Annotated in this window: 52 protein-coding genes and 1 pseudogene (1 of these 53 running past the window's edge); 28 read left to right on the top strand and 25 right to left on the bottom strand. The window is 72.7% G+C overall.

Annotation, left to right across the window (positions count from 1 at the left end; genetic code table 11):
* The 7 genes and pseudogenes from ACIRRU_RS27295 to ACIRRU_RS27265 all read right to left on the bottom strand — a co-directional run.
* A pseudogene (locus tag ACIRRU_RS27295) lies at positions 1–158 on the bottom strand (tryptophan synthase subunit beta); the annotation flags it as partial.
* A gap of 50 nt (positions 159–208) precedes the next feature.
* Complete coding sequence (trpC, locus tag ACIRRU_RS27290; protein ID WP_403684812.1) at positions 209–1072, bottom strand: indole-3-glycerol phosphate synthase TrpC; 864 nt, start codon at positions 1070–1072, stop codon at positions 209–211.
* Positions 1073–1190: 118 nt separating this feature from the next.
* Positions 1191–2216, bottom strand: coding sequence for an anthranilate phosphoribosyltransferase (trpD, locus tag ACIRRU_RS27285; protein ID WP_403684809.1), 1026 nt, complete (start codon positions 2214–2216; stop codon positions 1191–1193).
* Positions 2213–2833 (bottom strand): anthranilate synthase component II, encoded by a 621-nt coding sequence (locus tag ACIRRU_RS27280; RefSeq protein WP_403684806.1) that lies wholly within the window; start codon positions 2831–2833, stop codon positions 2213–2215. The genes trpD and ACIRRU_RS27280 overlap by 4 nt, the downstream gene beginning before the upstream one ends.
* Entirely contained in the window at positions 2830–4335 is a 1506-nt protein-coding gene (locus ACIRRU_RS27275; RefSeq protein ID WP_403684803.1) for an anthranilate synthase component I family protein, read from the bottom strand. The genes ACIRRU_RS27280 and ACIRRU_RS27275 overlap by 4 nt, the downstream gene beginning before the upstream one ends.
* Complete coding sequence (locus tag ACIRRU_RS27270; RefSeq protein ID WP_403684800.1) at positions 4332–5606, bottom strand: ATP-grasp domain-containing protein; 1275 nt, start codon at positions 5604–5606, stop codon at positions 4332–4334. The genes ACIRRU_RS27275 and ACIRRU_RS27270 overlap by 4 nt, the downstream gene beginning before the upstream one ends.
* A 12-nt stretch (positions 5607–5618) precedes the next feature.
* Positions 5619–6191 carry an NADPH-dependent FMN reductase gene (locus ACIRRU_RS27265; RefSeq protein ID WP_403684797.1) on the bottom strand — a complete coding sequence of 191 codons (573 nt, stop codon included), beginning with the start codon at positions 6189–6191 and terminating at the stop codon, positions 5619–5621.
* 442 nt (positions 6192–6633) lie between these two features.
* Between ACIRRU_RS27265 and ACIRRU_RS27260 the strand changes: the two genes are divergently transcribed.
* From ACIRRU_RS27260 to ACIRRU_RS27210, 11 genes are all read left to right on the top strand, one after another.
* Positions 6634–7998, top strand: coding sequence for a hypothetical protein (locus ACIRRU_RS27260; protein ID WP_403684794.1), 1365 nt, complete (start codon positions 6634–6636; stop codon positions 7996–7998).
* Complete coding sequence (locus ACIRRU_RS27255; RefSeq protein WP_363204762.1) at positions 7995–9254, top strand: biotin carboxylase; 1260 nt, start codon at positions 7995–7997, stop codon at positions 9252–9254. Before ACIRRU_RS27260 ends, ACIRRU_RS27255 begins: the two co-directional genes overlap by 4 nt.
* 10 nt (positions 9255–9264) lie before the next feature.
* Positions 9265–10089: a tryptophan 2,3-dioxygenase family protein gene (locus tag ACIRRU_RS27250; protein WP_403684791.1), complete on the top strand. Its 825-nt coding sequence runs from the start codon at positions 9265–9267 to the stop codon at positions 10087–10089.
* Positions 10086–11309 carry an aminotransferase class V-fold PLP-dependent enzyme gene (locus ACIRRU_RS27245; protein ID WP_403684789.1) on the top strand — a complete coding sequence of 408 codons (1224 nt, stop codon included), beginning with the start codon at positions 10086–10088 and terminating at the stop codon, positions 11307–11309. The genes ACIRRU_RS27250 and ACIRRU_RS27245 overlap by 4 nt, the downstream gene beginning before the upstream one ends.
* A complete protein-coding gene (locus ACIRRU_RS27240) occupies positions 11306–12760 on the top strand; it encodes a tryptophan 2,3-dioxygenase (RefSeq protein ID WP_403684786.1) in 1455 nt (484 codons plus the stop codon). The genes ACIRRU_RS27245 and ACIRRU_RS27240 overlap by 4 nt, the downstream gene beginning before the upstream one ends.
* Positions 12757–14421: an FAD-dependent monooxygenase gene (locus ACIRRU_RS27235; protein WP_403684783.1), complete on the top strand. Its 1665-nt coding sequence runs from the start codon at positions 12757–12759 to the stop codon at positions 14419–14421. Before ACIRRU_RS27240 ends, ACIRRU_RS27235 begins: the two co-directional genes overlap by 4 nt.
* 42 nt (positions 14422–14463) lie before the next feature.
* The gene (ilvE, locus tag ACIRRU_RS27230; protein ID WP_403684780.1) at positions 14464–15411 is read left to right on the top strand and encodes a branched-chain-amino-acid transaminase; all 948 of its coding nucleotides are present in this window, start codon (positions 14464–14466) and stop codon (positions 15409–15411) included.
* A gap of 1 nt (position 15412) precedes the next feature.
* A complete protein-coding gene (locus ACIRRU_RS27225; RefSeq protein WP_403684777.1) occupies positions 15413–16204 on the top strand; it encodes a cyclase family protein in 792 nt (263 codons plus the stop codon).
* Positions 16205–16300: 96 nt separating this feature from the next.
* Positions 16301–17650 carry an MFS transporter gene (locus ACIRRU_RS27220; protein ID WP_403684774.1) on the top strand — a complete coding sequence of 450 codons (1350 nt, stop codon included), beginning with the start codon at positions 16301–16303 and terminating at the stop codon, positions 17648–17650.
* A gap of 64 nt (positions 17651–17714) precedes the next feature.
* Positions 17715–17945 carry a chorismate mutase gene (locus tag ACIRRU_RS27215; protein WP_363204770.1) on the top strand — a complete coding sequence of 77 codons (231 nt, stop codon included), beginning with the start codon at positions 17715–17717 and terminating at the stop codon, positions 17943–17945.
* Complete coding sequence (locus tag ACIRRU_RS27210) at positions 17942–18511, top strand: hypothetical protein (protein ID WP_363204771.1); 570 nt, start codon at positions 17942–17944, stop codon at positions 18509–18511. The genes ACIRRU_RS27215 and ACIRRU_RS27210 overlap by 4 nt, the downstream gene beginning before the upstream one ends.
* A gap of 9 nt (positions 18512–18520) precedes the next feature.
* On the opposite strand, the gene ACIRRU_RS27205 is transcribed toward ACIRRU_RS27210, so the two are convergent.
* Positions 18521–19534: a helix-turn-helix transcriptional regulator gene (locus tag ACIRRU_RS27205; protein ID WP_363204772.1), complete on the bottom strand. Its 1014-nt coding sequence runs from the start codon at positions 19532–19534 to the stop codon at positions 18521–18523.
* Positions 19535–19728: 194 nt separating this feature from the next.
* Between ACIRRU_RS27205 and ACIRRU_RS27200 the strand changes: the two genes are divergently transcribed.
* Positions 19729–19941: a hypothetical protein gene (locus ACIRRU_RS27200; RefSeq protein WP_363204773.1), complete on the top strand. Its 213-nt coding sequence runs from the start codon at positions 19729–19731 to the stop codon at positions 19939–19941.
* 340 nt (positions 19942–20281) lie between these two features.
* Here ACIRRU_RS27200 and ACIRRU_RS27195 read toward each other — a convergent pair whose 3' ends face one another.
* The 5 genes from ACIRRU_RS27195 to ACIRRU_RS27175 all read right to left on the bottom strand — a co-directional run bounded on the left by ACIRRU_RS27195 (position 20282) and on the right by ACIRRU_RS27175 (position 25314).
* Entirely contained in the window at positions 20282–20686 is a 405-nt protein-coding gene (locus tag ACIRRU_RS27195) for a GntR family transcriptional regulator (RefSeq protein ID WP_403684835.1), read from the bottom strand.
* Between the two features lie 46 nt (positions 20687–20732).
* Complete coding sequence (locus tag ACIRRU_RS27190) at positions 20733–21713, bottom strand: ABC transporter permease (protein WP_403684770.1); 981 nt, start codon at positions 21711–21713, stop codon at positions 20733–20735.
* The gene (locus tag ACIRRU_RS27185) at positions 21710–22669 is read right to left on the bottom strand and encodes an ABC transporter ATP-binding protein (RefSeq protein WP_403684767.1); all 960 of its coding nucleotides are present in this window, start codon (positions 22667–22669) and stop codon (positions 21710–21712) included. The genes ACIRRU_RS27190 and ACIRRU_RS27185 overlap by 4 nt, the downstream gene beginning before the upstream one ends.
* 187 nt (positions 22670–22856) lie before the next feature.
* Complete coding sequence (locus ACIRRU_RS27180) at positions 22857–23543, bottom strand: phosphotransferase (RefSeq protein WP_403684764.1); 687 nt, start codon at positions 23541–23543, stop codon at positions 22857–22859.
* 88 nt (positions 23544–23631) lie between these two features.
* Positions 23632–25314, bottom strand: a complete 1683-nt coding sequence (locus ACIRRU_RS27175; RefSeq protein WP_403684760.1) for a bifunctional 3'-5' exonuclease/DNA polymerase — start codon at positions 25312–25314, stop codon at positions 23632–23634.
* 273 nt (positions 25315–25587) lie between these two features.
* Between ACIRRU_RS27175 and ACIRRU_RS27170 the strand changes: the two genes are divergently transcribed.
* Positions 25588–26772: a DUF2786 domain-containing protein gene (locus ACIRRU_RS27170; RefSeq protein ID WP_403684757.1), complete on the top strand. Its 1185-nt coding sequence runs from the start codon at positions 25588–25590 to the stop codon at positions 26770–26772.
* A 36-nt stretch (positions 26773–26808) separates the two neighbouring features.
* Complete coding sequence (locus ACIRRU_RS27165) at positions 26809–28947, top strand: FUSC family protein (protein WP_403684754.1); 2139 nt, start codon at positions 26809–26811, stop codon at positions 28945–28947.
* A gap of 101 nt (positions 28948–29048) precedes the next feature.
* Here the strand turns inward: ACIRRU_RS27165 and ACIRRU_RS27160 are convergent, their stop codons facing one another.
* A complete protein-coding gene (locus tag ACIRRU_RS27160; protein WP_403684751.1) occupies positions 29049–29543 on the bottom strand; it encodes a hypothetical protein in 495 nt (164 codons plus the stop codon).
* A 273-nt stretch (positions 29544–29816) separates the two neighbouring features.
* Here ACIRRU_RS27160 and ACIRRU_RS27155 point away from each other — a divergent pair, with 273 nt between their 5' ends.
* The gene (locus ACIRRU_RS27155; RefSeq protein WP_363204782.1) at positions 29817–30059 is read left to right on the top strand and encodes a DUF397 domain-containing protein; all 243 of its coding nucleotides are present in this window, start codon (positions 29817–29819) and stop codon (positions 30057–30059) included.
* Between the two features lie 39 nt (positions 30060–30098).
* On the opposite strand, the gene ACIRRU_RS27150 is transcribed toward ACIRRU_RS27155, so the two are convergent.
* Positions 30099–30605 (bottom strand): ATP-binding protein, encoded by a 507-nt coding sequence (locus tag ACIRRU_RS27150; RefSeq protein ID WP_403684748.1) that lies wholly within the window; start codon positions 30603–30605, stop codon positions 30099–30101.
* 356 nt (positions 30606–30961) lie between these two features.
* Here ACIRRU_RS27150 and ACIRRU_RS27145 point away from each other — a divergent pair, with 356 nt between their 5' ends.
* The 5 genes from ACIRRU_RS27145 (at position 30962) to ACIRRU_RS27125 (ending at position 36107) form a co-directional block, all read left to right on the top strand.
* Entirely contained in the window at positions 30962–31825 is an 864-nt protein-coding gene (locus tag ACIRRU_RS27145; protein ID WP_403684745.1) for a helix-turn-helix domain-containing protein, read from the top strand.
* 57 nt (positions 31826–31882) lie between these two features.
* A complete protein-coding gene (locus ACIRRU_RS27140) occupies positions 31883–33340 on the top strand; it encodes an aldehyde dehydrogenase family protein (RefSeq protein WP_363204785.1) in 1458 nt (485 codons plus the stop codon).
* A 176-nt stretch (positions 33341–33516) separates the two neighbouring features.
* Positions 33517–34158 carry a PadR family transcriptional regulator gene (locus tag ACIRRU_RS27135; RefSeq protein WP_403684741.1) on the top strand — a complete coding sequence of 214 codons (642 nt, stop codon included), beginning with the start codon at positions 33517–33519 and terminating at the stop codon, positions 34156–34158.
* Between the two features lie 150 nt (positions 34159–34308).
* A complete protein-coding gene (locus ACIRRU_RS27130) occupies positions 34309–35283 on the top strand; it encodes an ATP-binding cassette domain-containing protein (RefSeq protein ID WP_403684739.1) in 975 nt (324 codons plus the stop codon).
* Positions 35280–36107 carry an ABC transporter permease gene (locus ACIRRU_RS27125; protein WP_403684736.1) on the top strand — a complete coding sequence of 276 codons (828 nt, stop codon included), beginning with the start codon at positions 35280–35282 and terminating at the stop codon, positions 36105–36107. Before ACIRRU_RS27130 ends, ACIRRU_RS27125 begins: the two co-directional genes overlap by 4 nt.
* A 21-nt stretch (positions 36108–36128) precedes the next feature.
* Here ACIRRU_RS27125 and ACIRRU_RS27120 read toward each other — a convergent pair whose 3' ends face one another.
* The 5 genes from ACIRRU_RS27120 to ACIRRU_RS27100 form a co-directional block, all read right to left on the bottom strand.
* Entirely contained in the window at positions 36129–36944 is an 816-nt protein-coding gene (locus ACIRRU_RS27120; RefSeq protein ID WP_403684733.1) for a hypothetical protein, read from the bottom strand.
* Between the two features lie 81 nt (positions 36945–37025).
* A complete protein-coding gene (locus ACIRRU_RS27115) occupies positions 37026–38453 on the bottom strand; it encodes a glutamate decarboxylase (protein WP_403684730.1) in 1428 nt (475 codons plus the stop codon).
* Positions 38454–38526: 73 nt separating this feature from the next.
* Positions 38527–39150 (bottom strand): NAD(P)H:quinone oxidoreductase, encoded by a 624-nt coding sequence (wrbA, locus tag ACIRRU_RS27110; protein WP_403684727.1) that lies wholly within the window; start codon positions 39148–39150, stop codon positions 38527–38529.
* Positions 39151–39274: 124 nt separating this feature from the next.
* Complete coding sequence (locus tag ACIRRU_RS27105) at positions 39275–40573, bottom strand: ion channel protein (RefSeq protein ID WP_403684724.1); 1299 nt, start codon at positions 40571–40573, stop codon at positions 39275–39277.
* Between the two features lie 62 nt (positions 40574–40635).
* A complete protein-coding gene (locus ACIRRU_RS27100; protein ID WP_403684721.1) occupies positions 40636–41001 on the bottom strand; it encodes a YbjQ family protein in 366 nt (121 codons plus the stop codon).
* Positions 41002–41152: 151 nt separating this feature from the next.
* Between ACIRRU_RS27100 and ACIRRU_RS27095 the strand changes: the two genes are divergently transcribed.
* Positions 41153–41851, top strand: coding sequence for a DedA family protein (locus tag ACIRRU_RS27095; protein WP_403684718.1), 699 nt, complete (start codon positions 41153–41155; stop codon positions 41849–41851).
* A 159-nt stretch (positions 41852–42010) separates the two neighbouring features.
* Here the strand turns inward: ACIRRU_RS27095 and ACIRRU_RS27090 are convergent, their stop codons facing one another.
* Together ACIRRU_RS27090 and ACIRRU_RS27085 are read right to left on the bottom strand one after the other, a co-directional pair.
* A complete protein-coding gene (locus ACIRRU_RS27090) occupies positions 42011–43711 on the bottom strand; it encodes a threonine/serine exporter ThrE family protein (RefSeq protein WP_403684715.1) in 1701 nt (566 codons plus the stop codon).
* Between the two features lie 177 nt (positions 43712–43888).
* Positions 43889–44383 (bottom strand): inorganic diphosphatase, encoded by a 495-nt coding sequence (locus ACIRRU_RS27085; RefSeq protein WP_003968257.1) that lies wholly within the window; start codon positions 44381–44383, stop codon positions 43889–43891.
* An 86-nt stretch (positions 44384–44469) separates the two neighbouring features.
* Between ACIRRU_RS27085 and dacB the strand changes: the two genes are divergently transcribed.
* From dacB to ACIRRU_RS27050, 7 genes are all read left to right on the top strand, one after another.
* Positions 44470–45945: a D-alanyl-D-alanine carboxypeptidase/D-alanyl-D-alanine-endopeptidase gene (gene dacB, locus ACIRRU_RS27080; protein ID WP_403684712.1), complete on the top strand. Its 1476-nt coding sequence runs from the start codon at positions 44470–44472 to the stop codon at positions 45943–45945.
* Positions 45946–46014: 69 nt separating this feature from the next.
* Positions 46015–47148: a zinc-dependent metalloprotease gene (locus ACIRRU_RS27075; protein ID WP_403684709.1), complete on the top strand. Its 1134-nt coding sequence runs from the start codon at positions 46015–46017 to the stop codon at positions 47146–47148.
* A gap of 197 nt (positions 47149–47345) precedes the next feature.
* Complete coding sequence (tilS, locus tag ACIRRU_RS27070) at positions 47346–48470, top strand: tRNA lysidine(34) synthetase TilS (protein WP_403684706.1); 1125 nt, start codon at positions 47346–47348, stop codon at positions 48468–48470.
* Positions 48471–48577: 107 nt separating this feature from the next.
* Positions 48578–49117, top strand: a complete 540-nt coding sequence (gene hpt, locus ACIRRU_RS27065) for a hypoxanthine phosphoribosyltransferase (RefSeq protein WP_069756216.1) — start codon at positions 48578–48580, stop codon at positions 49115–49117.
* Between the two features lie 183 nt (positions 49118–49300).
* Positions 49301–51358 carry an ATP-dependent zinc metalloprotease FtsH gene (gene ftsH, locus ACIRRU_RS27060; RefSeq protein ID WP_363204799.1) on the top strand — a complete coding sequence of 686 codons (2058 nt, stop codon included), beginning with the start codon at positions 49301–49303 and terminating at the stop codon, positions 51356–51358.
* Between the two features lie 165 nt (positions 51359–51523).
* Complete coding sequence (gene folE, locus ACIRRU_RS27055) at positions 51524–52129, top strand: GTP cyclohydrolase I FolE (protein WP_403684703.1); 606 nt, start codon at positions 51524–51526, stop codon at positions 52127–52129.
* Between the two features lie 67 nt (positions 52130–52196).
* Positions 52197–53186 (top strand): hypothetical protein, encoded by a 990-nt coding sequence (locus ACIRRU_RS27050; protein WP_403684700.1) that lies wholly within the window; start codon positions 52197–52199, stop codon positions 53184–53186.
* Between the two features lie 49 nt (positions 53187–53235).
* Here the strand turns inward: ACIRRU_RS27050 and ACIRRU_RS27045 are convergent, their stop codons facing one another.
* The 3 genes from ACIRRU_RS27045 to folB all read right to left on the bottom strand — a co-directional run.
* On the bottom strand, positions 53236–53724 hold the full coding sequence (locus ACIRRU_RS27045) for a DUF3180 domain-containing protein (RefSeq protein WP_403684697.1): 489 nt from the start codon (positions 53722–53724) through the stop codon (positions 53236–53238).
* Positions 53725–53798: 74 nt separating this feature from the next.
* A complete protein-coding gene (folK, locus tag ACIRRU_RS27040) occupies positions 53799–54410 on the bottom strand; it encodes a 2-amino-4-hydroxy-6-hydroxymethyldihydropteridine diphosphokinase (RefSeq protein WP_363204802.1) in 612 nt (203 codons plus the stop codon).
* Positions 54407–54693, bottom strand: partial view of a dihydroneopterin aldolase gene (gene folB / locus ACIRRU_RS27035; RefSeq protein WP_363204803.1) — the 3' portion only. It continues 73 nt past the right edge of the window; the window shows 287 of its 360 coding nt (coding positions 74–360); the start codon falls outside the window, past its right edge; it ends in the stop codon at positions 54407–54409. The genes folK and folB overlap by 4 nt, the downstream gene beginning before the upstream one ends.

Below are 54693 nucleotides of genomic sequence, written 5' to 3'. Positions count from 1 at the left end.
AGCTCAGCCACGAACACCGGATCCGACTTCGCCTTCTCGTACTCCACAGCAACCTCATCCACCGCGGCGACCAACGCCTCCGGAATGAACTTGCCGCCATACGCACCGAAATACCCCGCGGCACTGGGGACCTCGCCCTCCGGGGCGGGGTGGAACATGGTCTGGCGCACCTCGGCCGGGGGTGTCTGCGCGGTCGCGGTCGGGGGTGTCATGAGGTCTCCTGCTTCGGTTCGTCCGTGTCCGTGTGCGCGTCTGCGCCCGTGTGCGTGTCCGGGTGCGCTTTGATCAGGTCCGCGACCGCGGCCGTCTGGTCGGGTGCGCGCATCAGCGTCTCCCCGACCAGGACCGCGTCCGCTCCGTCGGCGCGCAGGCGGCGGGCGTCCGCCGCGTCCCGTACCCCGCTCTCCGCCACCAGCACCCGGTCCGCCGGCACCTGCGTCCGCAGCCGGGCGGTGAGGCCCAGGTCGATCCGGAAGTCCCGCAGGTCGCGGTGGTTGACGCCGATGTTCACGGCGCCCAGGGCGACCGCGGTGCGGGCCTCCTCCTCGCTGTGCACCTCGACCAGGATGTGCAGGCCCAGGCTCTCCGCGTACGCGTACAGCTGGCTCAGGCGCTCGGGGGAGAGGGCGGAGACCACCAGGAGGACCGCGTCCGCGCCGTACGCGCGGGCCTCGGCGACCTGGTACTCGTCGACGATGAAGTCCTTGCGCATGATGGGGAGTTCCACGGCCGCCCGGACGGTCGCCAGGTCCTCCGGGCGGCCACCGAAGCCCTCGGTGTGCGCGAGGACGGAGAGGGCCGCGGCGCCGCCCGCCTCGTAGCGGCGGGCCAGTTCGGCGGGGCGGTAGTCGTCGGTGAGCGGGCCCTTCAGCGGGCTGCGGGGCTTGAGTTCGGCGATGACGCCCAGAGCCGGGGCCCGCAGCGCCGCCCCGAAGTCCCGTACGGCGGGGGCTTGTCGGGCGCGCTCCTCGACCTCGGCCAGTGAGGCGTCGGCCCGGCGGGACTCCGTCTGGCGGTGCGCGGCCGCGATCAGCTCCGCGAGCAGATCGCGCGGGATGGTGGGGCTGGTCAACTCGGTGCTCCTTGTTCGCGAGACGCGCCGGGTACGTGGGGTGCGTGAGGTGCGCGTGCCGCGCGAGGCCCGCACGCTGCGCGTGCTGCTCGTGCTGTGCGCACCGCGTGCCGCGGGCTCATGCGGCGACCTGCGGGGTCGAACGGGCGCTCGCCGCGATCCAGTTGTCCAGGACCGCGGCGGCCTTGCCGCTGTCGACGGCGTCCGCCGCCTGCGCGATGCCCGCCCGCCAGTCGTCGCACCGGCCCGAGGCGCGCAGGGCGGCGGCCGTGTTCAGCAGGACGATGTCCCGGCGCGGGCCGGGCCGGCCGGCCAGGATCAGCCGTAGGGTCTCCGCGTTGGCGGCCGCGTCGCCGCCCCGCAGGTCCGCCAGGGTGGCGGGGGCGAGGCCCAGGTCCGCGGGGTCGAGCCGGTAGGAGACCGTCTCGCCCCCGGCCAGCTCCACCACCCGGGATGGGGAGCAGGTGCTCAGCTCGTCCAGGCCGTCCTCGGCGCAGAACACCAGCGCCCGCTCCGTACCGAGCCGGTGCAGCACCTCGGCCATCACGTCGAGCAGGGCCGGGTCGGACACCCCGAGGGTCTGGTAGCGGGCGCCCGCCGGGTTGCAGAGCGGGCCGAGCACGTTGAAGACGGTCCGTACGCCCAGCTCACGGCGCGGTCCGGCCGCGTGGCGGAAGGCGGGCTGGAAGACCGGGGCGAACAGGAAGGTGATGCCGACCTCCGCCAGACAGGCCGCGGCCTCCTCCGGGCCCAGGTCGATGCGGACGCCCAGCGCCTCCAGGACGTCGGCGCTGCCGCAGGCCGAGGAGGCGCTGCGGTTGCCGTGCTTGGCGACCGGGACCCCGCAGGCCGCGGCGACGACGGCGGCGGTGGTGGAGATGTTGAAGGTGTCGTGGCCGTCGCCGCCGGTGCCGCAGGTGTCCAGGACCCGGCCGTCGCAGGCCAGGCGGGTACCGAAGGCACGAGCGGTGGAGACGAGTCCGACGATCTCCTCGATGTCGGCCCCCCGGGCGGACATCGCCATGGCGAACCCGGCGATCTGGCCGGGGCTGGCCTCTCCGTTCAGTACGGCGGCCATGGCCCGGCCGGCCTGTTCCCGGGTCAGCCGGCCGCCGTCGGCCAGGGTGCGCAGCGCGGTCTTCACCGGGCCCCCTCAAGGTGGTGTGGGTGGAACTGGGCGATGGATTCGACGAAGTTGGTCACGATGCGCATACCGTCCTCGGTGAGTACGGATTCGGGGTGGAACTGCACCCCGTACGTCGGGTGGGTGCGGTGGCGCAGGCCCATGACCGTGCCGTCCTGCGCCCACGCGTTGGGAAGGAGCGCGTCGGGCAGGGTGGTCAGGTCGACGGCGAGCGAGTGGTAGCGGGTCGCGGTGAACGGGTCGGGCAGGCCGGAGAGGACCCCGGTGCCGTCGTGCGTCACGCGCTCGGTCTTGCCGTGCACCGGCCCCACCCGGTGCACCTCGGCGCCGAAGGCCTCCGCGATCGACTGGTGGCCGAGGCAGACGCCGAGCAGGGGCAGGGTGCCGCTGAGGTCGCGGACGGCGGCGAGGCTGACGCCCGCCCGGCTCGGCGTGCCGGGGCCGGGGGAGATCAGGACGGCGTCGTGCGCGGCGAGTTCGGCGGTGGTGACGCTGTCGTTGCGGTGGACGACGGGGTCGGCCCCGGCCTGGGCGAGGTACTGGACGAGGTTGTAGGTGAAGGAGTCGTAGTTGTCGACGACGGCGACGCGGACCGGGCCGCGGGCGGGGGTGCTCATACGTCCGCCTCCGCCCGTTCCACCGCGGCGAACAGCGCCTGCGCCTTGTTCAGCGTCTCGCGGTACTCGGCGGCCGGGTCGGAGTCCGCGACCACCCCCGCACCGGCCTGTACCCAGGCCTTCCCGTCCGCGATGACCAGGGTGCGCAGCGCGATCGCGGTGTCCAGGCGGCCACCGGCCCCGATGAAGCCGAGGGCGCCGCCGTAGACGCCGCGCCGCTCCTCCTCCAGCTCGGCGATGATCTCCATGGCCCGGATCTTGGGGGCGCCGGAGACGGTGCCCGCCGGGAAGGTGGAGCGCAGCGCGTCCAACGGGTGTCTGTCCTGAGCGAGTTCGCCGCTGACGGTGGAGGACAGGTGCATCACGTGCGAGTAGCGCTCGACCTCCATCAGCCGGTCCACCCGTACGGTGCCGGGGGCGGCGATCCGGCCGATGTCGTTGCGGCCGAGGTCGACGAGCATGACGTGCTCGGCACACTCCTTCTCGTCGGCGAGGAGTTCGGCCTCCAGGGCGGCGTCGGTGGCCGCGTCGGTGCCCCGCCAGCGGGTGCCGGCGAGCGGCCGGGTCTGCGCCCGCCCGTCCTCGACCTTCACCAGCAGTTCCGGCGAGGCGCCGATGACGTGCCGGCCGCCGCCGAGGGCGAGGTGGAACATGTACGGCGAGGGGTTGACGGCCCGCAAGTGGCGGTAGACGTCCAGGGGTTCGGCGGTGAGCGGCTTGCTGAACCGCTGGGAGAGCACCACCTGGAAGATGTCGCCCGCCCGGATGTACTCGCGGGCGGCGCCGATCATGTCCAGGAAGCGATCCTCGCTGGTGTGCGCGTGCCACGCCGAGCGGTCCTGCTGGTCGGCGGTGCGGGCCGGGGCGAGCGGCCGAGCTCCGGCGGGGGTGTCCCGCCGGTGCGGCTGGTCGGTGAAGAGGCGGTCGCGGGTGGCGATGAGCCGCAGCGCCGCGTCCTCGTAGCTCTCGGCGGCCGTGTCGTAGAGCGTGGTGATCAGCAGCCGCCGGGTGGCGTGGTCGAAGACGACCAGGTCGTCGGCCTGGAGGAACGCCGACTCCGGCATGTCCGGGCCGGGACCGGGGGCCGTCGGCAGGTTCTCGAAGTGGCGGGCGCCCTCGTAGCCGAGGTAGCCGACGGCGCCCCCGTGGAAGGGCGGCAGGCCGGGGACGCGGGCGATGTCCCGGTCGGCCAGCGGCCGCAGGGCCAGGAGCGGGTCGCCGTCGCCGAGTTCGACGGGGCGGGTCCGGTGGGCGATGTAGGTGTAGCGGCCGACCGCGATGCTGGTGTCGGTCCCGATCACGCTCTCCAGCAGCAGGCCGGGCTCCTCCAGGTCCGGGCCGCACAGCCGGGAGAACGCGGCGACCGGCGAGATGGCGTCGGTGAGCAGCTCGATGAGGAGCGGGACGTAGGCGTGCTGGGCGGCGAGGTCGCGGGCCGCTTCGGGGCCGGGGGCCACCCCGGTGAGGGCGGGGGTGGCGGGCGCTGTCACAGGAGAGGTCATGCGGCGGCCTCCAGCTCCACCAGCGGGTCCGTGGCCCGGTCCACCAGGGCTTCGGCGCGGTCCAGGGCCTCCCCGCAGGCGGCCTCGTCCGCTCCTGTGGCGACGAGCGCGGCCAGCCGCGGGATCGCCTGCCGGGGCGGCAGCAGCAGCCGGTCGCCGGGCGCGGCGAGGACGGCGGTGTGCGCGATGCCGGGCACGTCCCCGGCGGCGGTCAGGTCGAGCGGGCGGGCGAGGCCGTCGGTGTCGGAGTAGACGAACCGGACCTCGGCGGTGCGGTGGTGCGCCGGGGTGAGGTCGGGGCGGCGGCCGAAGGCCAGTTCGGCGGCGGCCCGCACCAGGTCCACGCCGGTGGCGAAGGCGCTGATGAAGGGGATGAGGTCGCCCCCGAGCCGGGCGTTCAGCTCGATCAGGCGGGGGCCGCGCGAGGTCAGGCGGACCTCGGCGTGGGTGACGCCCGTGGTGACGCCGAGCGCCCGGTGGGCGTCGGTCACCAGCGCGCGCACCTCGTCCGTCCACGGCTCGTCGTAGGAGGCGGAGACCAGGTGGCCGACCTCCTCGAAGTACGGGGCGTACCCGAGGCGCTTGCGGGCTATGTGGACGATGTGGACGTCGCCCGCGTGGACGGCGCTGTCGATGCTGATCTCGGGGCCGTCGAGATACTCCTCCACGAGGATGCCGTGGCCGGTGGGCAGGGTGGCGAAGGCGGCGGTGTCGGCCAGCGCGAAGGCCTCCCGTACCTGCCGCTCGTCCTCGGCGCGGGTCACGCCGATGGAGCCGGCGAGGGCGCGGGGCTTGAGGACGACGGGATAGCCGAACTCACCGGCGGCGGCGACGGCCTGGTCGACGGTGGTCACCAGCCGGTGGCGGACGCCGCCGAGCCCGGCCTCGGCCATCAGCGACCGGGTGGCGTACTTGTCGCGGCAGTTGCGGGCGGCCTGGGGCGACAGCTGGGGCAGCCCGAGCTTGGCCGCCGCCTCGGCGGTGGCCTCGACGGCGGTCTCGTCCCAGGTGAGGAGGGCGACGGCCGGGGAGCCGGGTCCGGCGAGCGCGAGGACGGCGTCGGCGATCGCGAGCGGGTCGGAGAGGTCGGCCACGATGTACGAGTCCAGATACGCGCGCTGCCAGGTGGGCTCGGCGGCGAGCACCGCGCAGAGCGAGTAGCGCGTGTGCAGGGACTGGAAGGAGTACTCGCGGTACGGGCGTCCGCCGCTGCCGACGACGACCAGGCGCTCGGCGGGGTCGGGCGCGGACTGCGGGAGGGGTGCGGTCATGGCTGCGTCCTCTCAGACCCGCGCGGCGGCGTCGGCTTCGGCTTCGGTGAGCTGCTTGGCCAGTTCGTCGAGCAGGTCGGCCAGTTCGCCGGACAGGCCCTCCGGGGCCTGGAAGCCGTCGGGGCCGGTCAGCTCCGCGATGCCGGGGACGGAGACGCTCCGCTCGGCGGGGCGGAAGCCGATACGGGTGAGGATCGGGCGCAGCGCCTCGATGGCGGGGACGCCGCCCGAGGGGCCCGCGGTGTAGCTGAGCAGGGCGACCGGCTTGTCCTGCCACTCGTGGTGGAGGAAGTCGATCGCGTTCTTCAGCGGCGCGGTGTAGGTGCCGTTGTACATCGGCATCACGAAGACGTAGGCGTCGCCGCGGGAGATCGTCGCGCTCCAGTCCTTGGTGTGCTGGTGGACGTACTTGGACTCCGACGGGTGCTCGGGCTCGTCGAGGAAGGGCAGGCCGATCTCGGCGAGGTCGAGGGTCTCGACGTCGAAGCCGCCGTGCCGGCGGGCCTCCTCGGCGGCCCAGGCGGCGACCTGGGGGCCGACGCGGCCGGGGCGGGTGCTGACGGTGATGAGCTGCAGGCGGGGCATGGCGTGTTCTCCCTTGTGGACGGTCCGGTGTCACCGCGGATCGTCCGGAGGGGCGCAGGCCTCCTGTGATGGACAGCAGGTAAGCAGCACGCCGGGCGGTGCGCAACCGTAGCCGCCCCCGCCCCGGTCGTTTCGTCCGGTTACGCCCCACGATGGCCGACGTGGCCTCCCTGGCGTATTCACGACAGCCGCAAACGTGCAACGCGCCCGGCGGCCCCGGTGGCCGACGGCGGTGCCACAGTGAAATCACGTCACCGCGGATCGCCCCACCGCCCGGAAACCGCACTTTCCCGATCGTGCGGACTCCCCTGTATGTGCGACCTCTTCGAGCGCTTTCGAGCGTCGTCGATATTCCGCCCTTCTCAACGTTCCCGGATTACCCCGGCTTTCCGGCGCCGCCGCGATCCGGCACGCCCCGATCCGGAAGAAAAGGAGACCGCCCATGGAGAATTCAGCCACCACCCGCTATCTCGCGGAAGCAGCGGACCCGGACAGCGCACTGCGCACCCTGGCCGCGCGGACCGTCGTCCCGGCGGAGTACGGCAAGGCCTACGGACACGTCCTGCTGCCCCGCCCGGTCTTCGTCTCCGAGCAGGAGATCGGGGCCTTCGCCGACGACCTCGCGGCGGTCTTCCGGATCCTCGTCTCGCTGCCGGACCGCTGCTTCGGCGGCGACCTGAACCGCTACGGCGCGGCCATCGGGCTCCCCGGCGAGCTGGTCGAGGTGATGAGCGAGGGCGCCACCGGCGACCCCCTCCTCTACGCCCGAGCCGACGCCTTCCACGACGGCACCGGCTTCCGGCTGCTGGAGCTCAACGTCGGCAGCGAACTGGGCGGCGTCGACAGCGCCCAGCTCAACCGGGCCTTCCTCGACGACCCCGAGTTCCGCGCCTTCGCCGAGGCCCACGACCTCGGCCACACCGACACCATGGACCACCTCGTCGCCGAACTGCGGGGCGCGGCCTCCGCGGTGGCGGACGCCGACCCGGTGACCCCGGTGGTGGCCCTGATCGAGGGGCCCGGCGCGCTCGGCGACCACGACAGCGTCTTCCTCTCCATCCAGGAGGACATGCGCGGGCACGGCATCGACCTGCTGCTCGGCGAGATCCAGGAGCTGACCCGCCAGGACGACGGCAAGCTCGCCCTGCGCGGTCACCGCATCGACGTCGTCCTGCGCTTCTTCGCCGCCGGCCAGATCGCCGGCGACCCGGTCGCCCGCACCGCCCTGACCCGGCTCAACCAGGCCCACGCGGAGAGCCGCACGGTCTGCTTCACCCCGCTGGAAGGGGCCCTGTTCACCAGCAAGGCCGCGCTCGGACTGCTGCACGCCCCGGCCGTACGCGCCGAACTGAGCGACACCGAACGGGAGCTGGTCGACCGGGTGCTGCCCCGGACCTGGGTGCTCGGCACCGAGGGCTCCGATGACGCCCTCGCCCACGCCCGCGCCCACCGTGCCTCCCTCGTCCTCAAGCCCGGCATCGGCTACAGCGCCGACGGCGTGGTCATCGGCCGCGACGTCGACGACTCCCAGTGGGGAGCGGCCCTGGAGACGACCGCCACCCGGGACTACGTCGCCCAGGAACTGGTCGTACCGGCCCTGGAACCGGTGATCGACCCGGACACCGGGGACACCGGGGGCTGGGTCGCCAACTGGGGAATCTTCGTCACCCCCCAGGGTTTCGGCGGCGCTTTCTGCCGCGCCCTCCAGCCGCGGGACGGCGCCGTCATCACGTACGGAAATCCCGGCACCCGCGGCACCTGCGTATTCACCTACCCGGAAGCCGAAATGGAGAAGTCACGGATATGACCGATCGTCCGCACATTGTCGTGATCAACCGCTGGCGCGAGCGGTACGCGGAATTCACCAGCTATATCGACCACGCCGACAACCGGGTCAGTTATGTGACCACCGAGGTCGGCACCGGCTCCGTGCCGGAGCAGGCGCACGACGTCGTCCTGGTCCCCGCCACCGACGACCTGGAGCGGGTCCGCACCGAGGTCCGCGCGCTCGCCGCCCGGCACGGCGCACCCGACGCGATCGTCGCCCTCAAGGAGGACGACCTGCTGGTGGGGGCCGCGCTCCGCGAGGAGTGGGACGTCCCCGGCCCGCGCCAGCCCTCGCAGATCGTCTTCCGCGACAAGTACGTGATGTGCCGCGCCGTCGCGGACGCGGGGCTGGACGTGCCCGACTTCGCCGCCGCCACCGACACCGCCGCGGTCCTCGCGTTCGGCGGGAGCGCGGGCTGGCCGGTCATCGTCAAGCCGCGCACCGGCAGTTCCAGCGCCGGGGTGGTGCGGGTCGAGGGCCCCGAGGAGGTCGCCGGGCTGGACCTGGACAGCGAACCGATGCTGGTGCAGGCCTTCGTGGACGCCCCGATCTCCCATGTGGACGGCCTCTTCGACGGGGAGCGGCTGCTGGCCTGGCGGGCCTCCCGCTACCTCAACACCTGCCTGGGCTTCCGCGGCGGCACCTTCCTCGGCTCCGTCGAGATCGACGACCCCGAGGTCAACGCCGCCGTCGACCGCGCCGCCACCGCCTACCTGGCCGCGCTGTCGCCGGGCCGCCCCACCGTCTTCCACCTGGAGGTCTTCCTCGACCGCGCCCCGGACGGCGGCACGCTCTGCCGCTTCCTGGAGTGCGGCGCCCGGGTCGGCGGCGCCGAGATCCCCTTCCTCTGGCGCGAGGTGCACGGCTACGACCTGATGCACGCCGCCTGGCAGCTCCAGCTGGAGGGCCCGCTGCCGCCGGTGCCCGAGCAGGCCGCAGCGCCGGCCGTCGCCGAGGAGGTGGCGGGCTGGATGCTCGTCCCCGCCCCGGCCGAACGCCCCTGCCGGATCACCGAGTCCACCTCCATGACCGGCCGCGACCAGGGCCCGTACGCCGAGGTCGTCCTGCACCCGGGCGAGGTCCTGCCCGACGCGGACGCCTACTACGAGCACGTCGGCGGACGCTTCCGCTTCCGGGCGGCCGACGGCGCCGCCACCGAGGCGGCCATCACCGCCACCGCCAGGGACTTCCGGGTGCGCGCCGAGCCGCTCGCCCTGTCCACGACGACCGCCTGACAGGAGCACCGTGTCCAAGGACTACTCGGTCCCCGTACTCGAAGGAGATGGGGACAACGACTACACGCGCTACATGCGCACCGACGCGCTGCTGTCGCTCCAGCGCCGCCCGGAGGAGGTGATCCACCGGGACGAACTGCTCTTCCAGGTCGTCCACCAGTCGACCGAGCTGTGGCTCAAGCTCGCCTGTCACGAGGTCGCGGAGGCGGGACGGCAGATCGACGCGGGAGCGCTGGACACCGCGGCCCGGCTGCTCGGCCGCGCCTCCCTCGGCGTCCGGATGACCGCCGACCAGCTGGAGATGATGCGGCACCTGGCCCCCTGGGACTTCCAGATCATCCGCACCGTCCTCGGCCACGGCTCGGGCTTCGAGTCCCCGGGCTGGAAGGCGGCCCGCCAGGTCAGCCAGGACCTCGACAAGTCCTTCCGGCGGCTGGTCGAGGCGCGCGGCACCGACCTCGTGGAGGTCTACCGCAGCGGGCACGACACCGCCGAGTACCGGCTGGCCGAGGCGATGATCGACTGGGACGAGCGGATCTCGCTGTGGCGTACCCAGCACTACAAGATGGTCACCCGGGTCATCGGCCACTCCGTGGTCGGCACCAAGGGCGCCCCCAGCGACTTCCTGGCCACCCTGATCAGCCACAAGTTCTTCCCGCGGCTGTGGGAGCTGCGCACCGAACTGACCCTGTCCGGGCCGATGGGCGACGACGAGATCGCCCCCGAGTACGCCGAGACCCCGACGGCCGGGCAGCCCGCCCCGGCCGCGGCCCCGGCGGGCTGCCCGGTCACCGGAGGCGGCACCCGGCCGCCCGCCGCCACGGGGACGCCGTGAGCCGCGGCAGCCCGGCGGCGGCCGGGCGGGCCGCCGGGCCCCTCACACCGGCCGCGTTCCGCCGCGGCTTCCCGATGCTGGAGCGGACGGTCCACCTGGCCAGTTGCAGCCTCGGAGCCCGGTCCGACGCGGTGGACGAGGCCCTGGAGCGGATGCAGCGGGCCATCACGGCCCACGGCGCGCCCTGGGGCCGGTTCGAGCAGGAGGTCGAGGAGGCCCGGGAACGCTTCGCCGCCCTGATCGGCGCCGGTCCCGACCAGATCGCGATCCTGCCCAACGCCTCCGTCGGCGCCTACCAGGTGGTCTCCACGCTCTCCCTGGAGCGCCGGCCCGACATCGTCACCACCGTCGAGGAGTTCCCGTCCATCGCGCACGTCTGGCTCGCCCAGCGGCCGCGCGGCGCCCGGGTCCTGTTCACCGGTGACCGCTCCACCGGCCGCATCCGCACCTCCGACTACACCGCCGCGCTGAGCGAGGGCACCGCGCTCCTCTCGGTCCCCATGTCCACCTACCAGTTCGCCGAGCGCCCGCCGGTCTCGGAGATCGTCCAGGCGGGCCGCTCCGCCGGGGCGACGACCTTCGTCGACGCCTACCAGGCCGTCGGGGCCATGTCCGTGGACGTTACCGAGATCGGCTGCGACTACCTGGTCGCGGGCACGATGAAGTACCTCGCCGGACTTCCCGGCCTGGCCTTCCTCTACGCCCGCTCTGGACTGACGGGTGATCAGGACCCGCAGCTCACGGGCTGGTTCGGCCGGGTGGAGCCGATGGCCTTCGACCCGCTGCGCCTCGACTTCCCGGCCGTCGCCCGGCGCTTCGAGACCGGCACCCCCGCGGTGCCCGCCGTGTACGCCGCCAACGCCGCGCTCGGGCTGTTCCGGGACGTCGACATGGCCGACGTACGGCGGCACATCACGGCCCTGACCGACCGCACCGCCCGCACCCTCGTCGCCCAGGGCGAACGCGTCCGCAGGGCGGAGCGCCCCGAACTCCAGGGCGCCCACGTCGGCCTGTACGACGCCGACCCGCGGGCCCTCGCCGGATGGCTCGCGGGCCGCGGCATCGCCGTCAGCCCGCGCGGACCCGTCGTGCGCCTGTCCTTCCACTACTACAACTCCACCGACGACGTGGAGGCCCTCTGCCAGGCCATGCGCGAGTTCCGCGCGCTGACCGGCCCCGCCCTTTCCGTCCCGCTCCCGAAGGTGAGACCCGCAGCGTGAAAGAGCTGACCGACTGGCTGGCCGATCCCGTACCCAGCCGCTTCCCGTACCCCGCCGTCACCCACGCCTACCACGTCGTCGGCAAGCACTTCGTGCCGGACGAGACCCTGAAACTGCTGGCCCTGGCCAGGGAGCGGCTCGTCTCCCAGGCCCCCACCCCGGCCGGCGCCCAGCACCGGCTGCTGCTCGACCGGTTCCTGGACACCGCCCTCGACAAGTGGGACGGCCGCTACGACTACCCCACCTACACCTCGCTCAACGTGCTCGGCCTGCCGACCGCCGACGACGGTCCGGACGCGGCGGAGGGCGCCCGGATCACCCGGGACCGGCTGACCGTCCAGCTCCTGGCCGACCTGCTGCGGTTCGAACAGGCCGCCGCCGAGGGGCGCACCGCGTGGCTCCCGGAGATGCGGCCCGACGCCCGGACGGTGGAGAAGCGCTGCCGGCTCGCCCTCAGGGTGGCCAGGCCGGCGCTCGCCCGGCTCGGCCACGGGGAGCGGATCACCGCCGAGGAACCGGCCGGACAGGCCGCCCAGCTCTGGGAGTTCGTCGACGGCGAGCTGCTGGAGCCCTACGAGCGCATGGTGCTGAAGCTCAGCATGCTGCCGGTCTACATATCCCACGACGAGCACATGTTCATCCGGGTGCTCCAGACCTTCGAGACCACCTTCGCCCTGCTGGCCCTGAGCATCCGTACGGCCATCGGCGGCCTGGACGGCGCCGGGCCCGGCTCGCTCCCGGCCGCGACCGGACACCTCAAGGTGGCCGAGACCGTCCTCGCGGAGTCGGCGCCGCTGTTCTCGCTGCTGGCCACCATGCAGGTCGAGTCCTTCCGCGTCTTCCGCGAGTACACCGACGGCGCGAGCGCCATCCAGTCCCGCAACTACAAGCTCGTCGAGTCGCTGTGCCGGATGCCCGACCAGGAGCGGCTGGAGTCCCCGGCCTACCGGTCCACACCCGAGGTGCGCGAGCGGGTCCTGGCCGGTCAGGCCACCCTGGACGACGCCTGCGCCGCCGCCCTGGCCGACCCCCGGTTCACCGCCGGGGACCGCGAGCTGCTGACCGCCTCGATGCTCGGCTTCGCCGGGGCCCTGCGCCGCTGGCGCCAGACGCACTACCGGATCGCCGTCCGGATGCTCGGCACCCGCTCCGGCACCGGCGCGACCGAGGGCACCCCCTATCTCAGCTCGGTGCGGAAGATCCCGGTCTTCCGCAGCATCGACGAGGCGCCCGCCGACGAGGCCCCCGCGGTCACCGAGACCCCCGCGGTCACCGAGACCCCCGCGGCCGCCGAGCCGCCCGCCGGAACGCCGGCCGCTCCCGCCGCGGCCGCCCCCGGCAGCCCGCCCGTCGCCGACGCCCCCGCCGGATGCCCCGCCGCCACCGGTGCGGCCCCCACCGGATGCCCCGTCACCACCGCACCCCGCACAGAGAGCGAAGAGGCAGCATGAACAGCGAACTGATCCCCGTAGGCATCGTCGGCGCCGGTCCCGTCGGCATGGCCCTGGCCGCCCGGCTGGCCTCCTTCGGCATCCCGAGCGTGCTGTTCGAGCGCGACCCGGAGCTGCGCAAGCAGGGCTCCAAGGCGTGCCTCATCCAGGGCGACGTGCTGGAGACGCTCGACAAGTTCGGCTGCGCCGAGACCATCGGCGCCGAGGGCGTCACCTGGACCACGGCCCGCACGTACGTGCGCGGCAAGGAGATCCGCGCCGCCGAGTACCCCCGCCGGATCGGCTACGGCCCGTTCGTGAACATCTCCCAGTTCCGGATCGAGCAGCTGCTGCTGGAGAAGATCGAGGCCGACCCCCTCTGCGAGGTCCGCTGGGCCCACGAGATCACCGGGGCCGAGCAGGACGGCGAGGCCGTCACCGTCTCGGCGGACACCCCGAAGGGCCCGCGCGACTACCGCTGCCGCTACGTGGTCGCCTGCGACGGGGTGCGCAGCCCGATGCGTACGTTCACCGGCGTCGAGTGGACCGGCTACAGCCACCGGGACCGCTTCCTGATCACCGACCTCAAGGTCACGCTGCCCCTCGCCAAGGAGCGCCACTTCCACTACGACCCGCCCTTCAACCCGGGCCGCCAGCTGGTCATGCACCCGCAGCCCAACGACATCTGGCGCATCGACTGGCAGCTCGCCCCCGAGACGGACATCGAGGCCGAGCGCGCGGACGGCCGCTTCGAGGAGCGGGTGCGCAAGGTCATCGGCGACGTCGACTTCGAGATCGACTGGGTGTCCACCTACCGCTTCCACCAGCGGGTCGTGGAGAAGTTCCGCGTCGGCCGGATCTTCTTCGCCGGGGACTCCGCCCACTCCCTGCCGCCGTACGGCTCCCGCGGCATGAACAGCGGCATCCAGGACGCCGACAACCTCGCCTGGAAGCTGGCCCTGGTCATGGAGGGCAAGGCCGAGGACGCCCTGCTCGACACCTACCACGACGAGCGCTACGCGGCGGCCAGGGAGAACCTCGCCGTCACCGAGGCCACCATCAAGTTCATGGTGCCGCCGAACCTGGTGCGGCGCCTGGCCCGCAAGACGCTGCTGGCCCTCTCCCAGCCGTTCCAGGGCGCCCGCGACAAGGTCAACAGCGGCCGCATGGCCGAACCGCACACCTACGTCGACTCGCCCGTGATCCAGTCCGGCGGACTCCACCCGCTGCTGGGCGCGTTCGCCCCCGACGCCCGGATCACCGCCCCCGGCGCCGGCCGCGTCCGCGAGCTGTACGGCAGCGGGTTCACCGTCCTGTACTTCGCCCAGGACCGCCAGGCCGCCCGCGCCTTCGCCGAGCGCGCGCTCGCCGACACCCGCGGCCTGGACGTCCGGCTGGTCGTCGTCCTGCGCGAGGGCGAACTCGCCGTGCCGACCGCCGGATCCGCCGAGGGCCTGCCCGAGGGCGTCACCGTGCTCCGCGACCGCGACAGCGTGCTGCGCGAGACGTACCACGCCCCCGACGGCACCTGCCTGATCGTCCGGCCCGACGGGCATGTCGGCGCTCTGGCCGACCCCGCCCGGCCCGAGCTGTTCGCCGAGACCCTCGCCCGCTGCGCCGCGGCCACCGCCCCGGCCGCCACCGGGACCCCCGCCCGCGAGCGCGTCGCCACCGCGGCCTGACCCCGCCCCTCCCGCAGCCCGAGTCCTGATCAGGAGCACCCCGTGACCTCACCGCAACTGCCCACCCACGCCTGGCTCAACGGCGCCGTCGTCGACTGGGACCGGTGCACCGTCCACGCCCGGTCCCAGGGCGCCTTCTGGGGCGCCAACGTCTTCGAGGGGCTGCGCGCCTACCGCCGCCCCGGCCGCAGCGGCCTCGCGGTCTTCCGCGTCGACGAGCACCTGGCCCGGCTGCGCCGCTCGATGAAGAGCCTGCACATGGAGATCCCCTACACCGACGACGAGCTCAAGCAGGGGATCCTCGACGTCCTCAAGGCCAACGCCTACGAGGAGGACGCCCACATCTGCGTCGTCGCCTACTTCAACATGGGCCCCAACGCCGACCCGCTCAGCTACACCGACGACGTCGGCGTGCACATCACCTCCACCCGGGCCCCGCGCGGCAAGGGCTTCGACGGCGGCCTCGCCGCGACCGTCTCCTCCTGGCGCCGCGTCAGCGACGACTCGATGCCGCCGCGCATCAAAGCGGGCGCCAACTACCACAACAGCCGCCTCGCCCACCACGAGGCGATCCGCAACGGCTTCGACACGACGCTGCTGCTCAACCAGCGCGGCAGCGTCTCCGAGGCCCCCGGCTCCTGCGTGGCCATGCTGCACCAGGGCAGGATCGTCACCCCGCCCGGCACCAGCGGCGTCCTGGAGGGCATCACCGTCGCCACCGTCGGCGAGCTGGCCCGCCGGGAGCTGGGCATCCCCATGGAGCGGCGCGAGGTCGACCGTACCGAGCTGTACACCGCCGACGAGATCTTCGTCGCGGGCACCCTCGCCGAGATCGCCCCCGTCACCAGCCTCGACCGCATCGCGGTCGGCGACGGCACCCCGGGCGTCACGGTCCGCAAGCTCCAGGAGCTGTACGACGCGGTGGTCCGGGGCGAACACCCCGACTACCGGCACTGGTCCACCTTCGTCGAGACCACCGGGGAGAAGTGACATGGCCTCCGCCGTGGACGCCCGGTCCACCGGGGCGACCGCCCCGCTCCTGGCCGGACTGCTCGACGGATCGGTGGAGGTCCTCGACCTCACCTCACCGCTCCACGAGGAGACCCCGCTGATCCAGCTCCCGCCGGAGCGCGGCCAGCCGTGGCCCTTCGAGCGGGAGGTGATCAGCCACTACGACGAGGCCGGGCCCACCGTCTACTGGAACAACATCCGGCTGTCCGAGCACACCGGCACCCACTTCGACGCCCCCGTCCACTGGGTCACCGGCAAGGACCTCGACGACGTCTCCCAGGTCCCGCCGCAGCGCCTGGTCGCCCCCGCGTGCGTCCTCGACTTCACCGAAGAGGCCGCCGCCGACCCCGACTTCCTGCTCCAGCGCCACCACGTCGAGGCCTGGCAGGAGGAGCACGGGCCGCTGATCCCCGGCGGCTGGCTGCTCTACCGCACCGGCTGGGAGGCCCGGCAGGGCTCCCAGGAGGAGTTCCTCAACGACCGGCACACCCCGGGCATCGCGCCGGAGTGCGCCCGGTGGCTGGCCGAGGAGACGGGCATCATCGGCGTCGGCGTGGAGACCGTCGGCACCGACGCGGGCCAGGCCGGCGAGTTCGGGGACCAGCCCTATCCCTGCCACTGGTACTTCCACGGCGCGGACAAGTACGGCATCACCCAGCTGCGCAACCTGCACCTGCTCCCGCCCCGGGGCGCCGTGCTGATCGCCGCGCCGCTGCCCATCGTCGGCGGATCCGGCAGCCCGGCCCGGGTACTGGCCCTGGTGTCCCGCTGACCCGGCCCCGCCGGTCCCCGCCCCCTCGTCCGGCCCGATCACCAAGACACCCCCTGGTCCCGTTGGCCCACTGATCCCAAGGAGGTACGCGAGCCCATGCTCCGTACGCCCGACGGCCTGGCCGCGCTGCGCCGCAGGTCGGTCAACCGCATCCTGGTCCTGCACGGCCTGTCGTCGTTCTGCTACGGCATGGTCTTCCCGTTCATCGGCATCCATCTGGCCGCCCAGCCGGACATCGGCACGTCCGGGGTCGCCGTCTACTACGGCGTCTCCGGCGTCGCCAACCTGTCCGTCTCGCTGCTGCTGGCCTCGGCCGCCCTGCGCCTGCCCCGGCACGCGCTCGGCATCACCGGCCTGCTGCTCTGGCTCAGCTGCTTCCTGCTCCTGACCCAGGGCGAGACCCTGGTCACCGTGGTGGCCGCGGCCGTCCTGGGCGGCGCGGGACAGGGCTGCTTCATGGCGGCGATCATCCCGATCGTCAACTCCCTGGTGCCACCGGAGGAGCGGCGGGCGGTCTTCGCCCGTCGCTACCAGATCCTCAACGCGACCCTCGCCGCGGGCTCGCTGCTGGCCGGACTGGTCCTCACCGTCTTCTCCCGCGACGCCATCACCTGGCTGCTCGTCGCGAACGCGGCCGGATACCTGCCGGTGGCCCTCGCCCTCGCCCTGGCCCGCAAGGTCCCCGAGATCCGGGAGACGCCGGAGGGCGGGACGACGCCGGACGCCGAGGAGACGCCGGGCGGCGCTGCGAGCCCCGAGCCCGCCACGCCCGCCGTGCCGGAACCGGCCGGCCGGCCCGCCGCACCGGCCGCCCGCGCCCTCGGCACCGGCATGCTCATCAGGGCCACCCTGGGCGCCGCCCTCTTCCAGTTCGGCGCCTACCTGATCGGCTACAGCCAGTTCGAGGCCACCGCCCCGCTGGTCGCCGACCAGCTCATGGACACGGGCATCGGCTGGATCTCCGTCATGCTCACCCTCAACGTGGTGGTCATCGTGACCACCCAGCGGCCGATCACCAAGCTGCTGGAGCGGTTCCCCGAGGAGTACGGTCTGCGCATCGCGGTCGGGCTGTGGGCCGTCGGCCTCCTGGTCGCCGGTTTCACGGCCTTCGGTCCGCAGCCCGTCCAGCTGTCCGGACTGCTCGCGTACGCCGTCTTCTTCGCCCTCGGCGAGTGCGCGTACTCCTGCTCCTTCCACCCCTGGCTGATCTCCCGGGTTCCCGATCGCGAACTCACCCGGGCGAGCGCCCTGTGCAACTCGATGATGGGCGTGGGCATGTTCATCGGCCCCGCGATCGGCGTCGCGCTGATCTCCCTGGACCACGCGGCCTGGGTCTGGCTGCCGCTGGCCGGGCTCTGCGCCCTCGTCGGCCTCACCACCCTGCGCCGCACCCCCCGTACCCCCGCCCCCGCACCCAAGGACCCGGATCTCGTCCCCGCCGGCTGACCGGGCGGCCCGCGACACGGCGGGCCGCAGGCACCCTGACCAGACAACGGAAATGGAGCGCTCGATGTCCTCCGACGAAATCGCCACCCTCGACCAGCAGATCATCCACCTCGTCGGCCGCCGCGCGGCGGCCGCCCGGGCGCAGACCCACGCCCGGGTCAGCTCCGGCAACTCCCGGACCTCGCTCGCCGAGGAGAACGCGGCCATCGGCCGCTACAGCCAGGAGTTCGGCCGGCACGGGGTCAACCTGGCCCTCCTGGTGCTCGGCCTCTCCGACCGGCTTCCGCCCCGGTGACCGCCGTCGACGCCGCACCAGCGCTGGGCCTGCGATGTTTCGTGTACGCCCGCGGGTCCCGCCCCGGCACGGACGGCCCGGGGCCCTGGCTCCTGGGCGTCCTGCCGGGCGGCGGCCTCGAACTGCCCAGTGAGCCCTGGCCCGGGGGGAGCGACCCGGCCGACGCGGCGCTGGCCACCGTCGACCGGCTCACCGGCCGGGCCCCGCGCCTGGTCGCCCCGCCGGTGCCACCGCTGGAGCAGGCGGGGTTCGGGGCGCCGATGTTCCCCCCGCCGTGGTGGGTCAGGGCGCCGCACGCCGGCCCGTACGAGACCGAGTACGAGTACGTGATGGTCCTGCCCGACGCCCCGCCGGGCGGTGGCCTGGTCTGGGTGGAACTGGCCGACGCCCGCGCCCGCGCCGAGGCCGAGGACGACGAGAACCTGCACCTCGCGACGGCGCTCGGCACCGTCCTGGAGCAGCTGCTCGACGAGCGGATCACCCCGGCCGTGGTGCGGGCGATGACCGCCGGGTTCAGCCGCCGCGGCGTCGGCCGCCCCCGGAACGTGAGCGCTGTGCAGTGGTGAGCCGTCCGCTCAGGCGCCGGGGCCCGCGCCCTTGTCCAGACCGATCAGATAGCCGGTCTGGAAGCGGCTCTTCGCATCGCGTGAGCGCATGATCTCGGCGACGTGGCGCTGCACGGTCCGCACCGACATCCCCAGCCGCCGCGAGATGACCTTGTCGTCCAGTCCTTCGGTCAGCAGCCGGACGATCGACCCCCGCAGATCCTCGGAGACCTGTTTGGCCCACTCGCGGTCGAAGCCCACCGGGAAGGGTTCGGCCGCCCGCCAGGCGGTCTCGAAGGAAGACACCATGAACGCCACGAGGTTGGGCTCGTACACCACGAGCGCGTGGGCCGAGTCGCCCTGCACGCTGACCACGGCTGCTTTGCGATCGTAAATAAGCATCCGGTCGGGGCCGTCCGCCAGCGTCCGCACCTCGGCCCCGCGCTCCATCATCCACTCGGCGAACTCCACCGTGTGCTGGCTGTAGCGGGCCGGGTGCTGGTAGATCGAGCGGCTGCTGACGCCGCGTTCCAGCAACCGCCCCATGCTGCCGCGCGCCTTGAGCAGCGCCTCGGGGTCCCTGGCGCCGCCGGGCTGCACGTGGAGGGCCTCGGTCTGGCAGCTGTCCGTCAGCTGGTCGATCAGCCGCCGGACGTCGGCGATGTCCGTCAGCAGCTCGACCTCCCTGGCCTGCTGGCGCTGCTGGCCGCTCTGGTAGCAGGGGGTCAGCGCGGCCAGGGCGTTTCTGATCCGCTCGACGCTCTCCGACTGCTGCCGTATCTGATGTTCCATCGGCCAGAGCAGCTGACCGGCGGCGAACTGGGGTGAGACCACGGTGAGCCGGTCCGGGTGGTCGGCGTCGCGCCGCAACAGCCGCAGCGCCTCAAGTCGCCTGATGGCCGGGGCCAGTTGGACCTCGTCCAGGCCGAGCGCGCGGTGGGCTTCGGACGGGGTGAACGAGGCGACCCCGGACGCGTACTCATAAAGCCTCAGGCCGTCGGGCGTCAGTTCCGCGGCCGGAGCTCCCTCCTCGAAGTGCTCCATCGCTTTTCCCCCTTCGTATTTGCGACAGGCGTGAATAACCCAGGCCGGATGCTCTGCCGGGGTGTCCTCGATCGCGGCAAGCTGAGGTTGTCGACGGCAGCCGGAACTCGGCCAAACCTGACACAGCCGCGTAACAAAGCACAGCGACGCCCTGTCTGTCCCTTTTCAGGACTCTCACCTTAAGGACACTCCACATGCAGTCGTTCTCTGCTCGTCTGGCCCTGGTCGTCTCCGGTTTCGTCGCGGCTCTGGCGCTCATTATCGGCCACTCCGCGCTGGAGTCCACCCCCGGTCCGGGCATCGACGACAACGGCTGGTCCGCGCCCGCCCTGACGGCTCCGCAGGACGACAACGGCTGGTCCGGTCCGGCTCCGGCCACTCCGCAGGACGACAACGGCTGGTCCTGAACAAGTCATCGCGTGTCTTCCGCGACCTCCGCGCCGCGTGAGTGGATCTCCGTGCCGCGTGAGCGCGTACGACCAGCAGGCCCGTCCCGGAAGGGGACGGGCCTGCTCGATTGTGAAGACCGCCGAGACCGCCGAGTGCGGCCTTGGTGAATCGTTTTGGATTTAATGGATAGTTGTTTTGCCAGGGGTTTGCCGACCCCGGATATCCGGAACGCGGCGGTCCTCATCTCCTTGCCGGCAACACGTTCTACGGGCATATCTCAGGCCGTGCCACCTGATGGCGGACTACGTCCGTTTCCGTCGGCGGAGCGGAGCGCGGGGGCCGCGGGGCCCGTCTCCGTCAGTCCGCCGCCTCGCCCGGATACGCCGTCTCGAACGCCGAGTGGAACAGGGCGACGACGTCCTGGCCGGTGAGGCCCTCCGCGTGCGCCTGGCCCATCCAGTCGGCGAGGGCGGCGCGCAGCGGCGAGTCGGGGGCGGACTGCGGCTGGGCGAGGGTGCGGGTGATGAAGGTGCCCGCGCCCTGGCGCACTTCGGCGAGGCCCGCGCGTTCCAGCTCGCGGTAGGCCTTGAGGGTGGTGTTCGGGTTGACCTTGGTGGCCGCGGCGACCTGGGCGGCGGTGGGCAGCCGATCGCCCTCCTCCAACGCCCCCATGCGCAGCGCCTGTTCGACCTGCCGGACGATCTGGAGGTACGTCGCCACTCCGCTGCGCCGGTCGATGCGGAACATGACCACGGACTTCACCTTCCGCTCGATGGGCGACACTCTACGTACGGGGCGCGCACCGCGCCTACAGCGGCCGGCGCGAGACCCGCCACAGGGTGAACGCGGTGAACAGGGCCGTTCCGGCGAGGAGCAGACCGGCGGCCGCCCACTGCATCGACGCCATCTGGCTGTAGTCGAGGTACTCGATGACGTCGTTGACGATGCCGTGCTCCTTCACGCACGCGTCCGACGCCTTCTCGGTGGCCTCGGCGCACATGCCCCAGCCGAACAGCTCCCCGTCGGCGTTGCCGACCCAGCGGTCCACCTCGTACGACTCGGCGAGACGGGCCGGGAGTTCGCCGCCCATCGGATAGGTGAACATCTGGGTGGAGCCCAGGCGCAGGCGCACCTCGCCCCAGAGCATCAGGACGACGGCGGTGAAGAGGAAGGTGACCACCATCGCCGGGAGCGTCCGGCGCACCAGGGCGCCGATGGTGATGCCCGCGGCGGTGAGGAAGAGCAGGAAGGCGGGCAGCACGGGGCCCGTGTTGTCGAAGATCGTGCCGTCGGTCCACTGGCTGGGGAAGTGCGAGCGGTGCGGTTCCCACCACCAGGTGAACAGGGCCGACAGCACCACCCCGGGGACCAGGGCGAGCGTGAAGGCCAGGCCCAGCTTGGCGATCAGCCACTGCCGGCGGGTGACGGACTGCGTGGTGACCAGCTGCGCGGTGCCGTTCTCCTGGTCGCTCGCGATCAGATGGGCTCCGATGAAGACCGCGAGGACGAACGGCAGCCCGCCGAGGACGGAGACGACGACGTTGTATCCCCGGCTGTTCTGGAGGGGCTGGCCCACGTCCTTGCCGGTCCGGTCGGCCGAGTCGAGCAGCTGGATGAGCGCGTGCCGCTCGTAGACGATGAGGACCGCGGCCAGCACGGTGAGACCGAGCACGCAGATCAGCGCGGTGCGGTGCTGCCGCAGGACCAGCCAGGGCAGTCCGCGCAGCAGGCGCCGCCCGGGGGCGGTCCCGGCGGGCCTCTGCCCGGTGAGGGTGGTGGTGCTGCTCATGCGGCCTGGGTCCCTTCGGCCTCGACACGGGCGCCCTGGGTGTAGAGGGAGGGCGCTTGCGGGGAGCGGAGATGGGCGAGGAGGACTTCCTCCAGGGAGGGTTCGGCGCGCTCCCAGTCGGCCGGGAGCGGACCCTTGGGGCGGATCATCGCCTGGAACTGCCGTCCCTGCACGCGGGCCTCGACCACGGTGTGGTGGTCCAGCTCCGGCGGCGGGGCGCCGTCCCGCGCCACCCCGGTGACCAGCGTGTGCGCGGGGACCAGCGCGTCGGCGTCCCCGGCCATCCGGATGCGGCCCTCGGCGACGACGAGCAGGTAATCGCACATGTCCTCCAGCTCGGTCAGCAGGTGCGAGGACATCACCACCGTGGTGCCGCGCTCGACGGCCTCGGCCATCAGCAGGGTGGTCATCTCGTCCCGGGCCAGTGGGTCGAGGTCGGCCATCGGCTCGTCCAGGAGCAGCAGTTCGGGTCGCTTGCCGAAGGCGAGCGCGAAGGCCAGGCGGGTGCGCTGGCCGCCGGAGAGCGTGCCGACCCGCGCCCGCTCCGGGATGTTGCCCGAGCGGACGATCCGGTCGGCGGCCGCCGCGTCCCAGCCGGGGTTCAGCTCGGCGCCCATCCGCAGAGTCTCCGCCACGGTGAACCCCTTGAACAGCGGCTTGTCCTGGCCCAGGAAGGCGAACCGGGGCATGACGGCCGGGTCGTCGACCGGTACGCCGAAGACGCGCAGGGTGCCGGTGGTCGGCTCCACCTGCCGGGTCGCCAGCCCGAGCAGGGTGCTCTTGCCCGCACCGTTCGGACCGACCAGGCCGCAGATGCGTCCGGCCGGGACCCGGAAGGAGCAGTCGCGCAGCGCCCAGCCGCGCCGGTAGCGCTTGCCCATTCCGCGGGCCTCCAGCGCCCAGTTGCCCGAAGTCCCCTGTCCCGGAGTCCCGTTCGGGGTGCTCGTCTGCGTCACGCGCCTCGCCTCGTTCCCGCGATTCCACTAGTCAATTAATGGAATCATGGTGTTCTGAGGGAACGGCTGTCAAGCGGCGGACCGCCGCGTGGGCCGGGGCAGGGTGGGGGAGGGCGCGTGAGACCAGAGGGAGGGGCGGTCTCAGCCGCGCGGTCGCGTCAGGGCTCTCCGCCGAGGGGTCAGCCGGTCACCGCCGGGGAGCGCAGCCGATGACCAGGTCCACCGCACCCCTCAGGCAGCCCCGCTCCCGCGCGCTCAGGTACGGGCTCTTCTGCTGCCGGGTGCGGGCCAGGGTCAGGTCGGTGAGCGACGCGCCGCCCTCCTCGTCCAACTCCGCGAGGAGCGCCCTCAGCAGGGCGCGGACCTCGGCGCCGGCCGGGAACTCCGGGTCGAGCGCGGTCCGGGCCAGCGTCAGGGCCGACATCGCCCGGTCCAGGCCGGGCGGCCCCTCCGCCGCGGTGGACCAGTCGGCCACCACCGGGCCCCGGTCCGTCAGCGTCACGTTCTCCGGGCGCAGGTCCAGGTGGAGCACGCAGTCCTCCGGGTCCGTCGACACTCGGGGCGGTATCGCGTGCAGTTCCCGCAGCAGCCGGGCCAGCAGCGTGGCCGCCCCGGCCGCGTCCAGCGACCCGGCCAGCAGCGCCTCCGCCATGGTGGGGCCGGACAGCCGCTGGAGCACCAGGTCGGTGGGGCGGGCACCCTCGGCGGGCGTCCCGATGCGCGGCACCGGGAACCCGAAGGCACCGACGTACGCCATCACCGCGAGCTCCCGCGTGGTGTCGGCCGGGTCGCGGTAGCGGCGAAGGACCCAGGAGCCGTCGAGTGCGTAGACGTCGGCGGTGCGTCCCGAGCCCAGCAGTTGCCCTGTGTGCATGGGGCCGAACCTACCCGGGCGTCCGGGCGAAGGGGAGACGCCTTCCGGCTTCCCCGTCCACCCGGCCGGGCCCTCCCGCCGCGGTGTCTCACTTGGCGTCCGCGTACCGCTCGACCACCGCCGTGGTGAAGGGGAAACGCACCGGTGTCTCGCCGAAGGCGGTCCGCCCGGCCAGCTCGCCCGCGGCGCGGATCGCCTCGGTGACGGCGGCGGTCTCCTCGGCCGGGCAGTGCACGATCACCTCGTCGTGCTGGAAGAACACCAGCTCGGCCCGGAGCCCCTGGGCGTGGAGCGACCGGCGCAGCGCGGCCAGGAGCAGCAGCGCCCAGTCGGCGGCGCTGCCCTGCACCACGAAGTTCCGGGTGAAGCGCCCCCGGGCGCGGGCCGGGCCGCCGCCGGAGGCCCCCGCGAGGCTCTCCGGCGCCAGGTCCTCCTGGGGCAGGCCCGCCTCCTCGTCCTGGCCCGCCACCGCGACCGGCGGGCTGGTCCGGCCGAGCCAGGTCCGCACCACCCGCCCCTCCTCGCCCGCCCGCGCCGCGTCGTCGACGTACGCGACGGCGAGCGGGAAGCGGCGGCGCAGGGCGGCCAGATTCTTCAGCCCGTCCCCGGAGGTCTGGCCGTAGACCGCCCCGAGCAGCGCCAGCTTGGCGTGTTCGCGGTCGCCGTGGAAGGCCCGGTCGGACAGGGCCGTGTAGAGGTCGCCGTCGTGACCGGCCACCTCCATCAGCCCCCGGTCGCGGGAGATCGCCGCCAGCACCCGGGGCTCCATCTGGTCGGCGTCGGCGACGACGAGCCGCCACCCCGCGTCGGCCACCACGGCCTGCCGGATGACCTTGGGGATCTGGAGGGCCCCGCCGCCGTTGGTCGTCCACCGGCCGCTGACCGTGCCGCCCGGCTGGTACTCCGGGCGGAAGCGGCCCTCGCGCACCCAGTCCTGGAGCCAGGACCAGCCGTGCGCCGTCCAGATCCGGTAGAGCTTCTTGTACGCGATCAGGGGCTCGACCGCCGGGTGGTCCAGCGCCGCCAGCTCCCACCGCCGGGTCGACTTCACCGCGATCCCCGCCTGGGCGAACGCCCTGACCACATCGGCGGGCAGGTCGGGTCTCACCCGTCTGCCGAACGCCGCCGACACCTCGTCCGCCAGCTCGGCCAGCCTGCGGGGCTCGCCGCCGCCCGCGTACCGCTCGCCCAGCAGGCCGTCGAGCACCTCCCGGTGGACGTCGGCGCGCCAGGGCAGCCCGGCCCGGTGCATCTCGGCCGCGACGAGCATCCCCGCGGACTCCGACGCGGTCAGCAGCCGCATCCGGTCGGGGTGCCGGGCGGTGTCATGGCGGCGCAACTGGTCCGCGTAGACCCGGAGCAGGCCCTCGATCGGCACCGCGGTCCCCGACGACGCCTCGAACAGGGAGGACTGCGCGCCCGGTTCGGCGGAGCGCGCGGGCGGGTCCGGGGGCACCGGGGCCTCGTCCAGCCGGGCCAGAGCGGCGGCCGCGGACCGAGGCTCGCCGAGCCGCCCGGCGTGCCCGAGCAGCAGCAGCTCGGCGCACTCGATGTCGTAGCACCGCTCGACGCGGACCCCGGCGGCGAGCAGCCGCGGATAGACCTCGGCCGTGGACCGCCACACCCAGCGCCCCACCTCGGGGCGCGAGCGCACCGCCGCCACGAGGTCGGGCTCGGCCACGACGGGACCGGCGGGCGCGCCGTCCCGGCCCAGCGGCGCGAGCAGCGCACCGCCTCCCTCGGCCGGAGCCAGCGCCCACCGTTCGCTCATGGGTGCGAGTCTGGCACCCGCCACTGACATCACCCCGGCAACGACATGACCGGGCCCCGGCCACCGGACCCCCGCCATCGAGCACCGGGCCCCGGCCATCGGGCCCCGGCCGCCACCGAACCCCGGCCCAAGCCCTCGCCCGGCTGCCCGTCCCGGGAGGCGGACCCCGGGAGGCAGACCTCCGGGAGGCGGCCCCCGGGAGGCGGACCCCGGGAGGCAGGCCCCCGGGAGGCGGACCCGGAGAGGGGCAGGCCCCCGCCTACCCTTGGCCCGATGGAATCCGTGATCGACCGGGCGTGTGCGGCGGCGCTCTACACCGAGGGCGACGCCGCCCTGGACGCCGGGGCCTCCCTGCTCGCCGCCGCCCCGGACGCCGACGCCGAGGCGCACCGGCGCGGTGAGGAGTTCGTCCGGCGGGCCTGGGAGCGCGGCTGGCAACCCGCCGACCTGGTGCGGTTCGTCCGCCGGGAGCTGGACGAGCGGCGGGCGGCGCTGGCCGGGACGCTGATCGCCGCCGAGACCGCCCGCTACGCGGAGCTGCCGCCCCGGTGGGCCGGGCAGCTCGCCGGGCTGCCGGAGCCCGTGGAGCGCAACCGGCCCGACCGGTTCCGTTACGCCGCCGACCTGCTGGAGCTGTACCGGCTGCTGCTGCGGCTGCCCGCCGTCGAGCCGGTCGGTCCGCCGCCCGGCGCCGCCCCCGACCTTCCGCACCGGCCGCCCGCCGCCGACGAGCCCCGCGTCCTCACCCGTATCCGGGCGCTGCTGGCCAAGGCGGAGGCGACCGGTTTCCCGGAGGAGGCCGAGGCGCTGACCGGCAAGGCGCAGGAGCTGATGGCCCGGCACAGCGTCGACGAGGCCCTGCTGGCCGCCCGTACCCCCGGCGGTTCGGCACCCGGCGCGTGCCGGATCGGGGTGGAGCCCCCGTACGAGAGCGCCAAGGCGATCCTGCTCGACGCCGTCGCCACCGCCAACCGCTGCCGGGCCGTGTGGAACGAGGACCTGGGCTTCTCCACGGTCGTCGGCTTCGAGGCGGACCTGGAGGCGGTCGAGCTGCTGTTCACCTCGCTGCTGGTGCAGGGGACAGCGGCGATGACCAGGGCGGAGGCCGGGCAGCGAGCCGGAGGCCGTAAGCGGACCAAGACCTTCCGGCAGGCGTTCCAGCTGGCGTACGCCCAGCGGCTCGGCGGCAGGCTGGCGGCCGACGCCGAACGGGCCACGGCCGCCGCCGGTGCCGGTACGGGCACGGACGGGGGCGGTGGGCTGCTGCCGGTGCTGGCCGCCCGGGACGTCGCCGTCACCGAAACCGCCGAGCGGATGTTCCCGAGGACCACGACGACCCGGGTGCGCGGGGCCGTGGACCGGGAGGGGTGGAACCACGGGACCGACGCCGCCGACCGCGCCCGGATGGGCGGCCACCGGAGCGGGCCCCCACGAGGACCCGGGGAAATCATGGCGTAAGTCCGGCTTGTCCGTTGTTCCGGCTAGGCTCGGCCCATGAGCTGGCTCCGGGCGCTGAAGGAGACCGCCCGCTCGGGGCTGGAGATCGAGCGGCAGCGACTCGAACCGCTGATCGCCTTCCGCGGCGCGGCCGGGCTCGCCCTCGTCGTCGGCGCCAGCCTCCTGCTGTTCGGGCCCGAGATCGCGGCCAGCTCCGCGTTCGGCGCGTTCCAGGCGGCCATCGCCACCTTCCAGCGCAGCTGGCGCCCGCGCCCGGTCCTCGCCCTGGTCTCCGGCGCCAGCCTCGCCGTCTCGACCTTCGTCGGCTACGTCAGCGGCGCGCACGTCGTGCTGTTCCTCTGCCTGCTCGGGCTCTGGACCTTCCTCGCCGGCCTCGCCTGGGCGGCGGGCCCGACCGGCGGCATCATCGCCTCCTCCAACGTCGCGATCATGCTCGTGACGATCACCCTGCCCACCTCGGTCGCCGATGCCGCGGCCCACGCGGCGATGATCGCCATCGGCGGGGTCGTGCAGGCCGCGCTCATCGTCCTCTTCCCGGTCCGCCGATGGGGCGCCCAGCGCGACGCGCTCGCCGACGCCCTGGCCGCCGAGGCCGACTACGCCCGGCGGCTGCGGCAGGACCCGGTCGCACCCTTCGACCCGCTGCCGCTGATGAAAGCCCGCAACGCCGCCGCCGTCACCCCCCGTCAGGCCCGCCGCCGCCCCGCCGAACTGCACGGGGCCCGGGGCATCGCCGAGCGGCTGCGCCCGGTGCTGGCCTCGCTCGCGGACCCGGCGATGGGGGTCCCCGGCGACGGGCTGGAGCGGCTTTGGGTGAACGAACTGCTGGGCGCGGCGGGCTCGGTCCTGGACGCCGCCGCGCGGGCGGTGCGGTACGGCGAACCGGTCCATCTCTCCGCCACCGACCTGGGCGTCCTGAAGACCCCCGACAACGACGTCATCCTGGTCGGCCCCGCCCGCCGCGCCGCCGACCGGCTCGCCGCGCTGCTCGACGACGTGCTGGAGATCGCGGAGGGCACCGGCACCGACAGCGGGGTCCCCGCGGATCTCACGCCGGACACCCGGCACCGGCCCTCGCTGCTGAAGCTGGTCCCGGTGGTGCTGGCCTCGATGCGCCGCGAGCTGCACCACGGCTCGGCGATCATGCGCCACGCCGTCCGGGTCGCGGTGGTCGCCGTCTGCGGCTACTTCGTGGGCGAGGCCGTGCCGCTGGGCCACGGCTACTGGGCCCCGATGACCGCCGTGATGGTGATGCGCCCCGAGTTCTCGCAGACGTACGCCCGTTCCGTGGCCCGCTTCGGCGGCACCCTGGTCGGCGTCGGGCTGGCCACCGCCGTCGTGCAGACCGCCCACCCCGGCGCCCGGCTCTCCGCCCTGCTCGCGGTGGTCTGCGCCGGGCTGATGTACCTGCTGATGCGCACCGGGTACGCGGTCGGCCAGGTCTGCGTCGCCGCCTACGTCGTCTTCCTGCTCGGCATGGCCGGTGACGACTGGTCCCAGACCGTCACCGAACGCATCGTGCTGACGCTGGCCGGCGGGCTCCTCGCGATGGTCTCGTACGCCGTCTACCCGGCCTGGGAGACCCCGCGGCTGCGCAACCGGCTGGCCGAGTGGCTGGTGGCGGACGGGCGGTACGCGGCCACGGTGGTCGACCAGTACGCCGACCCCGCCGCCCGGGACGTCGAGGCCGTCCGCGACGCCCTGATCGCCACCCGCGAGGCGCGCGTCGCCTGGCAGGAGGCCCTGGCGACCGCCCAGCACGAACCCGTACGCCACCGGGGCATCTCCCGGGCCGCCGCCACCGACGCCCAGCACGCCCTGGCCCAGCTGGGCCGGTCCGCGATGGTCCTGGAGGCCCATCTGCCCCCGGGGTCGGCGGATCCGGTGCCGGGCGCCGCCGACCTGGCCCAGGCGCTGCGCCGGGCCACCGAACAGGGCGCCAGGGCGGTACGCGAACGCCGCCTGCCCGACTGGCGGGAGGTCGCGGACGCGGTGGCCCGGTGGGACGTGCCGCACACCCCGACGGCGTCGGCCGCTCCGTCGGCGGGCGCCCCGGTGCACCGGGGCGCCGCGCTGCTCCTGGACGCGCTGGAGGAGTTCACCCGCGCCCTGGACGAACGCGGCGGCTCCACCCTGGTCAGCAGCACCCGCGCCGACCGGCCCCGGCACACCTGAGGCCCGGCCCGGCCCAGGATTCCGAGCCCTCACCGCCCCGAGGCTCCGGCCTCACGCGCTGGCCGGTCCAGGGCGCCGACAGGTCTGCGGCGTCGGCAGGCCTACGGCGTCGGCAGGTCCGGGAGCGAGGGCATGCCGGACGGCAGCTTGCCCGGGTCCGCCTTGGTCAGCGTGTCCGTGATCCCGCCCTCCCAGGAGACGACCAGCTTCGAGCCGTCGACCGTGTCGATCCCGCCCATCACCCGGTCCGTGGAGCCGCCCGCGCACGTCAGGTGCAGCATCGGCTCACCGCCCATGTCCTTCACGTCGCCCTGGCAGACGGACCGGTCGGCGACGAGGGCGACCTTGCGCGAGGCGACGGAGAGGGTGACGTTCTTGCCGTCGGTCAGCCCCGCCCAGGTGCCCTCCAGCGCGGCGGCGTCCACGCCGCCCCCGGTCGGCTCCCCGGACGCCTTGCCCCCGTCGGGCGTCGCGCTCGCCGAGGCGTCGGCACCCGGGCTCCCGTCCGGTTCGTCGTCGCTGCCGCAGGCGGTCAGCGCCAGGGAGGCGGCGAGAGCGGCGGCCACGACGACGCCGGTGCGCGAAGACCTGATCACGTACGGTTCCCCCTTGCTGCTTTTCGGACGAAAGACCGCGCCACGTTACCAAGGCGCCGGTATCGGCTCGGCATCAACTGCCCCTCGCTTCAAGTAAATCGGGAGACAATGAGGAGCGCCGTTCGTCTCTCCCCCGGAGCGATGCGCGGACACGAAAAGCTGTAGTCACAGCAACACCCCGCGTGCACGTGCATCTGCCCATGCAGAGGCATATGAACACAGCTATGATCCGGACTAGTTGACACTTGCACCTTGCAACTCGGGGAGCGTCCTGTGCACCACGTGTACAACGGCATGGCGGCCACCGAGCTCCGCGGAGTCGTCTGGCAGAAGAGCAGGCACAGCAACTCCCAGGGCTCCTGCGTGGAGTTCGCGAAACTTCCCGGAGGGAATGTCGCGATGCGGAACTCCCGCCACCCCGACGGGCCCGCCCTCGTCTATACGCCCGCCGAGATAGCGGCGCTGCTGCTCGGCGTCAAGGACGGTGAGTTCGACCATCTGGCCACCGGCGGCTGATCGCGCGAAAGACTCCGGTGGCCGTTCGGGCCGGGGCCGTTACACCGCGGCGTCCGGGTTTTCCGGAAGCCGGAAAAGGGCCCAGACGACCTTGCCGCAGTGCGGGCCGGAAGGCGGTTCCCCCACCGGTACGGGAGAGGGGTGCCAGCCCCAGCTGTCGCTGACGCACTCCACCAGGAACAGACCGCGGCCGGACTCGGCCGAATCCGCCGCCTCGCCCGCCACCGGACTCCTCCGGCTGGGGTCGCGCACCGCGCACACCAGCCGGGAGGTCCAGCGCATCAGGTGCAGCCGCACCGGCGGGTCCTGGAAGTCGCGCGGCGGCTCACCGGGCAGTGCGTGGCGCAGGGCGTTGGTGACGAGTTCGGAGACCACCAGGGCGACGTCGTCGAAGCGGTCGCCCAGCTCCCACCGGTCCAGCGTGGACCTGGTGAACTTCCGTGCCCCGCCCACCGCTTCGTAGCGGGCGGGCAGAGCGCAGGACGCCGATCCGGCCACCCCTGAGGGGTCGGTGGGGGGAAACCCCCGCCGTAACGGTTCGAGCATCGTCGATCCATTCGTCCCCATACGAGGCACTCCCGGGATTCGCGGCTGTAGCGGCACTGCCTGTAGCGGTACTGCGGGGGGTACAGCGGCACAACACGAGCACGCAGGTGCGCGAGGACCATGGTTCCGAATGCGTAGAGCAGATGCAAGGGCAGATGCACGTGCACGCGCCGGACCTGCCCGATACCGTGGTGGTTGTGGGGTATTTCTTCCCGGGGGCAGTTTCGGAGCTTTCCGGACGTCTTCCCATTTCCGTAATCGAATGAGTACGGGCTGAAGCGTTTTGGTGGCAGAATCCGGCACCCGGGGTTCCGGGGGGAGCCGGTGTCAGATTGGCGATGGGGAGGGTCGGGCCAGTGTCGGCAGGCGAGTCGAGTGGATCGGTGGTGCGGCGCATCCTGCTGGGCTCTCAGCTCAGAAGGCTGCGCGAGTCACGCGGCATCACCCGTGAGGCGGCCGGCTACTCCATCCGGGCCTCCGAATCGAAGATCAGCCGCATGGAGTTGGGACGGGTGAGCTTCAAGGCCAGGGACGTCGAGGACCTGCTCACGCTCTACGGCGTCGCGGACGAGGCGGAGCGCGCCTCCCTCCTCGGTCTGGCGCGTGAGGCCAACGTCGCGGGCTGGTGGCACAGTTACGGCGATGTGCTGCCCGGGTGGTTCCAGACGTACATCGGTCTGGAGGGCGCCGCCTCCCTCATCCGTATCTACGAGGTCCAGTTCGTGCACGGGCTGCTCCAGACCGAGGCGTATGCCCACGCCGTCGTCGAACGCGGCCTGCGCGGAGCCCCGCCCGCCGAGATCGACCGCCGGGTCGCCCTGCGCCTGGCGCGCCAGAAGGCCCTGGTCTCCGAGCGGGCCCCCGCCTTCCACGCGGTGCTCGACGAGGCCGCGCTGCGCCGCCCGTACGGCGGGCGCGAGGTCATGCGGGCCCAGTTGCGGCATCTGATCGACATGTCGGAGCAGCCGAACATCACGCTCCAGGTGATGCCCTTCAGCCATGGCGGCCACGCCGGTGAGAGCGGCTCATTCACGATGCTGCGTTTTCCGGAATCCGATCTGTCGGACATTGTCTATTTGGAGCAGCTGACGAGTGCGCTCTATCTGGACAAGCCCGAAGAAGTCGCGCAGTACGAAAAGGCCATGACGGGTCTCGCGCAGGACAGTCCCTCCTCGGAGGAGAGCCGGGATCTTCTGCGCGGACTGCTCCAACTGACCTGATTTCTCAGTACGATGACCGGACATCAGGAGTCTGCGCAGCCTGCAGTAAGGGATTGCATGTCCTTCTTCCGTGAACTGGCCCACCAGTACATCGACGGCGAGTGGCTGACCGGCAGCGGTTCGTGGGACATCATCGACTTCAATCCCTACAACGGTGAGAAACTCGCCGCCGTCACCGTGGCCACCGCCTCCGAGGTCGACCGGGCCTACCGCGCCGCCGAGCGCGCCCAGCCCGAGTGGGCCGCCACCAGCCCCTACGAGCGGCGGGCCGTCATCGAACGCGCCCTGCTCGGCACCGAGCGGCGAGCCGAGGAGATCGCCGAGGCGATCATCGACGAACTGGGCGGCACCCGGCCGCGCGCGGCCCACGAGGTGCGCGGGGCCGCGGAGTTCCTGCGCGAGGCGATCCGCCAGGCCGTGCGGCCGACGGGCAGGCTGCTGCCGGCCGTGGGCGACGGCCGGGAGAACCGCCTCTACCGGCTGCCCGTCGGGGTCGTCGGCGTGATCAGCGCCTTCAACTTCCCCTTCCTGGTGACGATGAAGGCGGTGGGATCCGCGCTGGCGCTCGGCAATGCGGTCGTGGTGAAGCCCCATCAGAACGCGCCCGTCGTGGGCGGCGGGCTCATAGCGCGGATATTCGAGGACGCGGGGCTGCCCGCCGGGCTGCTCAACGTCGTGATCACCGACAGCGCCGAGATCGGCGACGCGTTCATCACGCACCCCGTGCCCAAGGTGATCTCGTTCAGCGGCTCCGAGCGGGTCGGCCGCCACATCGCCGCCACCGCCGCCGGGTCCTTCAAGCGGACCATCCTCGAACTGGGCGGCAACAGCGCCCTGGTGGTGCTGGCGGACGCCGACATCGACCACGCGGTCGGGGCGGCCCTGCTCAGCCGGTTCCTGTACCAGGGGCAGACCTGTCTGGCGGCCAACCGCATCCTGGTGGACCGCGCGGTGGCTGCGGAGTTCACCGAGAAGTTCACCGCCGAGGCGGCCGCGCTCAAGGCGGGCGACCCCAGGGACCCCGAGACCCGGATCGGCCCGGTCATCAACGCCTTCCAGGCCGACGCCCTGGGCGCCCTGGTCGACCGCGCGGTCGCGGACGGCGCGCGGGCCCTCGTCCGGGGCCGGACCCTCGGCAACGTCGTCGAGCCGACGGTCCTCACCGGCCTCGCGGAGGACTCCCCGCTGCTGACGCAGGAGATCCTCGGCCCGGTGGCCCTGCTGATGACGTTCGACGGCGAGGAGGAGGCCGTACGGATCGTCAACGAGGGCCCCTACGGCCTCAGCGGCGCCGTCCACACCCGGGACGCGGAGCGCGGGGTGCGGTTCGCGCGGCGGATCGCCAGCGGGATGTTCCACGTCAACGACTCCACCGTCCAGGACGACCCGCTGGTCGCGTTCGGCGGTGAGAAGGCGTCCGGGATCGGGCGGCTGAACGGCGAGGCGGCGGTGGAGGCGTTCACCACCCAGAAGTGGATGTCCATCCAGCACGGCCGCTCGGTCTTCCCCTTCTGAGGACGCGCGCGAGGGCGGTGCCTTACGCGGGCGGTGCCTTACGCAGGCGGCGCCTCACGCGGGCGGTGCCCGAGCGGGCGCCTCGCCCTTCCCCGGCGGTCCGCACCGGCCGCCCTCCGGCCGCCGCCCCTCGGCCGGATATGCTAGTCAAAGTTGAGTAGGGAGAAGGGGGCGCGATGTCCGCGATCCGGCTGCTGGTCCTCGGCGCCGTGCGGATGCACGGCCGCGCACACGGCTACCAGGTCCGCAACGACCTGGAGTACTGGGGCGCGCACGAGTGGTCCAACGCCAAGCCCGGGTCGATCTACCACGCCCTGAAGCAGATGGCGAAGCAGGAACTGCTGCTCGCGCACGAGACCGCGCCCTCCACCGCGGGGGGTCCGCCGCGCACCGAGTACGAGGTGACGGACCGGGGCCTGGAGGAGTACCGCGGCCTGCTGCGGCAGGCCATCCGTTCCTACGACCAGAACATGGACGTGCTCTCGGCGGCGATCGGGTTCATCGTCGATCTGCCCCGTGCGGAGGCGGTCGCGCTGCTGAAGGAGCGGGTGGCGGGCATCGGAGAGTGGCGGGCGTCCGTCACCGAGTACTACACCCCCGCGGACGGACCCGAATCCCTGGGCCACATCGGCGAGATCATGAACCTGTGGGTGCACTCGGCGGACAGCGGCGCGGAGTGGACCCGGGGCCTGATCGAGCGCATCGAGGGCGGCGCGTACACCTTCGCGGGCGAGGGCGACCCCTTCGTGGGGGTGCTCGCGGAGGGTGAGGAGAACCCGTTCGCGACGGGCGTCCATGACCCGGGGGACGACGAGTAGCCGCCGGGCGCTCGAACGCCACGACCGCCCGGGGAGTCGCCACCGACCGGGACGCCGCCACTAATCAAGTTTGACGAATGCCGGATCGGGGTTTACCTTCGAGCCTCTAGTCAAGTTTGACTACGAAGCTGGGGAAGGGTGACGGTGACCATGACCGAAGCGATCGTCCTGGACGGCGTGTGCAAGAGGTATGGGGAGAAGCGCGCCCTGGACGGACTGGACCTGGCCGTCGCCCGGGGCACCGTGCACGGTGTGCTCGGCCCCAACGGCGCGGGCAAGACCACCGCCGTGCGGATCATGTCGACGCTGCTGCGCCACGACGCGGGCCGGGCCGCCGTGGCCGGACTCGACGTCCGCACCCGGGCGCGCGAGGTGCGGCGGCGGATCGGGCTGCTCGGGCAGCACGCGGCGGTCGACGAACAGCTCGGCGGGCGGCAGAACCTGGAGATGTTCGGGCGGCTGTACCACTTGGGCGCACGCCGGGCGGGTAGCCGGGCGGACGAGCTGCTGGAGCGGTTCGGCCTCGCGGACACCGGCCGGAAGGCGGTCAGGCACTACAGCGGCGGGATGCGCAGGCGGCTGGACCTCGCCGCGTCCCTGATCACCGACCCCGAGGTGCTGTTCCTGGACGAGCCGACGACCGGGCTCGACCCGCGCGGCCGGGCCGAGGTGTGGCAAGCAGTCCGCTCCCTGGTCGGCGGCGGCACCACGGTGCTGCTGACCACGCAGTATCTGGACGAGGCGGACCAGCTGGCCGACCGGATCTGCCTGATCGACGGCGGCCGGGCGGTCGCCGAGGGCACCCCCGACCAGCTGAAGGCCCGGGTCGGCGGCGACCGGATCGACGTCGTCCTGCGCGACGCCTCCCGGATCGGGGAGGCGGCCGCGCTGCTGGGCGGCGAGGACCTGACGCTCGACCCCGACCGGCGGCTGATCGGCGCGCCCGCCCCGGACCGGATGGCGGCCCTGACCCGGACGGTGCGGGCACTGGAGGACGCGGGCATCGAGGCGGAGGACATCGCGGTGCGCCGCCCGACCCTGGACGAGGTGTTCCTGGCCCTGACCGGGCGGCCCGTCGACACCCGGTGTACGGAGAAGGCGCAGAAGACGGAGGTGGCGGCGTGAGCGCGGCGACGACGGCGGTTCCCGGTCCGGGCGAGGGCGGCTCCCGGCTCGGCTGGGCGCTGGCCGACTCCTGGACGATGACCCGGCGCGAACTGGCGCACTGGGCCCGGCAGCCGGTCGCGGTCCTGGTCAACCTGGCGTTCCCGGTGATGCTGCTCCTGATGTTCACCTATCTGGTGGGCGGCGGCCGGGGCGTGGAGGGCGATCCCACCGAGTTCCTGGTGCCCGGGATGCTCGCGCTGACCATGGCCTTCGGCCTGGAGAGCACGATGCTCGCGGTCACCCAGGACCTCGGCAAGGGGGTCGTCGACCGCTTCCGCTCGATGCCGATGGTCCCGGGCGCGGTGCTGGTGGGCCGCAGTGCCGCGGACATGCTCCAGTCGGTCGCCGCCCTCGCGGTGATGACCGGGGTCGGCTACGCGGTCGGCTGGCGCTGGCACCACGGGGCGGCGGCCGCGCTGGGCGCGGTGGGGCTGCTGCTCCTGCTGCGGTTCGCGATGCTGTGGGTGGGCATCCACCTCGCGATGGTGGCGGGCAGGCCGGAGCTGGTCTCCGCCGTCCAGATCCTGGTCTGGCCGGTCGGCTTCCTCTCCAACGTCTTCGCCACCCCCGCCTCCATGCCGGGCTGGCTCGGCGCGGTGGTCGAGTGGAACCCGATGTCGGCGACCGCCACCGCCGTACGGGAGCTGTTCGGCAACCCGGGCGGCGCGACCGGCAGTTGGGCGGCGGAGAACGCCCAGCTCCTGGCGGTGCTCTGGCCGATGGCGATCATCGCGGTGTTCTTCCCGCTGGCGGTGGGGAAGTTCGCCCGGCTGAGCCGGTGACGGGGCCCGGCCGGCCGTACGTCACAGGCCCCGGCCCCGGCGGGTGACCGGGGAGTCGTGGACGGCGACGACCTCCCCGATCACCACCCCGGGCGCGGGCCTGGCGAGGTCCAGGCCGGAGAGGTGCTTCTTCAGCCGCTTCGCCATGGGGCGGAAGGTCGCGAGGGTGAGCCCGCCGGAGACCACGGCCCCCACGACGGGAATGGCCTTGGAGACGGACTTGGCGAAGGTCTGCTTCGTCATCTCGACCCCGAGATAACCGGCGACCTTCTTCACCACCGGGTAGACGACCCCCTGGGTGAGGGCCCGCTGCGGCAGTTTCCTGGCGACCTCCCGCGACATCATGGTCGCGACCTTCCCCACCGCGGCGTTCGCCGACTGGGTACCGAACATCACGCCGACGAAGAGCGTCAGCACGCTCCTGGTCGCGTCGTCGAGGTCGGCGTCCTCGGCGAACAGATCGGGCCAGCTGTAGAGGTAGGCCAACTTCTGCGCGATGCGCAGCACATGGCCCGTGTACTGCGCCAGGTCGGCGGGCACGGTGGCGGGCAGCGCCAGCACACCGGGCATCCCGGCCGCCGCGGACAGGGCGCTCGCCTTGGCCGTCTCGTAGGTGATGGACTCGTCGGCCACCCGGTCCAGGACGGCGAGCGGGATGCCCGCCGCCGCGGGGCTCAGCTCGATCGCCCGGCGGACCTCCGCCTCCGAGCAGTGCCGGGCCAGCGCCCGCCGCAGATACGCCGCGCGGTCGATCCGTACGCCCGGAAGCCGTGCCGCGCTCCCCAGCAACGCGGAGAACCGCGTGTCGGGGTTCTCCATGTCTTTGCTCGTGGACATGGCAGGAAACTACAGCAGCGCGAAAGCACCCCGCCCCGCTTCCGGCGCGGTTGTCACAGAACCGGGACCGGTGGGGGCCGTCTAGTGGTGGAACGCCGTCGGCGCCGACCGGTCGTGGCTCAACGGGTGCCGCTGGGAGCGCAGTTCGGGCAGCAGCAGTGTGAGGTCCTCCACCAGCAGCGCCGCCAGGTCCGAGGAGAACCCGTTGCGGCACACCACCCGCAGCACCGACAGGTCCTGCCGGTTGGCCGGGAAGGTGTAGGCGGGCACCAGCCAGCCGCGCTCCCGCAGCCGCCGCGAGACGTCGAAGACGTCGTACGCGTGGACGTCCTCGTTCGTCGTGAAGGCGAACACCGGCAACTCGTCCCCCCGGGTGAGCAGTTGGAAGTCGCCCAGCTCCTCCACCGCACGGGCGAGCCCGCGGGCCACGTCCCGGGACGCCTGCTGGACCGCCCGGTAGCCGTCGTGGCCGAGGCGCAGGAACGTGTAGTACTGCGCGACCACCTGCGCCCCGGGCCGGGAGAAGTTCAGCGCGAAGGTCGGCATGTCGCCGCCCAGGTAGTTGACCCGGAAGACCAGCTCCTCCGGCAGCTCCTCGGCCGAGCGCCACAGCGCCCAGCCGACCCCGGGGTAGACCAGCCCGTACTTGTGGCCCGAGGTGTTGATGGAGGACACCCTCGGCAGCCGGAAGTCCCACTCCACGTCCGGGTCGAGGAAGGGGGCGACCATCGCCCCGGAGGCCCCGTCGACGTGGACCGGGATGTCGAGGCCGGTGTGTTCCTGGAGGGCGTCCAGGGCGGCGCACAGGTCGGCGACCGGCTCGTAGGACCCGTCGAAGGTGGAGCCGAGGACGCCGACGACCCCGATGGTGTTCTCGTCGCACAGTTCGGCGGCGGCCTGCGGGTCGAGATGGAAGCGCCCGCCCTCCATCGGGACCTGCCGGGCCTCCACCTCCCAGAAGGCGCAGAACTTCTCCCAGCAGACCTGCACGTTGACGCCCATCACCAGATTGGGCCGGGCGGTCGCCGGATAGCGGTCCGCGTTCCGCTTGGCCCAGCGGCGCTTGAGGGCGAGCCCGGCCAGCATGCACGCCTCGCTCGACCCGGTCGTCGAACACCCCACGACCGCCGCCGGGTCGGGGGCGTTCCACAGCTCGGCGAGCATCGCCACACAGCGCCGCTCCAGCTCGGCGGTGCGCGGGTACTCGTCCTTGTCGATCATGTTCTTGTCCCGGCACTCGCTCATCAGCACCCCGGCCTGCGGCTCCATCCAGGTGGTGACGAAGGTCGCCAGGTTGAGCCGGGAGTTGCCGTCGAGCATCAGCTCGTCGTGGACCAGCCGGTACGCCGTCAGCGGCGGCAGCGGCCCGTCGGGGAGCCGGTGGGTGGGCGGCGCGGTGGTCATCGCGGCGGCCGGGTCGGCCGCCCCGTAGAAGGGGTTGAGGGCGAGCCGGCGCCGCTCCTCGGAGGGCTCGTCCCGGTCCGGGTGGGCACCACGGTGGAGCGGCATGGGGGAGACCCTTCTCTCGGCGGACGGGACCGGCCCCGGACGGACGGGGCCGGTATCCGGGTCGGCGGGTGCCTCAGGCCTCGGCGGCCAGGCCCGCCTTGATGGCCCGGGTGAACTTCACGACCCGCTCGGTCTGCACCCGCGCCGCGGTCAGGGTCTGCTCACCGACCGGGATGTCGCCCTGCCCGGCGACGTGCGAGGTGCCGTACGGGTTGCCGTCGACGAACTTCGTGGCGTCGGTGTACCCGGGGGTGACGAGGATGCCGCCGAAGTGGTGGATCGTGTTGTAGAGCGCGAGCAGCGTGGTCTCCTGGCCGCCGTGGGTGGTGGAGGAGGAGGTGAACCCGCTGTAGACCTTGTCGGAGAGCTGCCCCGCCTGCCACAGCCCGCCGAGGGTGTCGATGAACTGCTTGAGCTGGGCGGCGATGTTCCCGTAGCGGGTCGGCGAGCCGAAGATCACCGCGTCCGCCCAGACCATGTCGTCCGGCGAGACCTCGGGAATGTCGGCGGTCGCGGCCAGGTTCTCGGCCCACGCCGGGTTGGAGTCGATGGCGGACCGCGGGGCGAGCTCCGCCGCCCGGCGCAGCCGCACCCGCGCCCCCGCCCGCTCCGCGTCCTCGGCCATCGCCTTCGCGATGGCGGCGATGGTGCCGGTGGACGAGTAGTAGACGACGGCGACGTTGACGGGCGTGGACATACGGGACCTCCGGCGGAGCAGCGCGGCACACCAGCGGATGCTGGCTCTTTGGTGACGAAGCCGACGATACGGATGTTCACGGCGTCCGGCGCGCCGGACGGGGCCCGCCCCGGCCCCGTACGCCTCACCGCAGCGGCGCGCCGTCCCCGTCCAGTTGCATCAGGGGCCGCCCGGTGACCAGCAGCCACGCGGGCAGCACGGCCGCGCACAGCAGCGGCAGCACCCCCGCGTCGCCCACCAGCACCGCCGCCGTGAACAGGCTCACCCAGCCCTGCCGGGTGACGGCGAGCAGCATCCCCAGCACCGCGCAGGAGACCGCGAGCGCCGGTGCCACGGCGTCGACCAGGGCGTGCGCGCCGAGCCCGAGCGCCACCCCCGCGAAGACCGCCGGGAAGATCCGCCCGCCCCGGAAGCCGCAGGCCGCCGCCGTCACCAGGGCGGCCACCTTCACCACGGCCATCCCCACGAACGCGCCCGCCGACCAGCCCTCCGGGTCCCCGGCGATCTCCTTGACCTCCTCCAGCCCCTTGAAGAGGGTCAGCCGGCCGCCCAGCGCCCCGAGCAGCCCCAGTGCCAGGCCGCCGAGCGTCAGCGCGAGCACCGGATGCCGCAGGGCGGTGAACACCCGGTGCGCCCAGGGGAAGGCGTACACCGCGAGCAGGCCGAGCAGCGCGCCCGCCGGGGCGATCACGAGGGCGGCCGCCAGATCGCCCCAGCGCGGATCGGAGTAGCCGGGCAGGGAGAGGCCGAAGCTGGGCTCCGCGATCAGCGACATGGTCAGCGCCCCCGCCGTACCGGCCGCGAGCGGAGCGAACAGCCGGTCCCAGAACGCCCCGGGGCCCGGCTGGGAGGCCAGCGCCTCGGAGAGGATCAGCGCGGCCGCGACCGGGGTGCCGAACAGGGCCCCGATCGTTCCGGCCGACGCGAGCGCCACCCACAGTTCGGCGGGCGCCCCGGGCGCGGCACGGCGGCCCAGCCAGAAGGCGAGGGCGATGTTGGCGGCGGTGATCGGGTTCTCCGGCCCGAGGCTCACCCCGCCCGCCAGCGCCAGCACGGTCACCAGGAGCAGCCCGGGGACGACACCGGGCCGCATCGGGGCGTCGACCAGTCCGGTGGTGGCCGGGTCGGGCCCGCCGTGCCCGGGGACGGCCCGCAGGACGAGACCCACCGCGAGCCCGGTCGCGGTGAGCATCACGATCATCCACAGCGCGGAGAAGCGGCCGACGCCGAGCGCGTCCGGAAGGCTTCCCCACAGCACGTCCTGGAGCCGCTCCGCCAGCACGCTGACCCCGAGCAGGATCAGCGCGCAGGCCACTCCCACGCCGAGCGCGGGCGGCACGAGCGGCAGCAGCCGCCGGGCCGGGGTGGCCGCCGGGAGCGGGGGAGCGGGCGGCGGGGGCGCGGGGGGTTCAGGGGCAGCCACCGGCTCACCATAGAGTCACCGATCGGGCAAAAGCCGCATAGCTGCCCCGCCGTCCGCCCGCGTCACCCCTTGCTGATCACCGCCGCCGTGCCGTACGCGCAGACCTCCGTGCCGACGTCCTGCGCCTCGGTCACGTCGAAGCGCATCATCAGGACCGCGTTGGCGCCCCGGGCCCGCGCCTGCTCCACGAGCCGTTCCATCGCCTGGTTGCGGGTCTCCACCAGCGTCTTGGTCAGCCCCCTCAGCTCGCCGCCGATCATCGACTTCAGCCCGGCACCGATCTGGCTGCCGAGATGGCGCGAGCGGACGGTCAGCCCGAAGACCTCGCCGATGACCTCCGTCACCTGGTAGCCCGGCACGTCGTTCGTGGTGACGACCAGTACATCCGCCTGGGCGGTCTGACCGCCGCCGAATTCCTCAATGCCCATGTCCGTGGCACCTCCTGTGATCAGCTTCGGGCCGCTCCGTAGGATGCGCATGCCCGCTGTGCGCCACTGGAACCAGAGGCATACACCGGGCGTTGGTAGCTTGGGTGGCTACGCAGCCGTCATCGCACACCTCATCCTGGAGCCCGGACCCTTGAATACGCTTGCGCTCGGCCCGAGCTGGCTGGACCCGGACTATCTGCTCAACACGTTCGGCCTCCCCGGCCTGCTCCTCATCGTCTTCGCCGAGTCCGGACTCCTGATCGGCTTCTTCCTCCCCGGCGACTCCCTGCTGTTCACCACGGGTCTCCTGGTCACCACGGGACAGCTGAAGTACCCGCTCTGGCTGGTCTGCACCCTGATCGCCATCGCCGCGATCCTCGGCGACCAGGTGGGCTATCTCTTCGGTCGCAAGGTCGGCCCCGCCCTCTTCAAGCGCCCGGACTCCCGCCTCTTCAAGCAGGAGAACGTGGAGAAGGCCCACGCCTTCTTCGAGAAGCACGGGCCGAAGTCCCTGGTCCTGGCCCGCTTCGTGCCCATCGTCCGCACGTTCACGCCGATCATCGCGGGCGTCAGCCGGATGAACTACCGCCTGTTCGTCATCTACAACATCATCGGCGCCCTGCTCTGGGGCGTGGGCGTCACCGTGCTCGGCGCGCTCCTCGGCAAGATCGACTTCGTGCACCAGCACATCGAGAAGATCCTCATCCTGATCGTGCTGGTCTCCGTGCTGCCGATCGTGATCGAGGTCCTCCGGGCCCGCAGCCAGTCCAAGAAGGCCGCCGCCGAGACGCCGGACGGCCCCGTCGGCCCTCCGGCCCCCGGCCAGCGCGGCCGCCACGCCAAGCGCTGACCCCCCTCTCATACGCACGAGCTGGTACGCACGGGAAGAGCTTCGCCCCACGACACCCGGGGGAGGGGCTCTTCCCGTGTCCGTATCCGCGTACGGGCGGGGCCACCGCCCTCCGCCCCGCGTACCGGCCGCGGCGCCCGGCCCCGCCTACCGGCCGGGTCAGAAGCCGCGGGTGCGCTTCGCCGCCCGGCGGGCGCCGCCGACCGCACCGGGCGCCCCCATGAACAGCCGGGAGATCTCGCTCCCCAGGTTCACCCCGATCGCGATGGCCAGTGCCGTCGCGACCGCCGTGGTCAGCGAGGCGAGCCCGGCGACCAGCTCGTTCTGCGCCACGCCCAGCAGACCGAAGTACGTCGCCGAACCGGGCAGCAGCGGCCCGATCGCCGCCGTGATGTACGGCAGCGATGAGGTGAAGCGGTAGCGCGAGAACAACTGGCCGAACAGGCCCACCAGACCGGCCGCCACCGCGGTCGCCGCCACCGGCGAGATGTTCCCGGTCCGGGCCATCGCCCCGAAGATGATCCAGGCCACCCCGCCGTTCAGGGTGACCGCCAGCACGGTGGACCGCTCCTGCTGGAGCAGGATCGCGAAGGCCAGGCTCAGCGCCATCGACGCGAGGATCTGCGCCTCCGGGTTGTGGTACTCGGTGAACCGGGCCTCCGGATTGAGCTGCGCCCCCAGCTGCAACCCCAGGTAGAGCACGATCAGCACACCCGCGACGATCCCGATGAAGAAGTACATGACCTCCAGCAGCCGGGCGGAGGCGGTGATGTAGTAGCCGGTCAGCCCGTCCTGCACCCCCGCCACCAGCGCCCGCCCCGGCAGCAGCGCGAACAGCCCACCGGTGATCACCGCGGAGGGGCGCACGTCCGTCGAGTGGGTCAGCGTCAGCGCCACCCCCATCGCGGCGGGCGGCATCGCGGCGACCATGAACTGGTAGAACTCCGGCAGCCCCCGCCCGGCGCACAGCCAGGCCAGCCGGTCGCCGAGCATCGCGCCCGCCGCCGCCACCAGGAACACCAGCGGTCCACCGCCGACCAGCACCGAGGCCGAACCGGCCAGCAGTCCGGCCGCCGCGGTCAGCACCCAGCCCGGGTAGGGGTGGCGGTTCCTGCGGATCTCCGCGAGCCGCCGGTAGGCCTCCTCCAGGGACACCTCGGCGTCCTCGCTGGTGATGTCGTCCACCAGCTGGAACACCGCCGCCAGCCGGGTGTAGTCGGTGCCCCGGCGGCGTACCGTACGGCTCGCCGTCACCGGGTCGTCGACCAGCGACGGCTGGTGCGAGATGGACAGCAGGGTGAACGTCACCGTCGGCTCGCTGCGGTCCAGCCCGTAGGACCGGGTCACCGCGAACATCGCCGCCTCGACGTCCTCGGCGCCCTCACCGCCCGCCAGCAGCAGCTCCCCGATACGCAGCGTCAGGTCGAGCACGCGCGGAACGGCCGGACCGGTCTCGTCCCCGGTGTGCTGCACGGTCTCCGCGGCCGGACGCTCGGTCACCGGCATCCGCAGCATCGTGCGCATCCGGTCCTGCCAGGGTGCTTCCTTGGTCAGCTTGACCATCGGAATGCCCTGCGCCGGGGTGAACGCGGGCGGCGACTGCCGCGCCGAGTAACTGCTCGGCGGGGTGAAAGCGGAACTCAACGTGTCGGAGTTCGAACCGCCCACGGAGCCGTGGCCCGCGGACGCCGTGCCGCCCGCGTCGGACACCACCCCGCTCGGGACGGCGAACTCCGATGTCGGATGGTCCTCCTCGGGCGGCGACACCGGCTGCATCGTCCCCGCGGGCGGGGCGAAGGCGCTGCGTGCCTCGTCGGACTGGGGCTTCTGGTCCTCAGGACCCCCCGATTCCGCCACCACTCGACCTCGTTCCTCCTCGGCTGATCTTCCCGGGCGCACGTCTGCCCAGTATGGCCACCGACATGAGTCCCGGATGACGAGGCGATGCACACAGCGCGACGGGCGGCACACCCACGCAGGTGTACCGCCCGTTCCCGTACCGCCGGCCGGCTCACAAACGGAACCGGAAGGATGACGTCAGTGCGCGCCGCCCTGAGCCTCAAGACGCTTGTACGAGGCCTCGATCTCGGCCTCCGCCTCGGCGCGGCCGACCCAGTCGGCGCCCTCGACGGACTTGCCCGGCTCCAGGTCCTTGTAGACCTCGAAGAAGTGCTGGATCTCCAGGCGGTCGAACTCCGACACGTGGTGGATGTCGCGCAGGTGCTCCACCCGCGGGTCCGAGGCCGGGACGCACAGCAGCTTGTCGTCGCCGCCCGCCTCGTCGGTCATCCGGAACATGCCGATGGCGCGGCACTTGATGAGGCAGCCGGGGAAGGTCGGCTCGTCCAGGATGACCAGCGCGTCCAGCGGGTCGCCGTCCTCGCCGAGGGTGTTCTCGACGAAGCCGTAGTCGGCCGGGTAGCTGGTCGAGGTGAAGAGTCGACGGTCCAGGCGGATCCGACCGGTCTCGTGGTCCACCTCGTACTTGTTCCGCGAACCCTTCGGGATCTCGATGGTGACGTCGAACTCCACGGGTGGCTCCTCCATGATCAACACATACGACTGGTGATTAAGTGTCCCCCACGCAGAAGAGTGCTCGCGAAAGGGGCTGGTCAACGGTGGCCGAGCCGGTGGAAGAACCGTCGAAGCGCCCGTCGGACCCCTGGGGCGGGCTGAAGAGGATCACGAAGGGACGTGACGGCTCGCAGCCCTGGCGGCTCGTCGCAGGCTCCGCCGCGCTCGGCCTGGTCGTCGCCACCGGCGCCGTCCTCGCCGCCGGCCCCTGGGACAACGGTCAGCGTAAGGCCGAGCGGGAGCTGGCAGCCGCCGCGGACTCGACAGGTGGCGCACATCACGGCCGCTCCACGCCCGACGGCACCCGCCCCGCCCCCAGCGCCCCGCCCGTCCTCCCCGCCCTCTCCACCGCGGCCGAGGGCACCCCCCAGGACCCCGCGGGCCTCAAGGGCACCCTCGCCCCGCTCATCGGCGTGCCCGCGCTCGGCGACAAGGTCGCCGCGTCCGTCGTCGACACCGCCACCGGCGAGCAGCTGTACGGGCGGGGCGCCACCACCCCGATGACCCCGGCCTCCACGGTCAAGATCGCCACCACCGTCGCCGCGCTCTCCGCCCTCGGCCCCGACCACCGCATCGCCACCACCGTCGCGCTCTCCCCCGACGCCCGCACCCTCACCCTCGTCGGCGGCGGCGACCCCACCCTGAGCAGGGCCGCCCTGCGCTCGATGGCCACCGACGCGGCGAAGGCCCTGCGCGAGAAGGACGAGGACTCCGTACGGCTCGCCTACGACACCTCCCGCTACACCGGCCCCGTGCTCCACCCGATCAGCCCCAACGAGAACATCGCGCCCGTCACCGCCCTGATGGTCGACGAGGGCCGCACCGACGGCACCGACCGCGGCCCCGCCGAACGCTCCGATGACCCCGCCGACGACGCCGCCCGCGCCTTCGCCGCCGAGCTGATGAAGGCGGGCGTCAAGGTCACCGGCGCACCCCGCGAGGCCCGCGCGGCCGACAAGGCCCGCACGGTCGCCACCCACGACTCCGCCCCGCTCTCCGCCCTCGTCGAGCGCACCCTCACCAACAGCGACAACGACATCGCCGAGGCCCTCGCCCGGCAGACCGCCATCGCCAAGGGCGAGAGCGCCGACTTCGCCGGAGCCCGCCGCGCCGTCACCAACGAACTGAAGAAGCTCCAGGTCCCGGTGGCGGGCGCCCGCCTCGCCGACGGCAGCGGCCTGGACCGCAAGGACAAGGTCACCCCCGCCCTCCTCACCGCCCTCCTCGCCCGCGCCGCCGACCCCGAGCGCCCCGGACTGCGCCCCGCGCTCACCGGTCTCCCGGTCGCCGGATTCACCGGCACCCTCGACGGACGCTACGAGGAGGCCGCCGGAGGCACCGGCCTGATCCGCGCCAAGACCGGCACCCTCAGCGGCGTCAACTCCCTCGCCGGAACCGTCGTCGACCCCCGGGGCCGCCTCCTCGCCTTCGCCTTCCTCGCCTCCGGCAGCAGCTCGGCGGCCGAGGCCGAACCGGCCCTCGACGCCCTGGCCACCGCCCTGGCCGGACAGCGCGGCTGAAGCGGCACGGCACCCGAAGAGCCGCACAAGACCCCACCACCGGGCGACCGGCTCACGTACGGTTGACGCATGACGAGCATCGGTGGTGCCGAGATGGTCGACTGGAATCTCGCGGTGGCGACCGCGACCCGGCTCGTACGGCCGGGGCCCGACATCAGCCGCGAGGAGGCCCGCGCCGTCGTCGCGGAGCTGCGGCGGCACGCCAAGGCCTCGGAGGAGCACGTCCGGCTCTTCACCCGGATGATCCCCGAGGGGACCGAGCCCGAGGACACCCCCGTCCTCGTCGTGGACCGCCCCGGCTGGATCAGGGCCAACGTCGCCGGTTTCCGCGAACTCCTCCAGCCCCTGCTCACCAAGATGGAGAGCCGCCGCCCCGGCGGACCCGGCGGCGCCGTCCTCGGCGCGGTCGGCGGCAAGGTCACCGGCGTCGAGCTGGGCCTGCTGCTGTCGTTCCTCGCCTCCCGGGTGCTCGGCCAGTACGAGACCTTCGCCCCCGCCACCCGCGAGCTGCCCGCCTCCGCGACCGGCGGCGGACGCCTGCTGCTCGTCGCCCCCAACATCGTCCACGTCGAACGCGAACTGGACGTCGCCCCGCACGACTTCCGGCTCTGGGTCGCCCTCCACGAGGAGACCCACCGCACCCAGTTCACCGGCGTGCCCTGGCTCCGCGACCACCTCCGGGGCGAGATCCAGACGTTCCTCGACGAGACCGACGTCGACCCGGCGACCTTCGTGGAACGGCTCCGCGAGGCGGCCCAGTCCCTCTCCGGCGGCCGCCCCGAGGGCGAGGAGGGCGACCGGGACGACCGCAGCCTCGTCGACGTCGTCCAGACCCCCGCCCAGCGCGAGATCCTCGGCCGGCTCACCGCCGTCATGTCCCTGCTCGAAGGGCACGCGGACTACGTGATGGACGGCGTGGGCCCCGAGGTCGTCGGCTCCGTCGCCGAGATCCGGGAGAAGTTCCAGCAGCGCCGGGCCCGCGGCGCCGGACGCCTCGACCAGGCCCTGCGCAAGCTCCTCGGCCTGGACGCCAAGCTCCGGCAGTACAAGGACGGCGAGAAGTTCGTCCGGTCGGTCGTCGACGAGGTCGGCATGGACGGCTTCAACCGGGTCTGGACCTCGCCCAACACCCTCCCGACCAAGGCCGAGATCGCCCGGCCCGCCGACTGGGTCGCGCGCGTGCACCGTAAGGCCGAATCCTGACCATCGGGCGGCGCGGATACTCCCCGGGGACCGGAATTCGCCCCCTAATCACCCATCCGAGGGACCATAGGGGCATGGGAAGGCGTGCAATGCTCGATGAACAGCTTGCCTCTGTCACCATCGACGCACTCTGAGTGACGGGACTCCCGCGTTCCGGCGCTCGACGCACCTCCCGAACTCCACGAAGGGCACCGGACATGGGTCCCCATCCTGCGGTCGCGGCGATACGCCTGGCGGTCCGCCGCGTACTCCACGACGTCCTCACCGAATTCCACCGGCACGCCGACCCCCACCGGCCCGCCGGAGCGGCCAGGCCCCCCGCGCCCGCCGCCCGCCCCCGCTACGCCGAAGCCGGCGCCGCGGGCGCCCCGGCCCTCCCCGGCCGGACCGCCCTCCCCGAGCGCCCCGACGCCCCGCTCGTCCTCGTCGCCTGCTCCGGCGGCGCCGACTCCATGGCGCTCGCCTCCGCCCTCGCGTTCGAGGCCCGCAAGCTCTCCGTCCGGGCCGGCGGCATCACCGTCGACCACAACCTCCAGCACGGATCCGACCTGCGCGCCGCCGAGGTCGTCGCCCGGCTCGCCGCCATGGACCTCGACCCCGTCGAGGCCGTCGCCGTGCACGTCGGACGCGACGGCGGCCCCGAGGCCGCGGCCCGCGACGCCCGCTACGCCGCGCTGGACGCCGCCGCCGAACGCCACGGCGCCGCCGCCGTCCTCCTCGGCCACACCCGCGACGACCAGGCCGAGACGGTCCTCCTCGGCCTCGCCCGCGGCTCCGGCATCCGCTCGCTCTCCGGCATGGCCGCCGCCTCCGGACCCGCCGGCCGCTACCGCCGCCCCTTCCTCCAGCTCGACCGCCAGACCGCCCGCAAGGCCTGCCTGGTCCAGTCGATCCCCGTCTGGGACGACCCGCACAACACCGACCCCGCCTACACCCGCTCCCGGCTCCGCCACGAGGGCCTGCCCGCCCTGGAGAAGGCGCTCGGCAAAGGCGTCGTCGAAGCCCTCGCCCGGACCGCCCAGCTCTCCCGCGACGACGCCGACGCCCTGGACACCTGGGCCGCCGAGGCCGAGCTGTCCGTACGGGACGAGACCGGCGGCCTGGAGTGCGCGGGCCTCTACGCCCTGCCGCCCGCGGTACGCCGCCGGGTGCTGCGCCGGGCCGTCATCGAGGCCGGGGCGCCCGCCGGTTCCCTCTTCGCCCGGCACATCGAGGAAATCGACCGCCTGATCACCGGCTGGCGCGGCCAGCGAGCCATCAACCTGCCCGGCCGCGTCGAGGCCCAGCGGCAGGGTGGCAGACTGGTCATCCGGCAGAGCTGACGCGCGAGCGGCTGAAGTGCGGACGAACCGCCGCCGGTCCGGGTCCGCCCGGACCGGCGGGCAGGGCGTCGGCAGCACAGAAAGAGACGTGGGTGAACGAGAAGGACATGGGTACCGACCTTCAGTCGGTGCTCCTCACCAAGGAAGAGATCGACGCGAAGCTCGTCGAGCTGGCCGCGAAGATCGACGCGGAGTACGCGGGCAGGGACCTGCTGATCGTCGGCGTCCTCAAGGGCGCGGTGATGGTCATGGCGGACCTGGCGCGCGCGCTGTCCACCCCCGTCACGATGGACTGGATGGCCGTCTCCTCGTACGGCGCGGGCACCCAGTCCTCCGGTGTCGTCCGGATCCTCAAGGACCTGGACACCGACATCAAGGGCAAGCACGTCCTGATCGTCGAGGACATCATCGACTCCGGCCTGACGCTGTCCTGGCTGCTGTCCAACCTGGGCTCCCGGGAACCGGCCTCGCTGGAGGTCTGCACCCTGCTGCGCAAGCCGGACGCCGCGAAGGTCGCCATCGACGTGAAGTGGATCGGCTTCGACATCCCCAACGAGTTCGTCGTCGGCTACGGGCTGGACTACGCGGAGAAGTACCGCAACCTGCCCTTCGTCGGCACCCTCGCGCCGCACGTCTACGGCGGCTGACCCTCGCCCGAACGCGCGGGAACCCTCATCGCCTTCGGGGCGTTGAAGCTCTGAAAGCAGGTTTCTCCGCCGCACCCAGCGGTCGCCGGTGCCCATGCTGGGGTACCGTCCGAAGAACACTCTTTTCAAACAGCAGCATTTCACTACTGGGCAGGAGGAACGGAGCGACTTCGCTCCGTGTGGATGGACGTGAAGCGATACTTCCGTGGGCCGGTCATGTGGATCGTGCTGGCCGTCCTCGCCGTGGTCGTGTTGATGCAGGTCGTCGGCTCGTCGGGCGGCTACAAGACGGTGGACACCGCCAAGGTGGTCCAGGCGATCAGTAAGAACCAGGTGGAGCAGGCCAAGCTGACCACCGGTGACGAACAAATCCTCAAGGTCGAGCTGAAGAAGGGCCAGAAGCTCCAGGGCGAGGACGGCAGCAAGTTCCAGGCGAGCTACATCGGCAACCAGGGCGTCGAGCTCGCCGACACGCTCCAGCAGAAGTTCGAGAACGGCGACATCGAGAAGGGTTACACCATCTCGCCGTCGAAGCAGTCCCCGTTCGTCTCGATCCTGCTCTCGCTGCTCCCCTTCGTCCTCATCGTGGTCGTCTTCCTGTTTCTGATGAACCAGATGCAGGGCGGCGGCTCCAAGGTCATGCAGTTCGGCAAGTCCAAGGCCAAGCTGATCACCAAGGACACCCCCAAGACGACCTTCGCCGACGTGGCGGGGTCCGACGAGGCCGTCGAGGAGCTCCACGAGATCAAGGAGTTCCTCCAGGAACCGGCGAAGTTCCAGGCCGTCGGCGCCAAGATCCCCAAGGGTGTCCTGCTCTACGGTCCGCCCGGTACGGGCAAGACGCTCCTCGCGCGCGCCGTCGCGGGCGAGGCGGGCGTGCCGTTCTACTCGATCTCCGGCTCCGACTTCGTGGAGATGTTCGTCGGTGTCGGCGCCAGCCGGGTCCGCGACCTCTTCGAGCAGGCCAAGGCGAACGCCCCGGCGATCGTCTTCGTCGACGAGATCGACGCCGTCGGCCGCCACCGCGGCGCCGGCATGGGCGGCGGTCACGACGAGCGCGAGCAGACGCTCAACCAGCTGCTCGTCGAGATGGACGGGTTCGACGTGAAGGGCGGCGTCATCCTGATCGCCGCCACCAACCGCCCCGACATCCTCGACCCGGCGCTCCTGCGTCCGGGCCGCTTCGACCGGCAGATCGCGGTCGACCGCCCCGACATGCAGGGCCGCCTGGAGATCCTCAAGGTGCACCAGAAGGGCAAGCCCGTGGCGGAGGGCGTCGACCTCGGCGCCGTCGCCCGCCGCACGCCCGGCTTCACCGGTGCCGACCTGTCGAACGTGCTCAACGAAGCCGCGCTCCTGACGGCGCGCAGCGACAAGAAGCTCATCGACAACGAGAGCCTCGACGAGGCGATCGACCGGGTCGTGGCGGGTCCGCAGAAGCGGACCCGGATCATGTCCGAGAAGGAGAAGAAGATCACCGCGTACCACGAGGGCGGACACGCCCTGGTCGCGGCGGCCTCCCCCCAGTCGGACCCGGTCCACAAGATCACGATCCTCTCCCGCGGCCGCGCCCTCGGTTACACGATGGTGCTCCCGGAGGAGGACAAGTACTCCACGACCCGCAACGAGATGCTCGACCAGCTGGCGTACATGCTGGGCGGGCGCGCGGCCGAGGAGCTGGTCTTCCACGACCCGACCACCGGCGCGGCCAACGACATCGAGAAGGCCACGGCGACGGCCCGCGCGATGGTCACGCAGTACGGCATGACGGAGCGGCTCGGCGCGATCAAGTTCGGCGGCGACAACTCGGAGCCCTTCCTGGGCCGCGAGATGGGCCACCAGCGCGACTACTCCGAAGAGGTCGCGGCCCTGGTGGACGAGGAGGTCAAGAAGCTCATCGAGACCGCCCACAACGACGCGTGGGAGATCCTCGTCGAGAACCGCGACATCCTCGACCACCTCGTGCTCGAACTCCTGGAGAAGGAGACGCTCGGCAAGGACGAGATCGCGGAGATCTTCGCCCCCATCGTCAAGCGTCCCGCCCGCCCGGCCTGGACCGGCTCCGCCCGACGCACCCCGTCGACGCGCCCGCCGGTCCTCTCGCCCAAGGAGCTGGCCCTGACCAACGGCAGCGCCAACGGCTCGGCCACCCCGCCGGAGATCGCCCCGACGGACCTCACGAAGGACATCACCCCGTCCACCGAGGCGATCCCCGAGGAGCGCCCCGACAACAACGGCTGACCCGCTCCCCGCACCAGGTGAGACACCCGTCACGGGCCGCCCCACCTGCTTCGGAATGCACGCCGCGCCCCCCAGGTTCTAGCCTGTGGGGGCGCGGCTTTTCCGTATGCCTGCGATGTCCGCGTGCGATCCGCGCACGGGGCAGCACAGAGGAACGAGGCACAGATGACCGACCCGGTGACGCTGGACGGCCAGGGTTCGATCGGCGAATTCGACGAGAAGCGAGCCGAGGCCGCCGTACGCGAACTGCTCATCGCCGTCGGCGAGGACCCGGACCGCGAGGGCCTGCGGGAGACCCCGGGGCGGGTGGCGCGGGCGTACCAGGAGATCCTCGCCGGTCTCCGGCAGGAACCCGAGGATGTCCTGACCACGACCTTCGACCTCGGACACGACGAGATGGTCCTGGTGAAGGACATCGAGATCATGTCGCTCTGTGAACACCACCTGCTGCCCTTCCACGGCGTCGCGCACGTCGGCTACATCCCGGCCGACTCCGGCAAGATCACCGGTCTGTCGAAGCTGGCCCGCCTGGTGGACGTCTTCGCCCGCAGGCCCCAGGTGCAGGAACGCCTCACCACACAGGTGGCGGACTCCCTCATGCGGATCCTGGAAGCGCGGGGCGCGATCGTGGTGATCGAGGCGGAGCACATGTGCATGTCGGTACGGGGCATCCGCAAGCCCGGGGCGAAGACCACGACGTCGGCCGTACGCGGCCAGTTGCGCGACGCCTCGACCCGCGCCGAGGCGATGAGCCTCATACTGGCGCGTTAGCCAGCTTTGTCAGTGGTGCCCGATACGCTCCTCGGCCTGTGACGGTGAGCAGGCCGAGGAGCGACGTATGAACGACGGGTTACCGAGCAGGCAGACCGTGAACGCGGTGGGAGGGCGCCTCCAGGCCCGGGAGGTCACCGTCGGCGCCAAGCTGTGGACGCTGGACGGATCGCGCACGGCACAGACGACGGTCACGGGCGTGACGGCCGTCAGGGCGCGGACGGTCGTCGAGGTCGTCACGAGTCACGCGGCTTTCACGGTCTCCGGTGACCTTCTGCTGGCCACTCCGGGCGGCTGGATCCGTGCCGAGGACGCGGCGGGCAGGACCGTCGCGTGGACGCACGCGCGCAAGCTCTGCCGTGAACGCCTCACGTTCCGCATGGGATACGCGTTCGGCTATTTCGTCGGGGCCACCTGTGCCGACGGCACGGTGGGCAAGAACTACGTCTCGCTCGTCGTGAACGACGAGGCGTTCGCCACCCGGTACGCGCGCAGCCTCAGCGAGGCGACGGGTCTGACAGCCCGGCTCCAGCCCGTGACCCGGCCCTCGGGCTTCCTGGGCCGGGAGATCCCGGGCTTCCGGGTGCGGGTGGTGTCCTCCTACCTCGCCGACGCCTTGCGCCAGTACGCCGGCGGCGACGCGCACCACATGAGGCAGGCGTTTCCTCGTGTGGTGCTGCGGGACCGCGAGGTCTTCGACGGTTTCCTCGACGGCTACGCGGACGGTGACGGGTGCCGTGCCAAACACTGGGCCGGCCGGATCCTGGTCAGTGCCAATGTGCCGTTCCTCGTCGACCTCGCCGAGATCATCGGCGCACGGTTCACCCCCGCGAGGAAAGGCCTGGCGTCGCATCTGGTCCTGGTGGACCGCTGGGCTGCCCGCGGCACGTTCCGGCCGGAATGTCACGACGCCGATCCCGTGGAATCCGGCTGGGTGACCGTCGAGTCCGTGCGGCCCCGCCTCGCGTCCGGCAAGCCGTTCACCGTCTACCGATACCGGCTTCGGCCGCATCCGGCGTTTCTGGTCAACGGGCATCTGGTCCGCGCGGCGGCATGACCGCCCCCGGACCCCCACGGCGCGCCGCCAACCGGCCTCGCATCGGGGGCTATGCCGCCGCCGCGCCTGTGCCGTCGTGGTCGTCGCCGTCCTCGGGGAGGCGGCAGACGCGTTCCAGGAAGAGGGCGGCCGCGACGACGCCGAGGCCGGCGAGCACCGCGGCGGCGGCGTAGATGGCCTGGTCGCGGCGGGGCGGGACGTCGAGGAAGCCGAGGAGGAAGACGCCGACGCCGCCGTACATCCCGGCGACCAGGGCGGTGACCAGGGCGCTCGCCTGGCCGAAGACAACCGCGCGGGCCGCGAACAGCGGCTCGACGCCCTTGGCGCCGGGGCGGCGTTCGCGCTGGGCGCGGAGGCGGGCCCGGGTGGAGAGCGCGGTGGCCAGGAGGATCACCGCGATCACGGCGAGCACGATCGCCGCGGCCAGCGGGACGCTCGGCAGGGTGCCGAGGGAGTCCCAGAGGCGGGCCCCGCCCCAGGAGAGGACACCGGCGGCGGCGAACAGGCCCGCCAGTACCCCGAGCCGTAGTTGCTTCACCGAGTGAGCCGCCCTTCGCGCCGCCTGTGCCCGGTCCGGCCGTGCGCCGGACCGTCGTCCGTCGAGCCTAACGATTACTCCGGCAGGCGCAGTTCCAGGTCGGCGCGGGGCAGGACGCCCTGACGGCCGACTCCGTCGAGCAGCTGGGCGACCGGCCCCGCGCCCGGCAGCTGGGCCTCGGGGTCCATGTCGTGCCAGGGGGCCAGGACGAAGGCCCGCTCGTGGGCGCGTGGGTGGGGGAGGGTGAGCACCGGGTCGTCGGAGCGGACGTCGGCGTACGACACGATGTCGACGTCGATCGTGCGCGGGCCCCAGCGCTCCTCGCGGACCCGGTCGAAGGCTTCCTCGATGGCCTGGCCGCGCTCCAGCAGGGACGCCGGGGGCAGCGTCGTCTTCACGACGATCACCGCGTTGAAGTAGGCGGGCTGGGTGTCCGGCTCGACGCCCCAGGGCTCGGTCTCGTACACCGGGGAGACGGCCTTGACCCGCAGGCCGGGGGTGTCCTCCAGGGCGTCGACGGCCCCTTGGAGGGTCTCCAGACGGTTGCCCAGGTTCGACCCGAGGGCGATCACGGCCATCTGCGGGTTGGACAGGGTGATGTCGGCGGCGTCCACCTGCTTGACGACGGCGGTGGGCACCGGCTGTACGGTCGGGTCGCTCTGCCCCTCGGTGGAAAACGCAGTCATGCTCGGCTCCGGGTGATGGTGATGGTCACGTCGTCGAAGGGGACGGTGATCGGCGCGTCCGGTTTGTGTACCACGACCTCAACCTCCCGCACGGCCTCGTGTGTCAGGCACTGCTGGGCGATGCGTTCGGCGAGCGTCTCGATCAGGTCGACCGGTTCGCCGGTCACCACGGCGACGACCTCCTCGGCGACCACGCCGTAGTGCACGGTGCGGGCCAGGTCGTCGGCGGCGGCCGCGGGGCGGGTGTCGAGGCCGAGCACCAGGTCGACGATGAAGGTCTGGC

This window comes from Streptomyces sp. NPDC101181, from assembly GCF_044767975.1.
In the GTDB taxonomy this organism is placed as follows: Bacteria; Actinomycetota; Actinomycetes; order Streptomycetales; family Streptomycetaceae; genus Streptomyces.
The sequence above is the reverse complement of the archived record's forward strand: the minus strand, read 5'-3'. Positions and strand labels throughout refer to the sequence as shown.

What these genes read in the sequence shown, in the direction of transcription:
- ACIRRU_RS27280 (WP_403684806.1), bottom strand. Translation starts at nt 2,833, where the DNA reads ATGAGCACCCCCGCCCGCGGCCCGGTCCGCGTCGCCGTCGTCGACAAC.
- ACIRRU_RS27275 (WP_403684803.1), bottom strand. Translation starts at nt 4,335, where the DNA reads ATGACCTCTCCTGTGACAGCGCCCGCCACCCCCGCCCTCACCGGGGTG.
- ACIRRU_RS27270 (WP_403684800.1), bottom strand. Translation starts at nt 5,606, where the DNA reads ATGACCGCACCCCTCCCGCAGTCCGCGCCCGACCCCGCCGAGCGCCTG.
- ACIRRU_RS27265 (WP_403684797.1), bottom strand. Translation starts at nt 6,191, where the DNA reads ATGCCCCGCCTGCAGCTCATCACCGTCAGCACCCGCCCCGGCCGCGTC.
- ACIRRU_RS27260 (WP_403684794.1), top strand. Translation starts at nt 6,634, where the DNA reads ATGGAGAATTCAGCCACCACCCGCTATCTCGCGGAAGCAGCGGACCCG.
- ACIRRU_RS27255 (WP_363204762.1), top strand. Translation starts at nt 7,995, where the DNA reads ATGACCGATCGTCCGCACATTGTCGTGATCAACCGCTGGCGCGAGCGG.
- ACIRRU_RS27235 (WP_403684783.1), top strand. Translation starts at nt 12,757, where the DNA reads ATGAACAGCGAACTGATCCCCGTAGGCATCGTCGGCGCCGGTCCCGTC.
- ACIRRU_RS27225 (WP_403684777.1), top strand. Translation starts at nt 15,413, where the DNA reads ATGGCCTCCGCCGTGGACGCCCGGTCCACCGGGGCGACCGCCCCGCTC.
- ACIRRU_RS27220 (WP_403684774.1), top strand. Translation starts at nt 16,301, where the DNA reads ATGCTCCGTACGCCCGACGGCCTGGCCGCGCTGCGCCGCAGGTCGGTC.
- ACIRRU_RS27215 (WP_363204770.1), top strand. Translation starts at nt 17,715, where the DNA reads ATGTCCTCCGACGAAATCGCCACCCTCGACCAGCAGATCATCCACCTC.
- ACIRRU_RS27205 (WP_363204772.1), bottom strand. Translation starts at nt 19,534, where the DNA reads ATGGAGCACTTCGAGGAGGGAGCTCCGGCCGCGGAACTGACGCCCGAC.
- ACIRRU_RS27200 (WP_363204773.1), top strand. Translation starts at nt 19,729, where the DNA reads ATGCAGTCGTTCTCTGCTCGTCTGGCCCTGGTCGTCTCCGGTTTCGTC.
- ACIRRU_RS27190 (WP_403684770.1), bottom strand. Translation starts at nt 21,713, where the DNA reads ATGAGCAGCACCACCACCCTCACCGGGCAGAGGCCCGCCGGGACCGCC.
- ACIRRU_RS27180 (WP_403684764.1), bottom strand. Translation starts at nt 23,543, where the DNA reads ATGCACACAGGGCAACTGCTGGGCTCGGGACGCACCGCCGACGTCTAC.
- ACIRRU_RS27175 (WP_403684760.1), bottom strand. Translation starts at nt 25,314, where the DNA reads ATGAGCGAACGGTGGGCGCTGGCTCCGGCCGAGGGAGGCGGTGCGCTG.
- ACIRRU_RS27170 (WP_403684757.1), top strand. Translation starts at nt 25,588, where the DNA reads ATGGAATCCGTGATCGACCGGGCGTGTGCGGCGGCGCTCTACACCGAG.
- ACIRRU_RS27165 (WP_403684754.1), top strand. Translation starts at nt 26,809, where the DNA reads ATGAGCTGGCTCCGGGCGCTGAAGGAGACCGCCCGCTCGGGGCTGGAG.
- ACIRRU_RS27150 (WP_403684748.1), bottom strand. Translation starts at nt 30,605, where the DNA reads ATGCTCGAACCGTTACGGCGGGGGTTTCCCCCCACCGACCCCTCAGGG.
- ACIRRU_RS27140 (WP_363204785.1), top strand. Translation starts at nt 31,883, where the DNA reads ATGTCCTTCTTCCGTGAACTGGCCCACCAGTACATCGACGGCGAGTGG.
- ACIRRU_RS27135 (WP_403684741.1), top strand. Translation starts at nt 33,517, where the DNA reads ATGTCCGCGATCCGGCTGCTGGTCCTCGGCGCCGTGCGGATGCACGGC.
- ACIRRU_RS27130 (WP_403684739.1), top strand. Translation starts at nt 34,309, where the DNA reads ATGACCGAAGCGATCGTCCTGGACGGCGTGTGCAAGAGGTATGGGGAG.
- ACIRRU_RS27120 (WP_403684733.1), bottom strand. Translation starts at nt 36,944, where the DNA reads ATGTCCACGAGCAAAGACATGGAGAACCCCGACACGCGGTTCTCCGCG.
- ACIRRU_RS27115 (WP_403684730.1), bottom strand. Translation starts at nt 38,453, where the DNA reads ATGCCGCTCCACCGTGGTGCCCACCCGGACCGGGACGAGCCCTCCGAG.
- wrbA (WP_403684727.1), bottom strand. Translation starts at nt 39,150, where the DNA reads ATGTCCACGCCCGTCAACGTCGCCGTCGTCTACTACTCGTCCACCGGC.
- ACIRRU_RS27100 (WP_403684721.1), bottom strand. Translation starts at nt 41,001, where the DNA reads ATGGGCATTGAGGAATTCGGCGGCGGTCAGACCGCCCAGGCGGATGTA.
- ACIRRU_RS27075 (WP_403684709.1), top strand. Translation starts at nt 46,015, where the DNA reads ATGACGAGCATCGGTGGTGCCGAGATGGTCGACTGGAATCTCGCGGTG.
- tilS (WP_403684706.1), top strand. Translation starts at nt 47,346, where the DNA reads ATGGGTCCCCATCCTGCGGTCGCGGCGATACGCCTGGCGGTCCGCCGC.
- hpt (WP_069756216.1), top strand. Translation starts at nt 48,578, where the DNA reads ATGGGTACCGACCTTCAGTCGGTGCTCCTCACCAAGGAAGAGATCGAC.
- ftsH (WP_363204799.1), top strand. Translation starts at nt 49,301, where the DNA reads ATGGACGTGAAGCGATACTTCCGTGGGCCGGTCATGTGGATCGTGCTG.
- folE (WP_403684703.1), top strand. Translation starts at nt 51,524, where the DNA reads ATGACCGACCCGGTGACGCTGGACGGCCAGGGTTCGATCGGCGAATTC.
- ACIRRU_RS27050 (WP_403684700.1), top strand. Translation starts at nt 52,197, where the DNA reads ATGAACGACGGGTTACCGAGCAGGCAGACCGTGAACGCGGTGGGAGGG.
- folK (WP_363204802.1), bottom strand. Translation starts at nt 54,410, where the DNA reads ATGACTGCGTTTTCCACCGAGGGGCAGAGCGACCCGACCGTACAGCCG.